Source organism: Pseudomonas sp. B19125, from assembly GCF_044218855.1.
Lineage (GTDB): Bacteria > Pseudomonadota > Gammaproteobacteria > Pseudomonadales > Pseudomonadaceae > Aquipseudomonas > Aquipseudomonas edaphica.
Genome location: NZ_CP162589.1, coordinates 4,988,931 through 5,043,874 on the forward strand (window position 1 = coordinate 4,988,931; position 54,944 = coordinate 5,043,874).

The following is a 54,944-nucleotide window of genomic DNA, read 5'->3' on the forward strand; positions in this document are numbered from 1 at the left end:
GGATTCGCCAGGTGGAGCGCCAGCTCAACTACCCGCTGGGCATCCTCATGGACCTGCAAGGGCCGAAACTGCGGGTCGGGCGCTTTGCCGAGGGCAAAGTGCAACTGGTGCGCGGCCAGGCGCTGCGCCTGGACCTCGACCCGACTCCGGGCGATCAGCGCCGGGTCAACCTGCCCCATCCCGAGATTATCGCGGCGCTGGAGCCGGGCATGGACCTGCTGCTGGACGACGGCAAATTGCGCCTGCGCGTGATCACCAAACATGCCGACGCCATCGACACCACCGTGCTCAATGGCGGCGAGCTGTCCGACCGTAAAGGCGTGAATGTGCCGCAAGCGCTGCTGGAACTCAGCCCGCTGACCGCCAAGGACCGCCGCGACCTGAGCTTCGGCCTGGAGCTGGGCGTGGATTGGGTGGCGCTGTCGTTTGTGCAACGTCCGGAAGATATCCGCGAAGCCCGCGAACTGATCGGCGACAAGGCCTTCCTGATGGCCAAGATCGAAAAACCCTCAGCCGTGCTGCGCTTGCGGGAAATTGCCGAACTGAGCGACGCGATCATGGTGGCCAGAGGCGACCTGGGCGTGGAGGTGCCCGCCGAGAGCGTGCCGCAGATCCAGAAAGATATCATCAGCACTTGCCGCCAATTGGGTAAACCGGTGGTGGTGGCCACGCAGATGCTCGAATCCATGCGCTTCTCACCGGCACCGACCCGCGCCGAAGTGACCGACGTGGCCAACGCCGTGGCCGAAGGCGCGGACGCGGTGATGCTCTCGGCTGAAACCGCCTCGGGCGAATACCCGCTCGAAGCCGTACAGATGATGAGCAAGATCATCCGCCAAGTGGAAAACGGCCCGGATTACCAGACGCAACTGGATGTGAGCCGGCCCAAGGCGGATGCCACGGTGTCGGACGCCATCAGCTGCGCGATCCGGCGCATCAGCAGCATCCTGCCGGTGGCGGTGCTGGTGAACTACAGCGAGTCCGGCAGTTCCAGCTTGCGCGCGGCGCGGGAACGGCCGGTGGCGCCGATCCTCAACCTCACGCCGAACCTGTCCACGGCGCGGCGGCTGAGTGTGGCCTGGGGCGTGCATTCGGTGGTCAATGACCGGCTGCGCCAGGTCGATGAAGTGTGCTCGACGGCGCTGGAAATTGCCCAGGCGCAGGGCATGGCGCAGCGCGGGGACACCTTGGTGATTACGGCGGGAGTGCCGTTCGGGCAGCCGGGGTCGACCAATTCGTTGCGTATCGAGACGTTGATTTAGCGTCTGTAAGGGCCTCATCGCGGGCAAGCCCGGCTCCCACAGTTGATTGGGTTCACACCTCTTTATGTGTGAAAACAGCCAACTGTGGGAGCTGGCTTGCCTGCGATAAGGGCAACTCGGTCTCACTGACTAACCACCATGCACAACCCAACCTGCCCCGACTGGGCCGAAGCCCTGCTCAACGGCTTCAGCCAGATATTCCTGCAGCGCCAGCCGTTGTGCGGCCTGCTGTGCCTGTTGGCCATCCTGATCGGCGCCCCGGCCTTGCTCGGCGGGGCGTTGCTGGGCGGCCTCGCCGGTTTGCTCACGGCCCAGCGCCGGGGTTATCCCAAGGCAGAGCGCCAGGCCGGCCTGTATAGCTACAACGGCGTGCTGCTGGGTGTGTTGATCAGCCAGCACTTCGCCTGGTCTGCGTTGTTGCCGCCGTTGATCCTGGCGTGCGGCGGCCTGAGTGCGATGCTCACGCGGCTATGGTTGAAACATACCCATCACCCGGATGACTTGTCCGCGTACACCGCGCCCTTTGTCGGCCTGGGTTGGCTGTTGATCGGCAGCGCGCCTCAGCCTACGTTTGCCTTGGTCGAGCCCAACTTCTTTGCGATTGTCAGCGCGCCCTTTATTGGCCTTGCGCAAGTCATGCTGCTGGACCAACCACTGGCGGGAGTATTGATTGCCGTCGGCTTGTTGTTGGCCAACCGTCGCGCCGCCCTGTGGGCCTTGATCGGCGCTACTGCTGGCGTGCTGGTCGCTCTACTGCTCGACGAACCCGCCAGCGCCCTCCTCGGCCTGCACAGCTACAACCCGGCGCTGGCGGCACTGGCCTTGAGCCAGTCACGACGCCAGCCGTGGCTGCCACTGCTGGGCATCCTGCTGGCGATTATCCTCACACCCGGTTTTGCCACCCTGCACCTGCCCGCGTTGACTGCGCCGTTTATCCTCGCCTGCTGGCTGGTGCGCGCCACGCAGCGGATGTTCAAAGCCCGCGTGGACAGCCCGTTCGAATCCCCCTAGGCTTGCTCGATATTCGATTCAGGCGGGTTTTATGAACAGCAACAGCGACTGGCGCCAGCGCCTCTATGTCATGGTATTCCAGAGCGACACCGCAGCCGGGCGGCGCTTTGACGGCATCCTGCTACTGATCATTCTTGCCAGCATTGTGATCGTGATGCTCGACAGCATCGACGAAATCCACCAGAACTACGCCGATGTGCTGGCCTATATCGAATGGGGCTTCACGCTGATCTTCGCCATCGAGTACGGCTTGCGGCTGTACTGCTCGCCCAAACCCTTGCGCTACGCCTTCAGCTTTTATGGCTTGGTGGACTTGCTGGCCATCGTGCCCGGCATCCTCGCGCTGTATTACAGCGACGCCCAATACCTGCTGATTATCCGCATCATTCGGATGCTGCGGATTTTCCGCGTGCTCAAGCTCAGCCCGTACCTCAAGCAAGCCAACTACTTGATGGCGGCGCTGCGCGGCAGCAAACAGAAGATCGTGGTGTTCCTGGTCAGCGTGTGCACCCTGGTGACGGTATTCGGCACCCTGATGTATGTGATTGAAGGCCCGGAGCACGGGTTTACCAGCATTCCCAAGGGCATTTACTGGGCAATCGTGACCCTCACCACCGTAGGCTTTGGCGATATCGTGCCGAAGACGCCGCTGGGCCAGGTGATCTCATCGCTGGTGATGATCACCGGCTACTCGATCATCGCCGTGCCCACCGGGATTTTTACCGCTGAACTGGCCAGCGCCATGCGCGGTGAACAGCTGGAACACGATTGCCCGGTGTGCAAGAAAAACAGCCACGAACCCAACGCAGCGTTTTGCTCGCGCTGCGGCAGCAACCTGTTTCATAAAGTGGAATAAGCACAGTACGTTTTAATCTTTAAACGCCTATGCAGGCCCGGCTATAGTCGCTGGCAAATTGCCCCCACTCTTCTCTCGAACAACAAGGAATGAGCAGTGAAAAAAATCCTCAGCGCCTCTCTTCTGGCCGCGGGCCTGGCCCTGGCCGGTGCCGTGCAAGCCGCACCGGTCACACTGCTTAACGTCTCCTACGACGTGATGCGCGACTTCTACAAGGACTACAACGCCGCCTTCCAGAAGCACTGGGAAGCCGAGCATCCGAACGACAAGCTGACGTTGCAGATGTCCTTCGGCGGTTCCAGCAAACAAGCGCGCTCGGTGATCGACGGCCTGCCGGCCGATGTAATCACCATGAACATGGCCACCGACATCAATGCCCTGGCGGACAACGGCAAACTGGTGCCGGACAACTGGGTCACGCGCCTGCCGAACAACAGCGCGCCGTTCACCTCCGCCACCGTGTTTATCGTGCGCAAGGGCAACCCCAAAGCCCTGAAAGACTGGCCCGACCTGCTCAAAGATGGCGTGCAAGTAATCGTGCCCAATCCGAAGACCTCGGGTAATGGCCGCTACACCTACCTGTCGGCCTGGGGTTATGTGCTGAAAAATGGTGGTGATGAAGACAAGGCGAAGAAGTTCGTCGGTGAATTGTTCAAACATGCACCGGTGCTGGACACTGGCGGCCGTGCCGCTACCACCACCTTCATGACCAACCAGATCGGCGATGTGCTGGTGACCTTTGAGAACGAAGCCGAAATGATCGCCCGTGAATTCGGCCGTGATCAGTTCGAAGTGATCTACCCAAGCGTCTCCGCCGAAGCCGAGCCGCCGGTGTCGGTGGTCGACAAAGTGGTCGACAAGAAAGGCACCCGTGTGGCTGCCGAGGATTACCTGAAGTACCTGTGGTCGCCGGAAGGTCAGGAAATCGCCGCCAACAACTACCTGCGCCCACGTGACCCGAAAGTGCTGGCCAAGTACACCGACCGCTTCCCGAAAGTCGACTTCCTGTCGGTGGAGAAGACCTTTGGTGACTGGCGTACCGTGCAGAAAACTCACTTCAATGATGGCGGGATTTTTGACCAGATCTATTCGGGTCAATAACTGAAGGTACGCGGTAAAAAATGTGGGAGCAGGCTTGCCTGCGATAGCATCCCCTCGGTGTGTCAGTTACACCGAGGGGATGCTATCGCAGGCAAGCCAGCTCCCACACAAGCCAGCTCCCACATTTGTTTTGTGTTGGGTCCGTTACATCGGCGGTGTCACGCCATCCTTGCCAGCTGAGATCGCCTGGGCCGTAATGGTCCCATCCGCGCCCTGCGCCGCAAACAACACCACCTTCACGCCCGCCTTGAGCAAGCTGCGATCGCCCGGCTCCAGGTTCACGATCGGCACATCATCCGGCACCACAATCTTCTGCTCGCCGCCTTTGTACTTCACGGTCAGGGTGCGCCCGTTGCTGACCACCAGGTCGCCAACCGTGCCGTTGGTCATGCTGCTGCCTTCTTTCAAATCAAACGCGCGGTGCCCGTCACCCGTGCCGGCCATGGCCGGTGGGAATACGTGGACTTCCAGCGCAGTCAGGGTGCCATCGGCGTTCGGCATGGCAGCCGAGCCAATGTAGCTGCCGGGCTTGATCTCATCGATCTTGGCCAAGGTAACGGCGCGTACCTGGGTGGCCGGCGTCAGATGCACCACAACCTCTTCGCCACTGTTGACCTTGACGTGCATCGCGTCACCGTCCATCGCAGTAATGGCGCCGCGTACGCCGACCCGTGGGGCCTCGGCGGCGTTGGCCAGCCCGATGGCCATGGCCGCAGCCAGGGTGGAGGCCAGGAGCATCTTGTTCAGCGTGATTTTCATCGCAGTGGATTTCCTGTTTCGACAGTTATGCCTGAATGTATCATTGGCGCTCGCCCCAAAAGTTAACGATTCAGTCATTAATTTGCGGCATGAGTGATATCAATGCGCGCGCTCTACACCGGCGCAGACGTTGTCTTTACTCTCGCCCGCTACCTTCCTTCGCTTGAATGAGAACACCATGACCGCTACCTCACACGCTTCAAGCACCATGACCCGAGGCATGGTGATGCTGTTTGCGTTCTGTTGCGGCGCCATTGTTGCCAACATCTACTACGCCCAGCCGATCATCGAGTTGATCGCGCCGGACATCGGCCTGACCCCGGCACTGGCGAGCCTGATTGTCTCACTCACGCAAATCGGCTATGCCTTGGGCCTGTTCTTTCTGGTGCCGCTGGGCGACCTGCTGGAAAACCGCAAGCTGATGATCATCACCAACCTGGTGGCCATCGCCAGCCTACTGGGTGCGGCGTTTGCCGAGCAGCCGAATGTGTTCCTGCTTGTGTCGTTGCTGATCGGCTTCAGTTCCGTCTCGGTGCAGATTCTTATCCCGCTGGCCGCGCACCTGGCGCCCGCCGAGTCCCGAGGCCGTGTAGTCGGCAGCATCATGGGCGGCCTGTTGCTGGGCATCCTGCTGGCGCGGCCGGTGTCCAGCCTGGTGGCTGACCACTTTGGCTGGCGTGCGATGTTCATGGCGGCGGCCGCGGTGATGGTGTTTATCAGTGCCGTGCTGATGCTGACTATCCCCAAGCGCCAACCCGACCACAGCGCCAGTTACGGCCAACTGCTGGGCTCGCTGGGCACCTTGCTGCGCAAGCAACCGCTACTGCGTCAGCGCGCCTTCTACCAAGGCTGCATGTTCGCCACTTTCAGCCTGTTCTGGACCGCTGCACCGTTGGAGCTGGCGCGTAACCACGGCCTGAGCCAAAGCGAAATCGCCCTGTTTGCCCTGGTCGGCGCCCTGGGCGCCATCGCCGCGCCTATCGCCGGGCGCCTGGCCGATGCCGGGCACACGCACCGCGCTTCACTGCTGGCCATGCTGTTTGCCGCGTTGAGTTTTCTGCCAGCCTTTGTGCACCCGTTGTACAGCGTGATCGGCCTGGCGGTGACCGGCGTGGTCCTGGACTTCTGCGTGCAGATGAACATGGTCCTCGGCCAACGCACCATCTACGCCCTCGACGCCAACAGCCGCAGCCGCCTGAACGCGCTGTACATGACCAGCATCTTCATCGGCGGCGCCTTCGGCTCGGCGATTGCCAGCAGCGTGTATGAACACGGCGGCTGGCTGGGCGTGATGCTGGTGGGCAGTGCGTTCCCGCTGGTGGCGTTGTTGCGGTTCCTGGGTGCTTCGCGCCAGGCCGAGGTGGCTACCGCTTAAGAACGCACCAACTTCTCCAACGCCGCATCCGCCAGAAACGACGAGCGGCTTTTGACCTTGTGCTCGCGCACATAGCGGTCGATGCGCTGAATGACATAACCGGGCAAGGTCACATTGACCTTTTCGGTCTTGCCCAGATAGGGCGAGATATCCAACTCCAGCATCCCCCAGCCCATGCCTGCGTAATCTTCGTGGGCATGGTGGTTGGCCACTGACGTCGGCATCGGAATCACCCCGCCTTCGGCCGCGATCTCTTGCAGCAGGATGTGGGCGATCTCTACCGCTGCGTTATACGCCTCTTCAAAACTGTCCCCGGCAGTGACCGCGCCTGGAATATCGGGGATCTGGATACCGGTGGCGGTGAAGTCATCGCCCCATTCGATACACATTGGGTATTGCATGCATGCTCTCCTTAAAACTGAAACAGCCCGGCGCGCTTTCTGATGCTGCGGACCGTGCCCATAGGCAGGTCCTTTTTGGGATGAGGCACCGGGATCGTGTACGGGTTATAGCGGTGGGTAAAAACATGATGACTGCCCGTGACCCGATCCAGCACCCAACCCGCCTCTTGCAGCTCCTTGATCAATAACCTGCTTTGCACCCCAGCCTCCTTGGCTTGGCCCGAATAAAAGTAACCCTAGAGTTATCTTTACTCAAGCACAGTTTTTGTTAGTCGGACTGCCGGGTGTTTTGCTGAATATTGAAATGCAGAAGGGTTACTGGCTTAGCGCCGCAGCGCTGAACCTGGGGATACGGCCGTTAAGCGAGGGCCAGTAGCTGAACCGGCCAGCGTCCGCCAGCAAGGCAGGCTGATGACGCAACAAACCCAACAGCGCTTGCGCGGCGATCGTCAACGCCATCTGTTGGCCTGGGCACTGATGGCGCCCGATACCAAAGCTGAACAGACGCCGTTGCGTGCGCGCCAGCACAAAACTGTCGGGATCGAGGTTGGCCTCAGCGTCCCGATTGGCCGATGCCAGCAGGACTAAAACACTCTCTCCCGCCGCCAACACCCGGTTGCCGATGGTGCAGCGCGCCGCCACGAATCGCCGTGTGTTTTGCACCGGTGAATCGTAACGCGCCACCTCCTCCACCAGCGCCGTGGCGAGGGCTGGCGTGCGCATAATCTGCGCAACCCGCTCAGGGTGCCGCGCGAGCATCACCAGTGAGTTGCCGATCAACCCGGCGCTGGCTTCGCAGGTCTGCGACAACAGGCCGATCAAATTGGCCGTCAATACCTGCGCACTTTCCCAGTTGCCACTGCGGATATGAGCCAGCAGCGCTGTTTCTTCCAACACCGCACAAAACATCTGCTGCAACTGCGACGCGCCGGCCTGCGCATTGCACAACTGCGCTTCACTGCTCAGCGGTGAAAGGCCGGCGACAAACGCCCGCGTTAGCCCGGCGACACATGCCAGCTGTGGCGCCGGGCATCCCAGCAGCGACGCGACCACCGAGACGGGCAAGGTAAACATCAGTGCATCCAGGGTCTGCACGCTGCCGATCAACCGAGCGACCCGTTCAGCAATGGCCGACGCCTCCACCGCCGCCAACGCGGGTTCAATCGCCGCCCGCGGGCATCGATGCGCCGGGCCTTCGTTCATGCGCATCAACCGCGCAAAAACCTGTCCTGCCGCGCCCTGTGCAAGCGCCTTGGGCACCGGCTCATGCAACGGGCGTACGCGACAATCCGGGTGTGCCAGCACCGCCTCTACCGTCTTGGCGCGGCTGGCGACCCACAGCCCCAACTCGGCATCGAACAGCAGTTCTTCATGGCGACGCAGGCTTGCGTAATACGGATAGGGATCAACATGGGTAGCGGCTTGCAGCGGTGTCATCCGGGACGTCCTGTGCTTAAAGAAGCGTTACTATCGGCCCTCCCACGCGGCAATGATTCGTTCAGGAACGAAATATGAACGCCTTTGATGATGACGCGGCACTCTCACAAATCGCCGGTGCGATAGCAGAGCCTGCGCGCACAAAAATGCTCTGCGCGCTGATGGATGGCCATGCGCGCACCAGTACCGAGATGGCCGTGATTGCCGGCGTCAGCACTTCGACGGCCAGCGCCCACTTGGCCAGGCTCAAGGACGATGGCCTGCTCACGCTGCACACCCAGGGCCGACACCGTTACTACAGCCTCGCCGGCGCACACGTGGCCCAGGCCATCGAAGGGTTGATGGTGATCAGCCGCAACACCGCCCAGGCATTTGTCCCCAGCACGCCCAACCGCCTGCAGCTCGCACGCACCTGCTACGACCACATGGCCGGCACGCTGGCGGTGCACCTGCACGACCATTTCATCGCCTCTGGTTGGCTGGTTGGCGACGGCACCTATGCACTGACGGCCCCCGGCGAAACCGCAATGATCGCGTTGGGGCTGGATATGCCTGCGTTGCGCGCGCAACGTCGGCGTTTCGCCTGTGCCTGCCTGGACTGGAGCATGCGCCGCCCGCATTTGGCCGGGGCATTGGGCGCAGCGGTCTTGCAGTGCGTGATTCGTCGTGGGTGGGTGACTCAGGATCTGGACAGCCGCGCGCTGGAGGTCACCGCCAAGGGGCGCAAGGCGTTTGCAGCGCGCTTTGGAGTAGAGTGGTTGAAGCAAGAGCCAGATCAAGTGCAAAGCAAAAGCCTATCTACCTGATGCAACACAGTCTAAATGTGGGAGCTGGCTTGCCTGCGATGCAGACACCTCTGCACATCAGGCACACCGAGTTGATGCCATCGCAGGCAAGCCAGCTCCCACAGGGTTATGCGGTGTTCAAATAATCCGGCCATCCCAGGCCACCGTCACATGCCGTGGCAACTCGCGTCGGTGCTCCAGTAGCCACGTATCCAAGGTGTGCCCCACATGGGTCAAAACGCCCAATTTCGCACCCGTCTCCTCAATGCTCTGCAACGCCAACGTCAGGTCATTGTGGTTACGCGGCGCTTGCGGCTGCGGCGGCATGGAGCAGTCGAGTACCAACACGTCCAACGGCTCCCGTTGCAACCAGGCCAACGTGGCCGGCGGCAAACCCACCGTGTCGGTGAGGTAGGCGATGCGCCGCCCCTCGCCTTCCAGCAGATAACCCAAGGTCGGTTTTGAATGTTGCAACGGCAATGCAGTGACGCTCAGCTCACCAAACTGCCGTGTTTCAAACTCGGCAAACGGCTGGCTGAAATCGAGAATGCCCGGATGTTTGTAAAGGTCGGACAAACCCTCCGAGTCGGCGGGGCCGTGTACCGGAATGATCAAGCCCTGGCCCCAGCGCAGGTGCAACAAACCCTGCGCATGATCGGCGTGATAGTGCGTCTGCAAAATCCCGTTGAAGCTGCGTGGCGGGAAGCGTTCGCAGAGGTCGGGCAAGCCGCTGTCGATCAACCAGCGCTGCTCGCCGCACTCGATCAACGCGCTGCACGGGCGGCGGCGCAGGCTGGCGTCACTGCGCGCCAGACCGCACGCCGCGCACTCGCAGCCATACACCGGAACCTGCCGCGCATCACCGGTGCCCAGTAAGGTCAGGCGCATGCCGTGTGCCCGTGATCGAGGCAGCACAGCAAGCGCTCGACGGTGTTTTCCAGCGGGCCGGAATTGTCGAGCACAAACAACCCGGCGCCATTACCCGCGATCAAATCGGCGGTGAACCGCGCATTGCGCGCCAGGCGTTCCTCGATATCGGCCTGGGACTCGCGCCCGCGCGCCGTCAGGCGCTGGCGCAATACGGCCTGATCCACCGTCAACAGCAATACCATCAAGCTCGGATAGCGCTCGCGGGTTTGCGCCAGGTGCGCACGCGAACCATTGACCAGCACATCGTCCCCCGCCGCCAGCCATTCGTCGATGGCCTTGGGAATGCCATACCACAACCCATTAGCCTGCCAACTGAGGGCAAACGCGCCCTCGGCCTGCATCGCGGCGAACTGTTCCGGGCTCACCCCTTGTGCGGCCTCGCCCACCGCTTCCGGCGAGCGGGTGATCACCCGGCGCACAATGCGGCAGCCGCGCTCGGCCAAGCGTGGGCGTGCGGCATCCAGCAGGCTGTCCTTGCCCGAACCGGATGGCCCGATGAGATAGATCAACCTGCCTGCCATCAAAACACCCTCTTCGCTTGTCGCCAGACTTGTTGCACCACAGGAAGCCCCTCGCAGCGGCGGGCTTGCACCAAATCCGCCCGCAGGCCAATGGCAATTTCACCGCGATCATTGAGGCCCGCCGCTTGTGCAGGCGCCAGGCTGATCATCTTGACGGCCCGCGACAGGTCGCCGCCGTCCTGTTGATCGGCCAGCACAAAGGCCGCCTGCAACAGGCTGGCCGGGTAGTAGTCACTGGAAAGTATATCCAGCAATCCCTCGGCAGCCAGGCCGGCGGCGGCCACATTACCCGAGTGCGACCCGCCGCGCACCACGTTCGGCGCGCCCATCAGCACTTTCATGTTCAGCGCCTGGCAGCCCTTGGCCGCCTCAAGCGTGGTGGGGAATTCAGCAATGGTCATGCCATAGCCCGCCGACTCCTCCACATGCGCCAGCGTCGCGTCGTCATGGCTGGCCACCGACAGGCCGCGTTCCAGGCAATGCGCAACAATGGCGGCGCGATAGCGGTCGCTGTATTGCTTGGAATTGGCCATTTGCAGCACGATAAACGCGTCCATGGTTTCGTCGTTGAGGTGGTACTTGCCCATGTAGTACTCACGGTACTTGGATTCGAGCACGAACTGTCGCTGGCCCGGCGAATGGTCCATCACCGACACCAGGCGCACCAGCGGGTTTTCCACCAGGTCGCGGAACACGCTGAGGGTGTCCGGGTGGCACAGCTCGCAGCGCAGGTGCAGGTGGTGTTCGGCGCGGGTCAAGCCGGCGTCTTCAGCCTGGGCGATCGCGTCGAGCATCGCCGGCAGCTTTTTCATGCGGTTGCCCTTGGGGTTCACATCGCCGATGGACACCGCGTCGAACACTGTAGTGATCCCCGCCGCGATGATTTGCGCATCATGGCTGAGCACCGCCGAGATCGACGGCCAATCCACGCCTGGGCGCGGGGTCATGTGTTTTTCCAGGTTGTCGGTATGCAGCTCTACCAGGCCCGGCAGCAGGCAATCGCCGCCCAGGTCCTGAGCCTGGGGCAACTGGCTGCGGCCTTCGGCGATGTCGACAATCTTGCCGTCGCGCAGCACCACCGTGCCCAGGAACATGCGCTCCGCCGTGACGACCTGGGCATGGGTGAGGATCTGTTCAGCGGGCATGGGCGTATTCCTCTTCGGCAACGGCTGCAGGGGTCATGTCGAAATGGCGGTCGGCGACCGCTTCACGGGCGGCGCGGTCGTGGAAGATGCCGATCAGCGCCGCGCCGGCGGCCTTGGCTTCGTTCATCAGTTCCAGCACCACCTGGCGGTTGTTGTCGTCCAGGGACGCGGTAGGTTCGTCCAGCAACATTACCGGCCAGGCGACCATGAAGCCACGGGCGATGTTGACGCGCTGTTGCTCACCACCGGAGAAAGTGCCGGGCGCCAGTTGCCACAAGCGCTGCGGGATGTTCAGACGCGTAAGCAACTGTTCGGCGCGGGCTTGCGCATCGGCCTTGGCCCAGCCACGCGCCAGGGCCGGCTCCATCACCACGTCCAGGCAGGCCACGCGGGGGATGACGCGCAGAAACTGGCTGACGTAACCGAGGGTCTGCTGACGCACCTGAAGAATGTCACGCGGCTCGGCGCCGACCAGCTCCAGCCACTCACCGGCATGCTGCACACGGATGCTGCCGCCCGCCGGCAGGTAGTTGCCGTACAGGGTGCGCAGCAAGGTGCTTTTACCCGCGCCGGACTGGCCATGCAGCACCAGGCACTCACCGCCCTGCACACTGAACGCCACACCGCGCAACACGTTAAGCACCACGCCGTGTTGCTGATGCAGGGTGAAGGTTTTCGAGAGGTCACGGACCTCGATCAAGGCATTTGTCATGGCTGCAATACCGAAGACACCAGCAGTTGAGAGTAAGGGTGCTGTGGATCGTCGAGGATCTGGTCAGTGAGCCCGGTTTCCACCACATGGGAGCGGCGCATCACCATCAGGCGGTCGGCGAGCAAACGCGCAACGGCCAGGTCGTGGGTGACGATCACCACCGCCAGATCCAGCTCACGTACCAGGCCGCGCAACAGGTCGAGCAGGCGCGCTTGCACCGACACATCCAGGCCGCCGGTGGGTTCGTCCATGAATACCAGGCGCGGGCTGGAGACGAGGTTGCGGGCGATTTGCAGGCGCTGCTGCATGCCGCCCGAGAAGGTGCGCGGCAAGTCGTCGATGCGCTGCGGGTCGATTTCCACCTGGCCGAGCCAATCCAGACCGGCGCCGCGCAGTTGCGCGTAGTTGCGCACGCCTTGGGCCATCAGGCGTTCGCCGATGTTGGCACCGGCCGAAACGCCCATGCGCAGGCCGTCCCGTGGGTTCTGCTCGACAAAGCCCCATTCGGTGCGCAGCAAGGTGCGGCGCTCGGCTTCGCTGGCGCTGTACAAATCCAGCCATTCGCCGTCCTTGCTGCGGTAGCCGATGCTGCCGGCTTGCGGCGGCAAACGCCCGCTCAGCAGCGAGAGCAAGGTGGATTTACCTGAGCCGGATTCGCCGACAATCCCCAGCACTTCACCCGGGTAAAGATCAAAGCTGACGCCCTGGCAGCCCTTCTCCGGGCCGTAAAGCAACGACAGGTCACGTACTTCAAGCAAAGGCTGGCTCACTGGTTGTTCTCCTTGACCCGTTGGGCGCAATACCAGGTGTCGGAACACACAAAACTCTGGGTTCCCGCGTCGTCGAGAATCAGCTCGTCGAGGAAGGAGTCGTGGCTGCCGCAGATGGCGCAGTTGTGTTCCCACTGCTGCACTTCGAACGGATGGTCTTCGAAGTCCAGGCTGGTGACCTGGGTGTACGGCGGCACCGCGTACAGGCGCTTTTCGCGACCGGCGCCGAACAGCATCAGCGCCGGGCTCATGTCGAGTTTGGGGTTGTCGAATTTGGGGATCGGCGACGGGTCCATCACGTAGCGCTCATCGACCATCACCGGGTAGGCGTAGCTGGTGGCGATATGGCCGAAGGTGGCGATGTCTTCGTAGAGTTTGACGTGCATCACCCCGTAGTCATTGAGGGCGTGCATGGTGCGGGTCTCGGTTTCCGAGGGTTCGATAAAGCGCAGCGGCTCGGGGATCGGCACCTGGTAAACCATGATCTGACCGGCCTGCAGCGCCGTTTCCGGGATGCGGTGGCGGGTCTGGATCACGCTGGCGTCGGGCGTCGCTTCGGTGGTGGCAACCCCCGCCGTGCGGGCGAAAAAGCGCCGGATCGACACGGCATTGGTGGTGTCGTCGGCGCCCTGGTCGATCACCTTGAGCACGTCATCATCACCGAGGATCGCGGCGGTCAATTGCATGCCGCCGGTGCCCCAGCCGTAAGGCAACGGCATTTCGCGGCCGCCAAACGGCACTTGGTAACCGGGAATCGCCACGGCCTTGAGCAAGGCGCGGCGGATCATGCGTTTGGTCTGTTCGTCGAGGTAGGCGAAGTTGTACGCCGGGTCGCGCACAGCCGGTAGGGTCAAGTCATTCATGGCGGTTGCCCTCGGCCGGTTGGCGCAGTTTGCGGATCAGTTCCAGCTCGGACTGGAAGTCCACGTAGTGAGGCAATTTGAGGTGCGAAACAAACCCCGCCGCCTCGACGTTGTCGCAATGGGCCAGCACAAACTCTTCGCGTTGGGCCGGTGAGACGACTTCTTCGTTGTATTCCCCGGCGCGCAGCGAGCGGTCGACCAGCGCCATGCCCATGGCCTTGCGCTCGGCATGCCCGAACGCCAGGCCGTAACCACGGGTGAACTGCGCCAGCTCAGTGGCCGAGCCGACGAATTGGTTGACCATCTCGCACTCGGTGACTTCGATGCTGCCCAGGCAGATGGGAAAGCCCAACTCTTCGGGGTCGATCCACACTTCGACGTCGCCGATGCGAATCTCACCGGCAAACGGGTGGTTGCGGCCGTAACCGCGTTGGGTCGAGTAGCCCAGCGCCAGCAGAAAACCTTCGTCGCCACGGGCCAGGGCTTGCAGGCGCTCGGCACGGCTGGCCGGGTATTCCAACGGGTCGCGGGTGATGTCGGCAACGCTGGCGTTGTCGTCGGCTTCGTTTTTGATCAAGCCTTCTTTGGCGAGCAAACCGAGCACCCGTGGGCAGGCGTCAATCTGCGCGTCCGCCGTGGTCTGTGGGCCTGGGTATTGACCTTCGGCCAGCAGCGAAAAATCCAGCAGACGGTGGGTGTAGTCGAAGGTCGGGCCGAGCAGTTGACCACCGGGCACGTCCTTGAAGGTGGCCGACAAACGTCGGCTCAAGCACATCTGCGACGTATCAATCGGCAGGCTCGGGCTGAAGCGCGGCAGCGTGGTGCGGTAGGCGCGCAGCAGGAAGATCGCCTCGACCAAATCCCCTGCTGACTGCTTGATCGCCAGCGCAGCCAGCTCTTCGTCGAACAACGAGCCTTCGGTCATCACCCGCGCCACCGCCAGCGGCAATTGCTCGCGGATTTGCCTCACGCTGAGTTCAGGAATGGCGGTATCGCCCCGACGTTTTTTTGCCAGCAGGCGGTGGGCATTGTCGATGGCCTGTTCGCCACCTTTGACGGCTACGTACATCAGGCGTGCTCCTGTGCAATACGGCTGCTGCGCGGCAGGCCGATCAGGTGGTGGCCGGCGGTGAACACCAGGTCCAGACCACGCGGGAAGGCTTCGCGGCGTTGGCGCTCTTGCCAGAAGGCTTGCGGCACCGGCAGGTTGACCAGGCGCTGGGTTTTGATCCCTGGGCCGCGCCAGTGCAGGCCGCGACCGGACTCCAGGTCGGTAAGTTGAACCAGCAAGGTGCAGGACTGATCCGGGTAACGGTCGTTGCCGTGGTCGAAGCCGCCGAGGTCGAGCAGGTCTTGCTCGCCGAGCAGCGCGAACACCGCGTCTTCGCGTTTATCGGTGAGCGGGCAACCGCAGTGGAAGGCCAGGTTGGCGCGGATCAGCGGCGTGTCGAAGCTCGGCGCCAGCCACAGCGGCGTGTCCATATCCAGCAGGGCCAGGCACAGCGCGTAGGTGGCGGGCGCCAGGCCGTCGAGGCGTGGCGCGGACGGCAGATGCTGGATCAAACCGGGTTCGGCCAACGCCTTGAGGGCCGCACGAAAGCCGCGTTGGGCATCCAGCACCGGCTCGACAAACGCCGGTTGCAACAGTTGAGCGTTCATCAGTTTTCTCCTCGCACCAAGGTGAAGAACTCGACCTTGGTGGCAGCGGTGTCGGCTTCTTTTTCGGCGCGGCGTTTGGCTTGGGCAGTGGCCAGGGAGGTGATCAAGTCGCTGAGCCACAGGCTCGGTTGCGTGCCTTGCAGATGGGCATCGGCCAACGCGGCCAACTCGGCATGCAGCTTGTCGCGCCCGGCCAGGTAGCTGTAGCCGGTACGGCCGTCGGCCAGGCGCACCACGCAGCGGGTCACGCTCATTTCACCGACGTTGAAGGCTGCGCCGTCACCGCCCATGCGCCCGCGTACCAGGGTCATGCCGATTTCCGGGGCGCGGATCAGTTGGTACTCGGCGTCTTTCAACGCGGCCTCAAAGGGTTGCAGTTCATTGAGCTGGGCGCGGGCTAATACGCCGATCCAATGTTGTCGCGGGGACACACTCATCATTCAAGTCACCACTTGGTACTGGAAGCGATCCGAACGGCTGGTGGACTGCGCCAGCTCCACCGGGCGGCCATCGCGATCGCAGGAAAGGGTAAACACCGTGAGGGCCGGCAAGTGCCGAGGCATCATCAGCAGCGCGGCTTCATCACGGTTGGGCAAACGCGCACCGATCAGGCTTTGGGTGCGGGTCAGCGGCAGCGCTCGTTCACGCAGGTACTGGCGCAGGGAGCCGCCGGTGTAATCCGCCAGCAACGGCGCACGGCTGGCGCAGTAGCGATGGCGGATCAGGCTGACGGGCTGGTGGTCGAGCTTGCGCAGGGTTTGCAGCTCTATCATCGGGGCCATCTCGGCGATGCCCAAATGCAGGGCTTCGTCGCGGCTGGCGTAGCAATAGCGGCGCTTGAGCAACACCGCCTGCACGCCGACGCCCTGGGCCGACAGCGATTGGCTGTAGGAGGTCTCGGCGCCCATCGAGTAAATCAGCGGGCGGTCGAGCACTTGAGTGCCCTTGCCCTGACGGCGCAGCAGGCTGCCTTCGAACACCAACTCGTCGATGGCGCGGCGCAAGGTGTGGCGGTTGACGCCAAAGCGCTCGGCCATGTGCACCTCGCCGGGCAGGAAGTCACCGGCCTGGTAGCTGCTCAATTCACGGCGCAGGATATCCGCGAGTTCGCGGTACACCGGCTCATCTTGTCTAGACAACTGCATGCTTAAAAAAAGCGCCGCGCGGGCACCCCTCCGGCGTCAGATGAACTGCTTGCGCAGGCGTTGGGACAGCACGTCGATACAGCTCACCACCACGATGATCACCAGCAGCACCGCGCAGGTCTGTACGAACTGGAAAGCGCGGATGTTTTCCCAGAGGATCACGCCGATCCCGCCGGCGCCGACCATGCCCACTACGGTGGCCGAGCGCACATTGGCTTCGAAGCGGTACAGCGCGTAGCTCACCCACAGCGGCATCACTTGCGGGATCACGCCGTAGATCACCTCCTGCAAAGCACTCGCGCCGGTGGCTCGCACGCCTTCTACCGGGCCGGGGTCGATGGCCTCGACGGCTTCGGCAAACAGCTTGGCGAGCACGCCGGTGGTGCTGATCCACAAGGCCAATACACCGGCAAACGGACCGAGGCCGACGGCGACCACGAACAACATCGCGAACACCATTTCATTGATGGAGCGGAAGGCATCCATCACGCGGCGCAGCGGTTGGTGGACCCACCACGGGGTGATGTTGTCGGCGCACAAGATGCCCAGCGGCACCGAGCAGACGATGGCCAGCACCGTGCCCCACAGGGCGATTTGTACGGTGACGATCATCTCCTTGAGGTAGGAGCGCCATTCGTGGAAGTCGGGCGGGAAGAAGTCGGCGGCGAAGGTCGCCATGTTTCCGGAATCGCGGTACAGCGCCAGCGGGTTCATCTCGGCGCCGTGCCAGGCCCAGGCCAACAGGACCAGGAACAGGCCCCAGCCGAGGTATTGCGGCCAGGTGCGCTTGCCGACGGCTTCAGCGTGTAAGGTAGTCATGGGTTCACTCTCAGTTGTTGTGAGGTGTGCTTTCTGTGGCGAGGGAGCTTGCTCCCGTTCGACTGCGAAACAGTCGCCAGCTATTGGGGTGCTTCGCACCCCAGCGGGAGCAAGCTCCCTCGCCACAAAAGCCGGTTCCTACTGGGGTTAGCCGTTTGCCGCAGTTTTCTTGTCCAGCTCGGAGATGCGCTGTTGCAGCTTGGCCAGGTCAGCATCGATGTCGGCGAGCTTCTTGGCCTTGTCGGCTGCCTCAAGCTTGTTGTCGGCACTGATGGTGGTGCGCTGCTTGAACAGCTCCAGTTGGCGGATCGGCAAGAGCTGGTCGTCGTTGGAGGCGAGGAACTTGCCCAGTTGCATGTTCTTCAACACCGCCTTCTCTTCATCGGTGTCGCCGTAGTGGGCGAAGAAATCACGGATCTTGGTTTTCTCGCTGTCCGTCAGCGCCTTGCTCCACACCATCGGGTCGGCCGGAATCAGCGGCGATTTCCAGATCACCTTGAGCATTGCGGCTTTGTCCGGCTGGGTGACTTCCAGGCGGTCCCAGCTTTCGGTGTTGAAGGTGGCCACGTCCAACTGCCCCTTGGCCACGCTGAGTGCGTTGACTTCATGGCTGGAGTTGAGCGTGCGTTTGAACGCGGTGGCGGCATCCACATGGTTCTTGGCGAACACGTAGTAGCCCGGCACCAGGTAGCCCGAGGTGGAGTTCGGGTCACCGTTGCCGAAGGTCAGGTTCTTGGCGTTCTTGAGCATGTCGTCGACGTTGTTGATCGGGCTGTCCTTGCGCACGATCAGCACGCTCCAGTAACCGGCGGCGCCGTTGGCGGCGGCGGTCTGGGCGAAGATCTCGCCGTTGGAACGGTCCACCGCTTCCATCGCCGCCTTGTTGCCCAGCCAGGCCACGTCGACCTTGTTAAAGCGCATGCCCTGGATCAAACCGGCGTAGTCGGAGGCGAAGGTGGCGTTGATGGTCAGGCCTGTTTTCTTGTGCATGTCATCCAAAAACGGCTGCCAGATGCTCTTGAGGTTCTGCGAAGACTCGGTGGACATGATGCCGAAGTTGATGGCTTTGTCGGCGGCCTGGGCAGTGCCCATGGCGGCGCCGGCCAGCAACACCGCAGACAGAAACACTTGGCCGATACGGTTCAACATGGACGGGATTCCTGTGGGTCGTGAGTAGGGTTTCAAGCGCGCGCCATGGCCAGCCGAGGCGTGGCGACGGCTGTGCGGGTGTGGTCGGAAAACATCAGGCTGATGTCGATGTCGGCACCGTACAAATCGTTGAGGAACTGGCTGCTCATGGCGCTGCCCTGCCCGTCGAAATGAATGCGGCCGCCTTTAAGGGCCACGGCACGCGGGCAATAACGCATGGCGTAATCGACTTGATGCAGGGTCACCACCACGGTCTTGCCGTCGCGGCGGTTGATGTCGGCGAGGATCTCCATGACCTTGCGCGCCGACTCCGGGTCCAGCGAGGCAATAGGCTCATCGGCGAGGATCACTTCGGCGCGCTGGGTCAATGCACGGGCAATCGCCACGCGCTGCTGCTGGCCGCCGGACAAGGTCGAAGCACGCTGCCCGGCCAGGTCGGCCAAGCCCACGCGGGCGAGGGATTCGAGGGCAAAGGCTTTTTCCTCGGCATTGAACAAACCGAGGTTGCCGCGCCAGCGTGGCATGCGGCCCAGGCAGCCGAGCAATACGTTGTCGAGCACGCTCAGGCGGTTGACCAGGTTGAACTGCTGGAAGATGTAGCCGATGTCTGCGCGCAACCGCCGCACCTTGCCATTCAAGCGCCCACTGGCCTGCACCTCCCGGCCCAACACCTTGACGCTGCCACCGTTGCTCTTGTCGCAACAGGCCAGGCCCGCCAAATGGCGCAACAACGTGGACTTGCCGGAACCGGAAGCGCCAATCAGCGCGACCATCTCACCTGCGGCAATGGTGAGTTCGAGGTCGACCAATGCGGACTTCTTCGCAAAGGTCTTGTTCAAGTGATCGACATGGATAGCGTGAGTCATGGGCTTCTCTGTCTGGTTTGAACAGCCACACAAGGGCTGCGGTTGAGTTCAAACGACAGTAGGCGCGGGAGGTGTCAGTGCTATTACTTGCACATGACTGGCGGGGGGCGGTTTGATGAAGGTTTTGTGAAAGGTTGCAAAGCCACTGCAATCCCCTGTGGCGAGGGAGCTTGCTCCCGCTGGGCTGCGAAGCGGCCCCAAAAAACGACGGACGCGGTGTGTCAGGTGGATCGAAGGTGGCTGGGTTGGGACTGCTGCGCAGTCCAGCGGGAGCAAGCTCCCTCGCCACAGGGTGGGTGGTCAGTTGTGGGACCTGCCCTACACATCTTTCAGGTTGCGTCCGAGCAACCTCGCCGCTAACCTTCGCGGGTCGCTGCAAAATCAGCGAACGGGTGTGGTAGCCCGGTTCTTTCATAGATCCCCAAAACGCTTACGGGCGTTTTTTTGTGCGGGCTGCTTTGTGGCGGCTGTGCACGGGAGGCTTCGGCCTGCCGGGTTTCTATGACCGGTCTACCACCCCGTGTACAGTCGCCTCCTTACATCGTGTGGTAGCGAGATGGAGGTGCTCATTCATAGGAGCTTCACCATGAAAAAAGTCACGCCTAACCCTCCGCCATCCGCCTCGGATGACACCCCACAAACCCCACCCAACCTCATCTTCACCGTCCGCCCCGGCCTCAGTACCGAAGTTGCCTTGAGCAATGCCAGCGAGATGCTGGAATCGGCGACGGTGTGTGCCTACGACTGTGCCGAGCACTTGGATGGATCAAGCCGCAAGCAGGTGCTGGCAGTGGTGCAGATGGTTGAGATTGCGCAATTGTTGGTGGATCAAGCGCTGAATCGGGAGTGTCCCGTGGCCTGATGGCTGAGGCGATCTAGTGTGGGAGCTGGCTTGCCTGTGATAGCGGTGTGTCAGCTACCCATCTGCCAACTGACCCAACGGTATCGCAGGCAAGCCAGCTCCCACATTGGTTGTGCGTACATCAGGGGATATTTGCGTCACGCACGCGCAGTCGCGGGGTGACGAAATCCAGGAAGGCGCGCACCTTCAGCGGCAATGGCGCCTGCCCTTTGTGCACCAAGCTGATCGGCAACGTCGCTGATTCGTAGGGCTGCAGCACCACCTGTAAATCACCCTTTTGCACTGCGTCCGCCACTTGATACGACAGCACCCGAATCACGCCAACATCCAGCGTTGCCGCCGTAATCGCCGCTTCCGCGGTGTTCACCGACAGCCGCGAATGCACGGGCACGCTCTGTTGCGCTTTACCCGCCCCAAACACCCACGCGCCCACCGAGGACAGCACTTCAAAGGTGATGCAACTGTGGTCCGTCAGCGTCTGCGGCGTGGTCGGTTCGCCATGGGTTTGCAGATAATGAGGACTGGCACACACCACCCGCCGCACCGTGCCGACTTGCAGCGCCTTGAGCGAACTGTCCGGCAGGTCACCAATGCGCACGGCCACATCGCACTGTTCTTCCATCAGGTGTACTACGCGGTCGGTGAGCACCAGGTTGACGCTGATCTCGGGGTACTGCGCCAGAAACTCCGCCACCACCGGCACGATATGCAGGCGCCCGAACACGATGGGCGCGGTCACCGTGAGCTCGCCTTTGGGCACGGCATATTCGCCGGTGGCGGCCCGTTCGGCTTCGCCGATCTCTTCGAGAATCCGCCGGCACGCCGCCAGATAGGAAGCGCCCACGTCCGTCAGCGACAACTGCCGCGTGGTGCGGTGCAGCAGCCGGGATTTCAGGTGAGCTTCCAGTTCCGCGACTTTACGGCTGACGGTGGCCAGCGGCATGCCCAACTGGCGCGCAGCCGCCGACAGGCTGCCCGCCTCCACCACCGCAACAAACACCGACATCGATTCAAGACGGTTCATAACGCCCTATCAATTTTTGGAAGGATGATTCCCGATCCTAGGGGATTATCGACATAAACGCGACTGCGTAAGGTTGGCGACTCATCCCCCAGCGACATGAGGCAAACGCCATGACATCCGAGAATGCACCGCCGCGAGGCAAGATCATCATGATGGCGGTGATCGCCGGCGCGGTGGTCACCAACATTTACTGCACCCAGCCGGTGCTGCCGTTGATCGCCTCGGACATGGGCGTCGCAGTGTCGACGGTCAACCTGGTGGCAGGCGCGGCCTTGCTGGGGTTTGCCACCGGGTTGGCGTTTTTATTGCCCATGGGCGACCGCTTTGATCGGCGCAAGCTGGTACTCGGGCAGATTGCGCTGGCGTTCTGCTTTGCCTTGGCGGCGGCTTTTGCGCCGAGTATCTGGGCGTTGATCGGCGCCTCGTTCGGGCTGGGCGTGGTGTGTTGCGTTCCGCAGCAACTGGTGCCCTTTGCGGCAGTGATGTCGCAGCCCCACGAACGCGGGCGCAATGTGGGCACGGTGGTCAGCGGGATCATGTTGGGGATTTTGCTCGGCCGCACCATCAGTGGTGTGGTCGGTGAGGCGTATGGCTGGCGGGCGGTGTACGCCATGGAGGCGGCGTTCATGATCCCGGTGTGGTTTATCGCGGCGAGGCTACTGCCGCCGGGCGTGCCGAGTACGAACCTGTCCTACCCTAGCCTGCTGGCTTCACTGTGGCCGTTGATGCGCGATAACAGCCCGATTCGGCAATCAATGATGGTGCAGGCGTTGTTGTGGGCGTGCTTCAACGCGTTTTGGGTGAATTTGGCCGGGTTGCTCGCCAATGGGCCGTGGCAGCTGGGCAGTGCCTGGGCCGGTGGTTTCGGGATTATCGGCGCGGTGGGTGCGTTCGCGGCGTCGTATGGCGGCCGGGCGGCGGACAAACTGGGTTGTCGCAAGGTGATCGGGGCCAGCGTGGGGATTGTGACCTTGGCGTTTTTGCTGCTGGCGGGGGCGCAGACCTCGCTGATCTTGCTGGTGCTGGGCGTAGTTGTGCTGGATATCGGTGTGCAGGCCGGGTTGGTGGCCAATCAGACGCGGGCGTTTGCGGTGGACCTCAAGGCGCAGGGGCGGATTAACAGTTTGTATATGACCGCGACGTTTGTGGGTGGAGCGGTTGGGGCGACGGTGAGTGGGTGGTTGATGGCGCAGTTTGGTTGGGTGGGGATTGTGGAATTTGGGGTGGTGTTGGGGGTGGTGGCTGGGGTGATTCACTGGCTCGGAGCGCCGCGCCGCATTCAAGAACTGGCGTAAATCTCAGATCAAATGGAGATCAAAACTGTGGGAGCGGGCTTGCCCGCGATAGCGGTGGACCAGGCAATACCTAGCCAGCAGGTGTACCGCTATCGCAGGCAAGCCAGCTCCCACAGGGGATTGCGTTTCAAGTCAGGTAATGCTCGTTCCCACGCTCTGCGTGGGAATGCCGCCTGGGACGCTCTGCGTCCCCAAGTGGGCCTGACGCAGAGCGTCACCGCATGCATTCCTTTGCTGCGCGTGGGAACGATCAAATTCGAACGATCAAAGGGGATCCACTGTGGGAGCTGGCTTGCCTGCGATAGCCGTGGGTCAGTTGGCAGATGGGTAGCTGATACACCGCTATCGCAGGCAAGCCAACTCCCACAGTGGATTGCATTTCAAGTTGAGTAATAAAAAAGGCGACCTTTCAAAGGTCGCCTTTTGTTATTGCGCGTATTGCTTGCTCAACCCCGGCGGCACGCCGTGCACATCGGTGTCTTCCCACGGCCCGTTCGGGCTGATGGAGCGGCTCCAGCCGTTGCTCCAGCGGTAGTAGGTGCGCTGGCGGTAGAAGGTGTCGGGCTGTTCGTCCAATACATACACCTGCATCTTGCCGTCCCAGTGGCTGGCGGCGCCCGGTGGAGGGGCGAAGGTCGGCGACTTGCTTGGCACAGGTTTCGGCGGCGGTGTTACCGGGCCGGAAGGCTTGGTGCCCGGTTGGGTCGACGGGCCAGACGGTGGGATGGTCGGGCCGGTGGGTGCGGGAGGCCGATGGACCGCACAAGCGCTCAGCCCCAATACCAGGCTGAGCAAGGTGATACGTGCAAATGCGGTCATAGGCGTTTCCTCGATTTACTTGTCCGGAGTGTCAATGGTCAGTTGCTGCAGCGCAGTGGTAGTGCTGGCCAAAGGTTGGCTGCGGCCGATCCACTCGCCAGTGGTCGGCTGACCGGCCCGGGATATGCGCGCAACCAGTTGGACTTCGGGGAAGTTCGACAGTTTCAACTGCGGCATCATTGCGTCCGCATCGCCCAGCTCGACGGTAACCGGCAGTTCAGCCACGGTGACACGCTTGGCCGCCAACGGTGCCGGAGGGCCATTCACGGCGCGGGCGAAGATGAACACGCTGTCGGTGGGCAGGGCTTTGGCCTTCACATCAGGTGCCAGGTCCACACGGACTTTCATCACGGTTTTTGCCGCGACGGTGCCACCGCTTTCCTTGAGCTTCTCGGCCGCGCGGTCGATACCGCCTTGCAGCGCGACACGGGAGTTGTCTTGCGCTGGCAACTGGGCCAACAGGCGGTTCCAGTAATCGATGGCTTCCTGATAACGCTGGCCTTCAAAGGCGGCGATACCCAGCAGGCCAAGGCTGGTGACTTCTTTGGGGTCGAGCTTCAAGGCTTCATCGGTCAGCGCCTGCACCTTGGGCGACCATTGTTTGTTGTCGGCAAAGTACTGCGCCTGGGCCCATTGGCCGAGCAGTTCGGGCTGGCGACCGGCGAGAGCGACGGTGCGCTCGAAGATTTTCGCGGCATCGGCGGAACGGTCCTGAGCCATGTAAGCGCGACCGAGGAAGTACAAGCCTTCCGCCGAGTCCGGCTGGGCGGCGGCGGCGCGCTCCAGGCGGCGGGTCATGTCTTGCATCGACACCGGCGGCTGGGAGAATTCGCGGGTCAGCTCGACCTTGTCGCTCGCCCCGTAATGCAGGTACAGCGCAACGCCCAGGACCGGCACGAGAAACGCCGCCAACAACGGCAGTGGTTTGCCCAGGCGCGATTCACGCGGCTTTTCCACGCCTTCGGTATCAGCCAGCAACTCACGCGCAGCCTCGGCGCGGCCGGTGTCGAGCTGGGCGGCATTCAGCACGCCTTCGTCCTGCTGCACTTGCAGCTCGGCTACGCGTTCCTGGTAGAGCGCCACGTTCAGTGCGGTGCGGTCCTCTTCACGCTGGGCACGGCGGCCGCGCAGTACAGGGATCAACAGAAAACTCAGGGCAATCAGGAGCAGCAACCCTGCTGCGAGCCAAAAATCAATCATCAGTCTTGGTGTCCAGCAATTGGTCGAGGCGTTTGCGTTCATCCGGGGAGAGCGCATCGGAACCATCAGTAGGCGCAGCGCGGCGACGGCGCACGATCACGGCCATCACCACCACGCCGGCCAGCAACAGCCCAGCGGGGCCGAACCAGAGCAACGCAGTCTTGCCGGTAAGGGCCGGTTTGTAGCGCACGAAATCACCGTAGCGGTCGACCATGAAGTCGATGATCTGCTGGTTGTCCTTGCCCTCCCCCAGCATGCGGAAAATCTCTTTGCGCAGGTCGGCGGCGATCGGGGCGTTGGAGTCGGCGATGTCCTGGTTCTGGCACTTGGGGCAGCGCAGTTCCTTGGTCAATTCGCGAAAACGCTCACGGTCACCGTCCTTGGCGAACTCGTAGGTGTCGATGGCCGCATGGGCGACGCCAACCAGTCCAAGTGCAAGAACCGCAGCGGCTAACAGACGCTTCATGGCTTGGCCTCATCGACCAGTGCCTGGTACTTGGCGGCCAGTTGCTCGCGCCAGACCACTTCGTCGATCACGCCCACATACTTGTCGCGGATCACGCCTTTGGCATCGATGAAGAAGGTTTCCGGCGCGCCGTATACACCGAGGTTGAGACCGAGGTTGCCGTCCTCATCGCGGATATCCAGCTGGTAGGGGTTATGGAACTCGGCCAGCCACTTCAAGGCGGCAGCATTGTCGTCCTTGTAGTTGATGCCGTAGATCACCACGCCCTGCTCGGCCAGTTTGTTCAGTACCGGGTGTTCAACGCGGCAGGAAATGCACCAGGTGCCCCACACATTGACCAGCGCCGGTTTACCCAGCAGGTCGGCCTGGGTCAGGGTTTTTTCGCCCTGCACCGTCTTCAGGCTGAACGCAGGGAAGGGTTTGCCGATCATCGCCGAGGGCAACTCGGCCGGATCGAGGTACAAGCCGCGATACAAGAACACTGCCATCACCAGAAAGGCCGCCAGCGGCAACACCATCAACCAACGCTTCATGCCGCCGCTCCTTGCAGGCCGAGGGCTTCACGCACCCGGCTTTTGACCTTGACCCGATAACGCCGGTCCAGCGCGGCCAGCAACCCGCCGAAACCGGTGAGCAAACCGCCGAACCAGATCCAGCGCACAAACGGTTTGACGTGCACGCGCACCGCCCAGGCGCCGTCGCCCAGCGGCTCGCCCAATGCCACATAGAGGTCACGGGTGAAACCGGCGTCGATACCCGCTTCAGTCATCATCGAGCTTTGCACGGTGTACAGGCGTTTCTCCGGGTGCAGCACCGCCACTTCCTTGCCGTTGCGCACCACACGAACAGTGCCTTTGTCGGACGTGAAGTTCGGGCCTTCGAAGTGCTTGGCGCCTTCGAAGATGAAGTGGTAACCGGCCAGGTCCATGGACTCACCCGGCGCCAGGCGCAGGTCGCGCTCGGCGCTGTTCTGGCTGGACAGCACCACGCCGAGGGCGCACACGGCGATGCCGATGTGGGCGACTTGCATGCCCCAGTAGCTGCGGGTCAACGTCGGCAAGCCTTTGAACAGGCCCTTGTGGCGGGTCTTGTCGAAGATGTCGCGCACACCGGCGAGCAATACCCAGGCAGCCAGCAGGAAGGTGGCGAGCACCGCCCAATTGAAATCGCCGTAGGCGAACCCGGCGATCACTGCCAGGGCCACGCTGCCCAGCAGCACCGGCATCAGCATGCCGGCCAGCCATTTGACCGGCGTGTCTTTCCAGCGCACCAGCACACCAACGGCCATGACCACCATCAACAGGCCCATCAACGGGATAAACAACGCGTTGAAGTACGGCGGGCCGACGGACAGCTTGGCGCCGCTCAAAGCGTCCAGCACCAAGGGGTACAGGGTGCCGAGCAGGATCATCGACGCGGCCACCACCAGCACCAGGTTATTGCCCAGCAGCAGGGTTTCCCGCGACCAGAGGTTAAAGCCGACCTGGCTCTTGACCACGGGTGCGCGCAACGCAAACAGGGTCAGCGAGCCACCGACTACAAACAGCAGGAAGATCAGGATGAACACGCCGCGCTCCGGGTCGGACGCAAACGCATGCACCGAGGTCAACACGCCCGAACGCACCAGGAAAGTACCCAGCAGGCTGAGGGAAAACGCGGCGATGGCCAGCAACACGGTCCAGCTTTTGAACACGCCGCGTTTTTCGGTGACGGCCAGCGAGTGAATCAGCGCGGTGCCCACCAGCCAGGGCATGAACGAGGCGTTTTCCACCGGGTCCCAGAACCACCAGCCGCCCCAGCCGAGTTCGTAGTAGGCCCACCACGAACCGAGGGTGATACCGATACCGAGGAACGCCCAGGCCACAATGGTCCATGGCCGCGACCAGCGCGCCCAGGCCGCATCGAGGCGCCCGCCGAGCAAGGCGGCGATGGCAAACGCAAAGGCCACGGAGAAACCGACGTAGCCCATGTAGAGCATCGGCGGGTGCACGATCAGGCCGATGTCTTGCAACAACGGGTTGAGGTCATGCCCATCCATCGGGATCTGCGGCAGGATGCGCGTGAACGGGTTGGAGGTCATGATCAAAAACAGCAGGAAGCCGATGCTGATCATGCCCATCACCGCCAACACGCGGGCCAGCATGACCTGCGGCAGTTGGCGCGAGAACACCGATACGGCAAAGGTCCAGCCGCCAAGGATCAAGGCCCACAGCAGCAACGAACCTTCGTGGGCGCCCCACACGGCGCTGAACTTGTAGTACCACGGCAGCGCGCTGTTGGAGTTATTGGCGACATAGGCGACGGAAAAGTCGTCGGTCATAAAGGCGTAGGTCAGGCAGCCAAACGCGAACACCAAAAAGGCAAACTGGCCCCAGGCGGCCGGTTGCGCCAGGCTCATCCACAGTCGGTCGCCGCGCCAGGCGCCGAGCAACGGCACCACGGCCTGGACGATGGCGAAGCACAGGGCGAGGATCATCGCCAACTGGCCCAGCTCCGGAATAAACAGTGCGGACGTCATGGCTTAGCCCTCCTTGGCAGGTGCTGGGGCCGATTGGCCGCTGTCTTTCAACGCCTTGGTCACTTCCGGCGGCATGTACTTCTCATCGTGCTTGGCGAGTACTTCATCGGCCACCACCACGCCGTCGGCGTTGAGCTTGCCCAGGGCGACGATGCCCTGGCCTTCACGGAACAGGTCCGGGAGGATGCCGCGATAGGTGATGGTCACGGCTTTGTTGAAGTCGGTGACCACAAAGGTCACGTCAAGGGAATCACCGGAACGCTTCAAGGAGCCCTTCTCGACCATGCCGCCGGCGCGGATGCGCGTGTCGACAGGCGCTTCGCCATTGGCGATCTGGGTCGGGGTGTAGAACAGGTTGATGTTCTGCTGCAAGGCGCTCAAGGCCAGGGTCACGGCAATGCCGACGCCGGCCATGATGGCGAGGATGATCAACAGACGCTTTCTACGCAGCGGATTCACTTATCGGTCTCCCGGCGCAAACGACGCGCCTCTTGTTGCAGGTAACGCTTGCGGGCCAGGATCGGCGCGGCAACGTTGAGGGCCAGCACCGCCAGGCAGATGCCATAGGCCGTCCAGACATACAGGCCGTGATGGCCCATGGCGAGAAATTCACTGAACGAGTTGAAGTTCATCCGCGCGCTTCCAGGCTGTTTTGCACTTCGGTCTTGACCCAACTGGTGCGGGCTTCACGCTTGAGCACTTCGAGGCGCATGCGCATCAGCAGCACGGCGCCGAAGAAGCAGTAGAACCCCAGCACCATCAGCAGCAGCGGCGCCCACATTTCCACGGGCATCGCCGGTTTTTCGGTGAGGGTGAAGGTGGCGCCCTGGTGCAGAGTGTTCCACCACTCCACCGAGTATTTGATGATCGGGATGTTGATTACGCCGACAATCGCCAGCACCGCGCAGGCCTTGGCCGCGCTGTCGCGGTTGCTGATGGCATTGCCCAGGGCGATGAGGCCGAAGTACAGGAACAGCAGGATCAGCATGGAGGTCAGCCGCGCATCCCACACCCACCAGGAACCCCAGGTGGGTTTGCCCCAGATCGCGCCGGTGACCAGCGCCACGGCGGTCATCCACGCGCCGATGGGCGCGGCGCATTGCAGGGCCACGTCGGCCAGTTTCATCTTCCACACCAGCCCGACGATGCCGCACACCGCCAGCATCACATAGCAGGACTGCGCCAGCATGGCGGCGGGCACGTGGATATAGATGATGCGAAAGCTGTTGCCTTGCTGGTAGTCCGGCGGCGCGAAGGCCAGGCCCCAGACCAGGCCGATGCCGATCAGCAAAATGGCGGCGATGCTCAACCACGGCAGCAATTTGCCGCTGATGCCGTAAAACCATTTGGGCGAGCCGAGCTTGTGAAACCAGGTCCAGTTCATTGCTGTTTCCATCACGGTGGCTGTGCGTCATTGCGCAAAGCTCAGGGTCTTTACTGGCCAAGGCATAACACTTGGCCAGACCTCATTATTCGCCGACGCTGATCTTCAGGCCAGCCGCTATAGCAAAGGGTGTCAGGGTTACCGCCAGGGCGGTCAGGCTGCCAAGCCACAGGAGGTAACCGGTCGCCGGCATGCCCATGAGCGCGGCCTGCAAGGCGCCGCTGCCCAGGATCAACACCGGGATGTACAAAGGCAGAATCAGCAGGGCCAGCAACAGGCCACCCCGCTTCAAACCGACGGTCAACGCTGCGCCCACCGCCCCCAACAGGCTGAGCACCGGCGTACCGAGTAACAAGGACAGGAGCAACACCGGCAGGCACTCAACGGGCAAGCCGAGCATCATCGCCAGCAGCGGCGAGAGCAATACTAGCGCCAAGCCGGAAAAAACCCAGTGTGCCAGCACCTTGGCCAGTACCAGAAGTGGCAAGGGGTGCGACGAAAGGACCCACTGTTCGAGGGAACCGTCTTCAAAATCACTGCGAAACAGCCCGTCCAGCGAGAGCAGCACCGATAAAAGCGCGGCCACCCACACCAGTCCCGGGGACAAGGTTTGCAACAGTTTAGTCTCGGGGCCGACTGCCAGCGGGAACAGCGCGATGACGATGGCGAAAAATACCAAGGGATTGGCCAATTCAGCCGGGCGACGGCACAACAGGCAGGCTTCACGGGCGACTAACAGCGCGAACACACTCATGCCGACCACCGCCCTAAATCCAGGTCGCGGTAACCGGCGGGCCTGCGCGCCAGCGTGTGGTGGGTGGTGAGCAGCACCAGGCCACCCTGTTCACAGTGCTGTGCCAGGTGTTCTTCGAGTTGGGCGACGCCCTGCTTGTCGAGGGCGGTGAAGGGTTCGTCGAGAATCCACAGCGGCGGGCCAGGCAGATACAAACGTGCCAGCGCCACGCGGCGCTGCTGGCCGGCGGACAAAGTGTGGCAAGGGACATCTTCGAAGCCTTTAAGGCCAACAGCGGCCAAGGCTTGCCAGATGGCATCGCGGGGCGCCGGATGATGCAGGGCGCTGAGCCAGCTGAGGTTTTCTTCCGGCGTGAGCACGTCCTTGATGCCGGCGGCGTGGCCGATCCAGATCAGGTTGCGCGCAAGCTCGGTGCGTTGTTCGTTGAGGGGCTTGCCGTTGAGTCGAACCTCACCGGCCGTCGGCTGCATCAACCCGGCCAGCAGGCGCAGCAAACTGGTCTTGCCGCTGCCATTGGGGCCGCTGATCTGCACCATGTCGCCGCCCGCCAGCCGCAGTTCGAGGTGCTCGAACAGCAGGCGCAGGTCGCGTTCACAGGCAAGCGCTACGGCTTCTAGAAGAGGGCTGGTCAAAAGATCGCGGGCCTTTACGGTTCAAGTCGGCGGTGCAGCGGCCGTTATAGAGAAGTGCACAATAACGGCTTTGGCGACCGATTTTAGAGAGCTGGATCAAATAGTTGTGAGGTTTTTACCGCTCTCTTTGCAGACGGGCGGCATTATACATGTGATGCCCTACTCTAAAGAGGGCAATTTCCCCAGAGACGACGCGCACGATGACCGGTGAGATCAACCTTCCTACGCTGCCGCCAGCACCGACGCCCGGGCCTGCCCCGCTGCCGCCGACCGGCGAGTTGTTGAAACTGCTGGAGCCGCAGACCGGCCTGATCGACCCTGGCAAAACCGCGAACGCCGAGGTGATAGCGCTTAAACAAGGCGGCGATGCATTTCAGCTGTTGCTCAAGTTGACCCTCGAAAGCGGCCGCCAGACATTGGTACAGGCCAGCAGCGCCCAGCCGTTGCCGCTGGGCAGCAACGTGGCGGTGAGCCAGACGCCGACCGGCAACCTGACCATCACCTTGCAGCAAGCCCTGAGTGCCAATGTGGCCGCCCTGACCCGGATCGACACCACGCAACTGCCGGTGGGCACGCTGTTGCAGGCCAAGGTGCTGACCACCCAGATGCTGCCGCAAGGCACCGCGCAACCGGCGATCTATCGCTCATTGGTCAGCGTACTCAATAACGCCCTGGCCGGCACCACGTTGAGTCTGGAAAGCCCGCAGCCGCTGCGGGTCGGCAGCTTGCTCAGCGCCGTGGTGCAAAATGCGCAGACCCTGAATTTCGTGCCGTTGAGCGGTCTCAAGGATCAACTGGCCGTGGCGCAACAGTTGTCGACCCAGCAAAGTCGCCAAGGCTCGCTGGATGTGCTGTTCAACGCGCTGCAAAGCCTGCCTGCCGACGACACCACCTCCAGCGACCTGCGCGCCGCCGCCGCGCGCTTGCTCAACGCCCTGCCCGACCTGGCGCAAGTCAGCAACCCCAAGGTGCTGGCGCAGTTGGTACAAAGTAGCGGCGTGTTTCTTGAAGCCAAACTGCTGGCCGGGCAAGACCCGCAAGTGCCACCGCTGGACATGAAAGGCAGCCTGCTGCGGCTGGTCGCCGAACTGCTGCCGGCGCTGCCCGCCGCCACTAATCTGAACGCCATCCTCGCCGCCAATACCCTGGCCCAGGTACTGCCCAACTTCGTGCGCAACCCGCTCAGCACCCTCGGCCAGATCGGCGCACGACAAGCCCCGGCGGGCTTTCCGCTGCCGGACCGGCTGATGGCCAAACTTGCAGGCGAAGGCGACCTGGAAAACCTGCTGCGCCTGGCCGCCGGGGCCATTTCCCGGCTGCAAAGCCACCAGTTATCGAGCCTGGAGCAAACCGGCACTACCGCCGATGGCCGCCTGCAAACCACTTGGCAGTTGGAAATCCCCATGCGCACCTTGCAGGACATTGTGCCGTTGCAGGTCAAGTTCCAGCGTGAAGAACCGCCGCCGGACAAGGACCAACCGGAGCGCAAGGACAAGAAAGACCCCAAGCAAATGCTCTGGCGCGTCGAGCTGGCCTTCGACATGGAGCCGCTGGGGCCGTTGCAGGTGCAGGCGCAACTGACCCAGGGCAAATTGTCCAGCCAGCTGTGGGCCTCGCGCCCGTTTACCGCCAGCCTGATCGAAAGCCACTTGGGCAGCTTGCGCGAGCGCCTGGTGACCTCGGGCATCAATGTCGGCGACCTGGACTGCCACCTCGGTACGCCGCCACGTGGGCCACGAACCGGATTGGAGCAACGCTGGGTGGATGAAACCGCATGAAAAACTCCCTTCCGCCACGCCAGGCGATTGCCCTCAAGTACGACGGCCAGCAAGCGCCAACCCTGACGGCCAAGGGCGACGATGCCCTGGCCGAAGCCATTTTGAAGTTGGCGCGGGAAAATGAAGTGCCGATCTATGAGAATGCCGAGTTGGTGAAACTGCTGGCGCGCATGGAATTGGGCGACAGCATTCCGGAGGAGTTGTACCGCACGGTGGCCGAAATTATTGCGTTTGCGTGGACGCTCAAGGGCAAATTCCCGGTGGGCTATGACCCGAATGCCGAGCCGGTGGAGCGGGATGTGACTGCGCGTGGGGATGATTACTAGCTGCACGCAAATCCAAATGTGGGAGCTGGCTTGCCTGCGATGGCATCAACCGGGTGTACCTGACACTCCGAGGTGTCTGCATCGCAGGCAAGCCAGCTCCCACAGTCGGTCTCTATTGTCAGTTCAGGACTTCACTCAAGGGAATGAAATTGACGCGGTCGCCAATATCGAGTGTCGTCCCCTCCAACACCTCCACAAACCCTTCGGCCCACGCCGCGCTGCGTAGCACGCCGGAGCTCTGGTTGCGGTAGATAATCGCCCGGCCCTGCTCGATACGCCCGCGCAGGTACTCGCGGCGGTTGCCCGGCTGAGGCCACACGAACCCCACCGGCACTTCGAAGCGCAGCGGCGCCACGTCCTGCACGCCTTGGCGGCGCAGCAGATAGGGCCGGGCCAGCAGCGCAAAGGTCACCAAAGTCGACGCCGGGTTGCCGGGCAGGCCGATCACCGGCACACCGCGAAAGTGCCCGAAGGTCAGCGGTTTGCCCGGCTTGATCGCAAGTTTCCACAGGGCCAGTTCGCCCTCTTCGCGCAGGGCGATGCCGAGAAAGTCCGCCTCGCCGACAGAGACACCGCCGGTGGACAGGATCAGGTCGACACTGCCCAGGCTTGCCAGGCGTGTGCGGGTCTTTTCCAGGTCATCCGGAAGAATCCCGGCATCGATCACTTCACAGCCCATGCGCACAAGCCAGCTGCACAACACACGCCGGTTGCTGTTGTAGATCTGCCCCGGCCCCAGCGGCAGGCCGGGTTCGATCAGTTCATCGCCGGTGGACAGCACGGCCACGCGTACCCGGCGCACCACACTTAAACAGTCATGCCCGAGGGAAGCAGCCAGGCCCAGCTCTATCGGGCCAAGCCGGGTGCCTGCGTTAAGCACCAACTCGCCGACCGTGGTTTCCTGGCCTTGGGGGCGGATGTTCTGGCCGGCCCGCAAGCGCTCGGTGAAGCTCACGCGGTCGTCGGCGTGGACCACGGCGTTTTCCTGCATCTCTACACAATCGGCGCCTTCGGGCACCGGCGCGCCGGTAAAGATGCGCGCGCAAGTGCCGGCCGCCAGTGGCTGCGGTGCCTGGCCGGCGAAGATGCGCTGGCTCACGGGCAGCGGCTCGCCGGTCCAGTCCGACAGGCGCAGGGCGTAACCGTCCATGGCGCTGTTGGGCCAGGGCGGCAGGTCGAGGGTGGAGACCAAATCTTGCGCCAATACGCGGCCATCACACTCGGCCAAGGGCTGCACGTCGTGCTCGCGAATCGGCGTTGCTTCAGCCATGTCCAGTAGTTGCTGCAGCGCTTGTTCCACCGGCATCAGTGCACCGGACTTGCCAGGCTTATCCACGGGATTCGCAGGGTTCGGCCTGCTTCAGGTGCGGCACAAAGTTGCACGGGCGGTGGCGGTTATCCAGTTGCTCGGCAAGGATGCCATCCCAACCGGTGCGCACCGCGTTGGTCGAACCCGGCAGGCAGCAGACCAGCGTGCCATTGGCCAGGCCGGCCAGGGCGCGTGATTGGACGGTGGAGGTGCCGATATCAGCCACGGAGATCTGGCGGAACAGTTCGCCAAAACCATCGACCTGCTTGTCCAGCAGGCAGCTGACGGCTTCGGGCGTGCTGTCGCGGCCGGTGAAGCCGGTGCCGCCGGTGATCAGCACCACTTGCACCACGTCTTCGGCGATCCAGTGGGCGACCTGGGCGCGGATTTTGTACAGGTCGTCTTTGAGCAGCACGCGCTCGGCCAGGTTGTGGCCGGCGGCGGCCAGGCGATCGACGAAGACCTGGCCGGAGGTGTCGGTGTCCAGGGTGCGGGTGTCGCTGACAGTCAGCACAGCGATATTGAGGGGTACGAAGGGCGCATCAGCCTTGGCTTTCATGGCTTGGTCCGGTTGTCGAATGAACAGCCCGATGTTATATCACAGGCCCCTATTTGCCTGCCGCTGCGGAACCACCATGTCGCTTGATTCTTCGCCCCTGCCTTGTTCGATCCTGCTGCTGGCCGGCGGCCGTGGCCAACGCATGGGCGGCCAGGACAAAGGCCTGCTGCCCTGGCACGGCCAGCCATTGGTTGCACATTTGCAGCGCCTGACCCGACCGCTGACCGATGACCTGATCATCTCGTGCAACCGCAACCATGAGCAGTACGCACCCTATGCCGACCAGTTGGTGAGCGACGACAGCCCGGACTTCCCCGGCCCGCTGGCGGGCATCCGCGCGGGCCTGGCCGCCGCGCGCCATGCGCATGTGCTGATACTGCCGTGTGACGTACCCAACATCGACGTGAGACTGTTGGCCGATTTGTGTGAGACGGCACACCGCAACCCGCAGGTGCCGGTAATGGTACGCCATGGCGAGTTCTGGGAACCCTTGATCTGCATCATCCCCACCCACCTCAAAACCCAGGTACAACAGGCATGGGACGCCGGTGAGCGCAGCCCGCGCAAGATATTCCTGCAGTTGGGCGGTGTGGGCCTGGAATGCCAAGCTGACGACCCACGCCTGGCCAATCTGAATACACCCGAGCTGTTGCACCCTGGGTCTGGCGTGTCAGAATGAACCTCGCACAAGGAACTTTGTCGACGCCATGCGCGTCACAAGGTCAGCTATTTAAAAGAATTCTCTTGGAGACAAACTCATGACTCAACGGACCATCGCCGCTCTCATGCTTGCACTGGGCCTCGCCACTCTCGCCGGTTGCGCTTCGCCTACAGTGATCACCCTGAATGACGGTCGCGAAATCCAGGCCGTCGACACCCCTAAATACGACAAGGCTTCGGGCTTCTACGAGTTCGAACAACTTGACGGCAAGCAGACCCGTATCAACAAGGATCAGGTTCGCACCGTTAAAGACCTGTAAGTCTTAAGCGTTTGCCCACAAGGCCCGCCATGTGCGGGCCTTGTCGTTTCTGGCGGTTACCAGTCGAGGGTGATGCGGCTGCGAAAATGGCGTTGTTCACCGGTCACCGGGTCAATAAAGCGCACGCCCTGGGCCAGCAGTTTGAGTGGGTTGGCGTAGTCGTCCTCGGCATCCTTGAGCACATCGGGGTAGAACGGGTCGTTGCAGATACTCGCCCCCAGCGCCGTCATGTGCACCCGCAGCTGGTGCTTCTTGCCGGTCACGGGGAACAGGCCGTAGCGCCACAGATCGCCATTTTTCTCGCGCACTTGCACCGCCGTTTCGGTGTTGCTGGCGCCCGGCCCTTCCTGCATGCGAAAGAACGGCTGGCCATCGACCAGGCGACTTTTATGCACCAGCGGGAAGGTCAGGTCGGGTAAGGCCGGGGCAATGGCTTCGTAGAATTTATCGATGCGCCGTGTGGGAAACAGCTGTTGATACGCCGACCGGGTTTGCGGGTTGGCCGAGAACAGCACCAGCCCCGCCGTGTGCCGATCAATGCGATGCAGGGGCACCAGCGCGGGGTTATCCAGGCGACGAATCAGGCGGCGCAACAGGGTTTGTTCGACGTATTCGCCGGCCGGGGTCACCGGCAGAAAGTGTGGTTTGTCGGCCACCACCAAGTGCTCATCGGCATACAGGATGCTTTCCTGAACCGGGATCACCTTCTCATTCGGCACTTCGCGAAAATAATAAATGCACAGGCCTTCCTTGTAGGCGAGGTCCAGGCTGATTGGCAGGCCATTGATGTCCAAGACGCGGCCACGGGCGACGCGGTCCAGCCAGTGTTCACGGCTGATCGCCGGAAAGTGCTCGCACAGGCAATCGAGCACTGTCGCCCACGGGCCGGGTGGCAGATACAAGGTGCTGGCTTGATGCTGGGACGCAGAGAAAGCGGATGTGGACATGCAATGCTCGAAACCTGGATAAACCGGCAGGCATTATCCCGCATGGAACGCGATTGGGCCTAGGGCGGATCTCAGGCCTTGGCCAATTGCGCTCGCAACACCGGCGAGGCGCTGGCCGCCTCGGTAAATTCCTTGAGCCAGCGCAACACGTCCACCGCTTCCCAGCGGCCGGGATCGTAGAGCGCGTACAACAAGCCCTGGTAACCCACCACGTCCAACTGCTTGTGGTAACCGGCGCGCTGGAACAACGCCTCGATCTCGGCAAAGCAGGTATTGAAATGCACTTTGTTAAACGGCGTCTTGCCTTCCGTGACCAGGCCGTCGAGGCGCAGCTCATTCACCGCATCGCGCACGACGTCGGCGGACATGCGATTGACGCTGCTTTTCAGTTGTTCAACATTCACCACGGGCGTTCCCTCTATTCAATCGCTGTACAAACATACAGTAACTTAATATTCGGAAACTCGCCATCGCGAAAACGCGCCTGTGCAATCAAGACCACCCGTGCGCGACCAGTGGGCCTGCTCAGAGGTTCTGCAACTGAGCACTTATGCGCTGACAATGGCTGCGCAGCACATCCACAAAGTGAATGACGCTGGACGATTCAGGGCGGTGCAACGGCCGCACGACACTCACACAGTAAGAAATCGAATGGGAAAAACGCCGGATCTGCAAACCTCTGCCTACATAGTCCAGAGCGGTGAGCGGATTGACGATTGCTACGCCCACACCCAGGTTTACGGTCGCACACACAGCGCTGGCGTTATGCGTTTCGACCACCAGCCGTCTCTCAATGCCCGCCTGCTGAAAGATCGCGTCGGTTTTGATCCTGTAGGGGTCATCCGCCGCAAGGTAAACAAAGTTTTGCCCATTGAAGTCCTCTGGCGTGAGGACTGCTTTTGCATTAAGCACATGATGAGAAGGCAATACACACACCACATCAAGGTTTAACAAGGTTTCGCTGTGGGTTCCAGGTGGTGTCTCAAGGGTTTCAGTCAGCCCCAAATGATAACGCTGAGCCGTCAGTGACTCTTCCAGGGCGGGAGATTCCTGCGGCGTGACATTGATGCTGACACCCGGGAATTTAATACAAAAATCCTGGCAGACCTGTGGCAGCAAGGCATTCGAAAACGCAGGCTGGCAGGTCAGCGAAATTTGCCCATGGCGAAAGTGCCGGATGGCCTCAGCGGCGTTCTTGACGCGAGCCAGGCCCACATAGCTGCGCTGAACTTCATCGAAGAGCATCAGGCCATGCTCGGTGGGAATCAGTTTCGCGCCCGCGCGTTTGAACAAGGTCAACTGAGTCAAAGTTTCAAAACGACTCAGCTCGCGGCTGATAGTGGGCTGCGAGGTATGCAGCAATGCCGCGGCAGCGGTCGCACTGCCGGTGGTCATGACCGCCCAGAACACTTCCACATGGCGAAAACTGAAATTCATGAGCACACCCACGCGTTGAATTGAAGGGGGCGAACCATATCAGAAATGAATAGATGGCCATCATTTTGATATTTTTTCTTTATTTTTTCGCCATGCACACTTGCATCGTCTGCGCCGAGAAAGTTGTCAGTGCGTTTAGTCGGAGTCATCCAATCGAGGTAGGAAGATGGACCATTTTAATTTTATCAACGGCCATTTACATGTAGAGCAAGTGGATGTAAGTGCCATTGTCGAACAGCACGGCAGCCCTGTTTATCTCTATTCAGCACAGACGCTGAAAAATCACTATGCCGTACTACAAAACGCATTTTCTGCACTGGCGCCTTTGATTTGCTTCTCGGTTAAAAGCTGCAGCAATCTCAGCGTCCTCAAGCTCTTGGTCGACCAAGGATCCGGCCTCGATGTGGTCAGTGGCGGTGAACTGTACCGGGCACTGATGGCAGGCGTGACCGCAGACAAGATAGTGTTCGCGGGTGTCGGCAAGTCCCACGAAGAAATCAGCTATGCCGTTGACGTGGGCGTATTCCTTTTCAATGTGGAGTCCGAGGCAGAGTTGCTGCGCCTGGATGCGGTAGCGTCGGCGGCCGGCAAGCGTGTAAAGGTGGCCATTCGGGTCAATCCGGATGTGGTGGATGCCGGTACCCATGAGAAAACGGCCACTGGCGGCCGCCAGACGAAATTTGGCATACCGATTGAACGCGCCTATGAACTGTTTACCCCAAAGCGTTACGCGAGCGTCGATGTGGTTGGCATCCATATACATCTCGGGTCCCCGATCCCATCGGCCCACACCTACTTGTCTGCCATCGACAAGATTGAAGAAATGGTCAACCGGCTTCAGGCCGCTGACTGCCCGATTGAGTTCATCAATATCGGCGGTGGGTTTCCAGCGCAATACGGCAACGAAAGCAATCCCGTCTGTTCACTGACTGAAACGGGAGCGCATATTTGTGAGCGTCTGCAAGAACTGAAACGTCGTGGTCTGCGCTTCATCATTGAGCCGGGCCGTTCGATCAGCGCGAACGCGGGCGTTTTACTCACCACGGTCGAGTACATCAAACAAGGCTGGGATCGCAAGATTGCGATTGTTGATGCGGGTATGAACGTCCTGCTGCGCCCCACTTTATACGGCGCGAATCACGTCATCTGGCCAACCCGATTTGGCGACTTTTCCGGCCATTGGACGGCGTTGAGCGAGAGCGTCCGTGAGGCGGGAGCCGCGCCTCTGGAAGAGGTCGACATTGTTGGCCCCATTTGTGAAACCGGCGATCACTTCGCATTAGGCCGGCCCTTGCCCGTACTGGAGGACGCAAGCTTGTTGGCGATTTTCTCATGTGGTGCTTATGGAATGAGCATGGCCAGCCAATACAACTCCCGAGGCCGCCCACCAGAAGTGCTGGTGGAGGGAGCACACGCCAAATTGATACGGCGGCGCGAAACCCACGATGACTTGATCGCGCATGAGCGCTGCGGTCTGGAGAACACTTAAAACGCTTGAACAGCCAAAGCCTGGTGGTCGGCAAGCCACCGGGCTCGCGCTATTTAAGGAAGTTGACCACCTGTTCGGCCTCGAATGGCCAATCCAGCTCCGCGCCTGTATCGGCGCGCCGAAGCACCGGGATGCGCAGCCCGTAAACTTCAGTGAGGTCATCGGGGTCAGTGATATCCACCAACTCCACCAGCAACCCGCCCTCGACGAGCGGCATGATTTCGGCTTCAGCAAGCTCACAGAGATGGCAACCCAGGGTGCCGAACAACTGGCATTCAGGAAGCATGGCGAATGGACCCGATCAAAAACAGGCAACCATTCTAAGCCCACCCACCTGACTGTGGCGAGCGGGCCAGCCTGTTGCCAGACAGTCGATCAATCCTGGCTGACCGCACCAATTTTGTGAATCGACAGATCCGCGCCGTAATACTCCTGCTCCTGACTCAGACGCAGCCCGTGCACGCGCTTGATCACGCCGTATACCAGCAAGCCGCCGCCCAATGCCACGGCCACGCCCAGCGCGGTGCCGATCAACTGGCTGATCAGGCTGACGCCGCCCAGGCCACCGAATGCGGTCTGGCCAAAGATCCCGCAGGCAATGCCGCCCCACACACCACACAGGCCATGCAGCGGCCATACGCCCAGCACGTCGTCGATCTTCCAGCGATCCTGGGCGGCAATAAAGCACCACACGAACAGCCCACCCGCGACCACGCCCGTGACCAGCGCGCCCACCGGGTGCATCAGGTCGGAGCCGGCGCAAATCGCCACCAGCCCTGCCAGCGGGCCGTTGTGCAGGAAGCCAGGGTCATTGCGGCCGATCACCAAGGCCGCGACCGTACCGCCGACCATCGCCATCAGTGAGTTGACGGCGACAAGGCCGCTGACACCGTTGAGGGTTTGCGCGCTCATCACGTTAAAGCCGAACCAGCCGACGATCAGAATCCACGAACCCAACGCCAGGAACGGAATGCTCGAAGGCGCAAACGCGACCAGCCGCCCTTCCCTGTAGCGCCCGTTGCGCGGGCCCAACAGCAGCACCGCCGCCAGCGCCAGCCAGCCGCCCATGGCGTGCACCACCACGGAGCCGGCAAAGTCATGGAAGCTGGCGCCAAAGCGCGCGAGCAACCAGGCTTGCAGGCCAAAATTGCCGTTCCACACCATGCCTTCGAAAAACGGGTAGATAAACGCCACGATCAGCGCGGTGGCACACAGCTGCGGGGCGAACTTGGCGCGTTCGGCAATGCCGCCGGAAATGATCGCCGGGATCGCTGCCGCGAAGGTCAACAGAAAGAAGAATTTCACCAGGCCATAACCGTGGTCGGCGCTGATCACCGCGGCCGGCTGCATAAAGCTCACACCGTAGGAGATCCAATAGCCTATAAAGAAATAAGCCAGGGTCGAGATCGCGAAGTCACTGAGGATTTTCGACAGGGCGTTGACCTGGTTTTTCTGGCGCACGGTGCCGACTTCAAGGAACGCGAAGCCGGCATGCATGGCCAGGACCATGACCGCACCGATCAGGATAAACAGGGTATTGGAGCTGTGGACGAGGGTGTCCACTGCGCTTTGCAAATTTTCCATGGAGGTTGGCAGGCCTGCATTCAAGGCAAAAAGCACCAAAGCGGTTCAAGCCAGGGTTGCGCGCACTAAATTGGCACCACCGGCACCGCCCCTCTTGAGAGGGCGTGAACCGTTTTAGCGCAGCGATCAACACAATGGGCCGTTGCCGACAGGGTTTTTCCGCGAGTTTGTGTGATTTAGGGTAAGGTTTTTCCAGGCATTGGCCTCGATCCGCCCCGACTCGGCGCAAGCCCCAGGGCCTGCGCACCAAGGCAAAGCAAAAGCTGTACCAGACAATTGAAGTGAACCTTCACCGAAACCGGTGACTCGAAACCACACGTACCAAACCAGATCAGCCAATCACGGAGATACCCATGGCCAGAAGAACTGCAAAGACTGCTCAAGAAATACTGATGGCGGATTTCCAAACCCTGGTCAGTGACACCGAAAAGTTGCTCGACGACACCGCCGTGCTGGCCGGTGACCAGGCCGATGAGCTGCGCAGCAAGATTCACGAGAGCCTGCTCAAAGCCCGTGAAACCCTGCAACTGACCGAAGATTCCCTGCGTGAACGCGGCCAGGCGGCGGTCACGGCCACCGAAGATTACGTGCAGGCCAACCCTTGGCAGTCTGTAGGCATTGCCGCCGGCGTGGGCTTTTTGATCGGTCTGCTGGCTACAAGGCGCTAACTATCATGTCTATCGGCGAAACCGGCTCGTCCACGGGCACCAGTTCCACTTCACGACGCCTGGGCGCAGCCGTTCTGGGCTTGCTGCACAGCCACGTCGAATTATTTGGCATCGAGTTGCAGGAACAGAAGGCCCGCACCGTGAGCCTGCTGCTGTTTGCAGGCTTGGCGCTGGTGTTTGCGCTGTTATTGCTGGTGGGGTTGTCGACGTTGGTGATGATTCTGGTGTGGGACACCGGCTATCGTCTCACCGGGATTATCTGCCTTTGCGTGTTCTACAGCCTGGCCGCGGCCTTCTGCGGGGTGCGCTTGAAAGCGGCGGTGTTCGATGAATCCACGCCCTTCCACGCCACCCTTGAAGAGTTGGCCAATGATCGGGAGCGCCTGCTGCCATGAGCATGACTGAAATCCCGCAAAACACCTCGCGCCGGGAAATGCGCAAGGCGTTGATTCGCCTGCGCATGGAAATGCATCGCCAGGAGATCCGTCACGAGTCCCAGCAACTGATGGCGCCGTTGAACAAAATGCGCGACATGCGCCACAACTGGCAAGACAGCCTGGGCATCAAGCACGCGCCGCTGTGGGGCGTGGCGGCGGTGACCCTGATGGGCTTTTTCACCGGCAAGGGCGCCAAGGGCGGCGGCATCAGCAGCCTGACGCGCCTGGTGCGGCTGGGTGCCGGTTTGATCCCGCTGATCAAATTGGCCATGCAGCGTAAAGGCTGAAGCTGGCTGGCTGCATTCTTGCAAACAGAATCGGCCCGGCCCTCGTCACTGAGGGCCGGGCCTTTTTTTCGCCAGCTCTCTTAAGGAGGCCCCGTGATCGACGGGCAACCGCTCGCCTGTTTCCAGCCATTCATCGACACCGCCACCGGGCGCATTGCCGGCGTCGAGGCCCTGGGCCGCTTGCGTCAGGCCGATGGTCACTTGCAGTCGGTAGGCCCGCTGTTTGCCGACCCACGCACACCGGGTGTGGCCCTGCGCCGTCTGGACCGGCAGATCCGCGAAAACGCCTTGAGCCGCCTGCATGAAGCACCCGCCGACTGGTTTCTGAGCCTGAACATCTCACCGCGCTGGATCAACCGCCTGCGCCCTGGCCAAGCCTTGCCCAGCCTGAAACAAGTGCAGGCCCACAATGTCGATCCGCGGCGCATTGTGTTTGAAATCACCGAACTGGGCGGCGACATCCAGCGCCTGGCCGAGGTGGTCGCACGCTATCGCGACGCTGGCGCACGCATCGCCATCGATGACTTCGGTGCCGGCTATTCGCAACTCGACCGCGTACTGGCGCTGCAGCCGGATATTCTCAAGCTCGACATGCGCCTGTTCCAGGAAGCCGCCAAAGGCGGGCCGAGCAGTGACGTGGTGCGGGCACTGGCGCAAATGGCCGAAAAAACCGGCTGCTGGATCATCGCCGAGGGCGTGGAAACCGAGGCGCAACTGAATTTTGCCCTGGAGTGCGGCGCACGTTATGTGCAGGGCTATCTGTTTGCCCAGGCCCAACTGGACTGGTTTGCGGCCGATGCGTTCGTCGCGCGCTTTGCCCAACTGCGCGGGGTTTACGTGCAACACAAACTCGCCGAGCGTGGCCGTGTGATGCAGTTGCGCGTGCAATTGGCCGAGCTGATGAACATCCTGCAAAGCTGGGCACAGGCCCGCGCGCCGCTCGATCAACTGCCCCAATTGCCGGACTTTCCATGGCTGCTGCGCTTTTACCAGTGCGACCGCCATGGCACCCAACTGACGCCCAACTTCGAGTGGCGCCAGGATGCCTGGCAAGCCGACAGCCGCTACCTGGGCCACAACTGGTCATGGCGGCCGTATTTCTATTACTTGCTCGCTGAAGGCTGGGAGGAGCGGCGCCTGACGCTGTCGTCGACCTACCGCGATGCCACCACCAACCAGTACTGCCTCACCGCCGGACAATTCTTCGATAACGGTCAGCGCTTGCTGTTAATCGATATCGATGCGGCGGGCCTGTAGATTTTTGCTTGCCGATGCCGCGCTGAACCGGGAAGCTGGGAGGGTCATTCACCGCACGGAGAGTAACCGCCTTGGATTGGCCCACCCTGCTTACCCGCGAACGTCTTGGAAAACCCCTGCACAGCCCGGAAGAACTCGGCCGTAGCCCGTTCCACAAAGACCACGATCGGATTATTTTCTCCGGCGCGTTCCGCCGCCTGGGCCGCAAGACTCAAGTGCACCCGGTGTCCAGTAACGACCATATCCATACACGTCTGACCCACTCCCTGGAAGTCAGCTGCGTCGGCCGCTCCCTTGGCATGCGTGTCGGCGAAACCTTGCGCAGCGCCCTGCCCGACTGGTGCGAGCCAAGCGACCTGGGCATGGTGGTGCAATCGGCTTGCCTGGCCCATGACATCGGCAACCCGCCGTTCGGTCACTCGGGTGAAGATGCCATTCGCCACTGGTTCCAACAGGCGGCCGGACGCGGCTGGCTGGATGACATGAGCAGTGCCGAACGCAACGACTTCCTCAATTTCGAAGGCAATGCCCAAGGTTTCAGGGTGCTTACCCAGCTGGAGTACCACCAGTTCGACGGCGGTACACGACTGACCTACGCCACCCTCGGCACTTACCTGAAGTACCCCTGGACCGCCCGCCACGCGGATTCGTTGGGCTACAAGAAGCATAAGTTCGGTTGTTATCAGAGCGAGTTGCCGATCCTTGAACAGATCGCCCACAAGCTCGGCCTGCCCCAGCTGGAAGAGCAACGCTGGGCCCGTCACCCGCTGGTCTACCTGATGGAGGCGGCCGACGATATCTGCTACGCCTTGATCGACCTCGAAGACGGCCTGGAGATGGAGCTGCTCGAATATGCCGAAGTCGAGTCGCTGCTGCTCGATCTGGTGGGTGATGATTTGCCCCAGACCTACCGGCAACTGGGCCCGCAGGATTCACGCCGGCGCAAGCTGGCGATCCTGCGCGGCAAGGCCATCGAGCACCTGACCAATGCGGCGGCACGCGCCTTCGTCGAGCAGCAGGACGCATTGCTCGCCGGCACACTGCCGGGCGACCTGGTGGAACACATGCACGGCCCGGCCAAGCGCTGTGTACTGGACGCCAAGGACATGGCGCGCAAAAAAATCTTCCAGGACAAACGCAAGACCCTGCACGAGATCGGCGCCTACACCACCCTGGAAATCCTGTTGAACGCGTTTTGCGGTGCCGCCCTGGAGCAGCATGGCGGGCGTACGCCGTCGTTCAAGAACCGACGCATCCTTGACTTGCTGGGCAACAGCGCGCCGAACCCAGCCTGGTCGCTGCACGCTTCGTTTCTGCGCATGATCGACTTTATCGCCGGCATGACCGACAGCTACGCCACCGAAATGGCACGGGAGATGACCGGGCGTTCCAGCCCACAGTAAAACCTTAGGTTATGCCGCCTGCGTCCCGTACAGACTTTACCTACGACGGGAACAGAGCGGCCTGATCGAATTCGCACATCCGCTCGAGGAATAATCGCGCACGCTTCTTGCGAACCTGACACGCAATTCCTACGTCACGCCCCTCTGACTGAGCCATGTGCCTTCTATGCCCATACCCCGTCTTCGAATCCTATTGGTGGAGGATCATCCCTTTCAACTCCTGGCCACGCAGTGCCTGCTCAAAAGCTTCGGTTTCGAACAACTGACCCTTGCGGAAAATGCCGAGCAGGCGATCCGCTCGATGTCTTGCGCCACCCGCCCCTTTGACTTGATGCTGTGCGATCAATGCCTGCCTGACCTGCCTGGGCTGGAACTGGTAGACATTGCCAGCCGCCAACACTTCATCACCGGCGCAATCCTGTTGAGCGGGCTGCCCGCAACAGAGTTGTCCAACCTGACACTCCAGGCCCGGCGGCGCGGGCTGCCCCTGCTTGGTTATTTATTGAAGCCCCTGAATAAAGATGCACTGACAGAGTTGATTGAGCCACTGCTCTCGTTATAACTGTAGGACTATAAACACCGTTCACCGGTAAACAATCGCCGCAAAACCATCGCCGAATCCCTGGCACTGCTCCAAGGCTTACTGATCCAACTATTACTTACATCCGACGACGCAAAGCCTTATCGAACCGTAGGTCGTTACCTTTTATTATGTAGGAATTCTCCTGTTTTATATCTACTCCCCCCAACGCTCGTCCTCCTCCCTCTTCTTCTGAGCTAATGTGCCCGCTTTATTTGCACTTGCATGGAATATGATTATGAACACGGTTTTTATCATTGATGATCACCCGGTTATCAGGCTGGCGATTCGCATGTTGCTGGAACACGAAGGTTATAAAATCGTTGGCGAAACGGACAACGGTTGTGACGCGATACAAATGGTTCGCGAATGCCTGCCCGACCTGATCATCCTGGACATCAGTATTCCAAAACTCGACGGCCTCGAAGTGCTCTGCCGATTCAACGCGATGAACACCTCGATGAAAACCCTGATCCTGACGGCCCAGAGCCCGACGTTGTTTGCCACCCGCTGCATGCGCTCGGGCGCAGACGGCTATGTGTGCAAGGAAGGCGACCTGAGCGAACTGCTGAGTGCCATTCGTGCGGTACTGTCTGGCTACAACTACTTCCCCAGCCAGGCACTCAATTCCAATGGCGCCGACAGCAAGGACGCACTGGAACTTGAATTATTCAAGGCCGTGAACGACCGGGAACTGATGGTGCTGCAACTTTTTGCACAAGGTCGTACAAACAAAGAAATCGCCAAAGGTATGTTTCTAAGTAATAAGACAGTAAGTACCTACAAAAAAAGGCTGATGCAAAAACTTAAAGCCAAGTCCTTGGTAGAACTTATCGAGATGGCAAAACGAAACGCGCTAGTGTGAGAAAGCGGATGCCAAGGCGTATAAAGGACTATCTGATTATATTATTGGCCGGCCTGTGCTTGAGCACTACCGTGCCCGCGGCCCCTCAAATCGGACCGGAACACTTCACCTTATTGAGCCGCGCGGGTACCGTTCAACTCGATATTCAGCTGGATAAGACCCAGCGCCAGTGGCTAATGTACAAACGTGAGCTGGTACTGGGCACCTCGGCACCCGACTATCCGCCCTTCGACCTCACCTCCAGCGGTCGCGACTATGAAGGCCTGACCGCCGATTACGCAGGGCTGCTGGCCAAAGCCATGGCCCTGCCCGTCAAGGTATTGCGTTATCCGACACGAGACGCCGCGATCCATGCGCTGGAAACCGGGGAAATCGACCTGCTGGGCTCATCCAATGGCTTTGAGGCCGCCAACCCGAAACTCATCCTGTCGCAGCCGTATGCGGTGGACCAGCCCGTACTGGTGACCCGCGAAGGTGAAACGCGCAGTTTAAGCGATGGTCTGGCCGGCCTGCGCTTGAGCCTTGTTTATCACTACCTGCCGCTGAACGAAGTGGAAAAGTTATACCCGCAGGCGGATATCCGCGCCTTTCCTTCCTATCAAAACGCGCTCAATGCCGTGGCGTTCGATCAGGCGGATGTGTTTCTGGGGGACACTATTTCCACCCATTACATGATCAACAAGGGCTACCTCAAAAATATCCACATGGCCAACTTCGGCAAGCATGAAGCCTATGGGTTCAGCTTCGCCTTGCGTCACGATCAGGACGTTCTACTGAGTATCGTCGACGCGGTGCTGACGGCCGTTCCCGTTAATGAACGAGACAGCATCGCCAAGCGTTGGAGCGCCGGCAGCGACATCTTGCTGACCGACAAGAAACTGCAACTGACCCAGCGTGAAGAGCGCTGGCTCAAAGACCACCCGGTGGTAAAAGTCGTGGTCAATGAGACGTTCGCGCCGCTGACGTTCTTCGATGCCGACGGCAACTTTCGCGGTATTACCGCCGACCTGCTGGAACTGATCCGCCTGCGCACCGGCCTGCGTTTTGAAATACAGCGCAGTCGCGAAGTCAGCACGATGATCGAGCAGCTCACCACGGGTAAAGCCGATATCATCGGGGCCATCGTCCCCAGCACCGAACGCGAGGTTCAGCTCAGCTTCAGCCGCCCGTACCTGGAAAACTCCTACGTCCTGCTGACCCGCAAGGAGCCCGACGCGGCCACAAACCTGGAGCAGATGGCAGGCAAGCGCCTGGCAATCACCCTCGGTAACCCACTGGAAAAAACCTTGCAAGAGAACTTCCCACAGATTCGCCTGGTGGAAGTCAGCGATACCTTCAAGGCCTCGGAAATGCTGGCTCAGGGAAGCGTGGACGGGGCAGTGAACTCACTGGTCATCGCCAACTATTTCCTGGCCTCCCAGGTGTTCCAGGACAAACTGCAGATCAGCGCCAGCATTGGCACGCTGCCCGCCACCTTCGCCCTGGCCACGCCGCGCGGTGCCGTCGAACTGAGCTCAATCCTGGACAAGGCGCTGCTGAGCATTGCCCCGGACGAAATGGGCGTGATCAACAGCCGCTGGCGCGGTTACACGCCAGCCTCGGACAGTTACTGGCGCAATTACCACCAACTGATTGCGCAAATCATCATTGGCACCGGGTTGCTGCTGCTGATTTCCCTGACCTGGAACGCCTACATGCGCCGCCAGATCAAGCACCGCAAAATGGCCGAGCGCGCCCTCAATGACCAGTTCGAGTTCATGCGCGCACTGGTCAATGAAACACCGCACCCAATCTATGTGCGTGATCGCAAGGGCCTGTTGCAGACCTGCAATGACAGCTACCTGCAAGTGTTCGGGGTCAAACGCGAAGAGGTCATCGGCAAGAGTGTGGTGCAAATGGACATGGCCCTGGCGCCTGAAGCCGCGCAGTACCATGCCGACTACCAACGGGTGGTGGTGGAAGGCACTCCGCTGATCCTTGATCGCACCCTGCACATTCACGGCAAAAAACTCACGATCTACCACTGGATCCTGCCCTATCGCGACTCGGACGGCGAAGTCCAGGGCATCATCGGTGGCTGGATCGATATCAGTGACCGGCGCCAACTGTTCGACGAGTTGCGCACTGCCAAGGAACGCGCCGACGAGGCGAACCGCGCCAAAAGCACCTTCCTCGCCACCATGAGCCATGAAATCCGCACGCCGATGAATGCCGTGATCGGGATGCTGGAACTGACGCTCAAGCGCGCCGATCAGGGCCATCTCGACCGTCCGGCTATCGAAGTGGCCTACAACTCGGCCAAGGACCTGCTGGAGCTGATCGGCGATATCCTCGACATTGCACGTATCGAATCCGGCCGCCTGAGCCTGGCTCCCGAGCGCGTGAACCTGCGCGAAGTGATCGAATCGGTGGTGCGCGTCTTCGATGGTCTGGCCCGCCAGAAAACCCTCAGCCTGTTACTCGAATTCGACCCCAACCTCGACAACACCGCCGTGCTGATAGACCCGCTGCGCTTCAAGCAGGTGCTGTCCAACCTGGTCAGCAACGCGATCAAGTTCACCGAGCGCGGGCAGGTGAAGATCAAGGTGCAGGTGCAAGCCACCGAGCAGCCCCAAGAGGTGCAGATGAAGCTGGTGGTCGAGGACACAGGCATCGGCATCAGCCGGGACGACCAATTGCGCCTGTTCGAACCCTTTGCCCAGGCGGACAACTCCGGGCACCTGGCCAGGAGCGGAGCGGGCCTGGGGCTGGTGATCTGTCGCAGCCTGTGCGAGATGATGGGTGGGCAACTGAGCCTGAGCAGCGTGCCAATGGTGGGCACTCAAGTGCAGGTCAGCCTGAAGATGACCTGCCTCAAGCCCATTGAAGCGCTGGACGAGCTCAAGTCTCAGGCGCCGACAGCCGCGGCGGTGCTCAATGTGCTGGTAGTGGACGACCACCCGGCGAACCGTTTGCTGATGTGCCAGCAATTAGGTTACCTCGGGCACCAGTTCACGGCAGCCCAACATGGCGCCGCAGGGTTTCAGGCCTGGCGCCAGGAGCACTTCGACCTGGTGATTGCCGATTGCAACATGCCCATCATGAATGGCTATGAGCTGAGCCGTTCGATCCGTGAATACGAGCAGCGAGAACAGCAGGTGCCCTGCGTGATCCTCGGTTTCACCGCCAATGCCCAACCCGAGGAGAAACTTCGCTGTGCGCAGGCGGGCATGAATGACTGCCTGTTCAAGCCCATCAGCCTCACTGCACTGGAGCAGCAACTGGCGCAGATCAAACCCCGATCCAGCGGCCAGCGGCTGGAACTCGATTGCCTGGACGCACTGACCGGAGGCGACCCGCAGTTGAGCCAGCGTTTGCTTGCGCAACTGTTAAGCAGCAGCCGTCAGGACCGCGAGGACCTGGTGGCCTTGATGGCCCGCCAGGCAGCGCCCCAGGCGATCATTGAGCAAGCCCACAAGATCAAGGGCGCCGCGCGCATCGTCCAGGCAAGTGCATTGGCCGCGCAATGCGAAGCACTGGAGCTGGCCTGCGCCCGCAACGAGGAGCGCCCCACGATAGACATGGGGGTCAAGGCCCTGGAAAAACTCATGCTGGAGCTGGAGAGGACGTTGCAAGTGCAGCTGCATAAGCTGGACAGCCAATAACGGCGGCCGACCCTCTCCTGCGGGATCAGCAGTCGGTCAACCGCAGGAAAATCGCCGCCAACTGCTCGATGCCCGCCTGGTCCTGCGCGGTAAAACGGGCCAGCGACGGGCTGTCCAGATCCAGGACACCCACCAGTAGGCCATCCTTGACCAATGGCACCACCAGTTCGCTGTTGGAGGCACTGTCACAGGCAATATGGCCTGGGAACGCATGCACATCTTCTACCCGCTGGGTTTGCCGGGATGCCGCCGCCGCACCGCAGACGCCACGACCGAAGGGAATACGCACGCAAGCGATCTGGCCCTGGAACGGGCCAAGCACCAGTTCTTCATTGCGATTGAGGTAGAAGCCCGCCCAGTTCAAGTCGTCCAACTGGTTGAACAGGAACGCCGAGAACTGCGCACTGTTGGCGATAAAGTCACGCTCATCGGCGAGCAGCGATTCCAGCTGCGCGCAGAGCATGGCGTAGCCATCCAGGCCGGTGCCGGCCTGTTGTAAATCGATCATGGTTGACGCTCCAACAACTTGAGACCCACCCAGTAACGGGCGAATTGATACGCGCAACGGCCGTTGCGGTTGCCACGCCCGGTGGCCCAGCGCACGGCCAGGATGTCGAGGGCTTCATCACGCTGCCACTGCAAGCCGGCCTTGCTGGCCAGTTCGCCGATCCAGTGTTCGACCACATCCAGGAAGTGTTCCTGGCTGAACGGATAGAACGACAGCCACAGGCCAAAACGGTCGGACAAGGCGATCTTGTCTTCCACCGCCTCGCTGGGGTGCAACTCACCGTCCACGCGCTTCCAATTGTCGTTGTCGCTCTGGTTTTCCGGCACCAGGTGACGACGGTTGGAGGTGGCATACAGCAACACATTTTCCGGCGCTTGCTCAAGGGAGCCGTCCAGTACGCTCTTGAGTACGCGATAATCGCCCTCACCCGCTTCGAAAGACAGGTCGTCACAGAACAGGATGAACCGTTGCGGCAGCTTGAGCAGTTGCTCGACCACGCGCGGCAGGTCAGCCAGGTGATCGCGCTCGATTTCAATCAGGCGCAAACCGGCCTTGGCATGCTGGGCCAGCAAAGCACGCACCATGGAGGATTTGCCGGTGCCACGCGAGCCCCACAGCAACGCATGGTTGGCGGGCAGGCCATCGAGAAATTGCTGAGTGTTGCGAGCCAGTTGCTCACGTTGCTTGTCCACGCCGATAAGGTCGGACAGGCGCATGTCCAGGCTCACTTCCAGCGGGAGCAAAAAGCCAGTACGGCCTTCGCGCTGCCAACGGGCGGCGAGGCAGTTATTCCAATCGATGGCTTGGCGCGGTGCAGGTAACAGCGGTTCCAGGCGCGCAAGGACCGCATCGGCCCGCTCAAGAAAGGCATTCAATCGAGAATCCACGATTATTCCTCTGGCAAGTTCTTGCAAAAGATGGCGTATTGGCAACCCTGTGGCAGACCCCACGAGGCTGCGTATAAAACGATTCATGCCGGCCAAGCCAAAGCCTGTGGATGTTCAGCTATGCTTGCCGGGCGAAGGGAAACGTGAAGTGGTTCAACACCCGATGGATATCAAGTTCGCCCACCGCTTGTCTTATAAACAAGCTCGATTGACTGTGCTGGTCGGTTTCGTCTTGGGAACCTTGCTCAGCCTGATCCAAATCGGCATTGATTATGCCAGCGAAGACGCCTCGATCAACCGTGAAATACGCTCACTGATCGAAATCAGCCATAACCCTGCCTCACGTATCGCCTACAACATTGATGCCGAACTTGCCCAGGAACTGACCCTGGGCCTGTTGCACTCGCCGGCCATCACCCACGCGCAACTGGTCGATAACAATGGCGTGGTACTGGCCGACGTGAACCGGCCGCGCAAAGAGAGCGCCTACCGGCCCATCAGTGACTTCCTGTTTGGCGCCAACCGCTTGTTTGAAGATCGACTGTTCCTGAGCCACATGCCCGAGGATTCCCTCGGCGTGCTGCGCCTGGACGTCGACACCTACGCCTTTGGCAGCCGTTTCCTGCACCGCGCCGAGATAACCTTGCTCAACGGGTTCGCCCGCAGCCTGCTGCTGACAGGCATTCTGCTGGGCCTGTTCTACGTGATGCTGACCCAGCCACTGGTGCGCATCATCCGTGCCCTGAGCACCAGCAAGCAGGCCCGCCTGGATTGCCCGCCAGGTCACGAAAACGATGAAATCGGCGTGCTGGTGAACGTCGCCAACCAGCAATTCGAAAACATGCAGACCGAAATCCAGCAACGGCGCCATGCCGAGGACCGCCTCACCGAGTACCTGGGCCAACTGGAAGATATCGTCTCGGCACGCACTCTGGAGCTTAAGGCCAGCAACCAGCGCTTGAGCCAATCCAACGATGAACTCGAAGCCGCCAAATTGACCGCCCTGGCCATGGCCCAGGCGCGCGCCGCGTTCCTGGCCAATATGAGCCATGAGATCCGCACGCCGCTCAATGGCTTGCTGGGCATGATCGCGCTGTCGCTCGACAGCCCGCTGAACGCCGAACAACGCCAGCAACTGTCCATCGCCCACGATTCGGGCAAGGTGCTGGTGGAACTGCTCAACGATATCCTCGACCTGTCGAAATTCGACGCCGGCCAGTTGGAGCTCGAACGCATCCCGTTCGACCTCGGCTCATTGGTGGAAGACACCGCCAACCTGCTGTCGCAGAACGCGGCGCCGAGTGTCGAGTTGACCTGCCTGATCGACCCGCTGTTTCCTGCGCAAGTCATTGGCGACCCGACACGGGTGCGGCAAATCGTCAGCAACCTGCTTTCCAATGCCTTGAAGTTCACCCGCTTCGGGCGTGTGGATGTGCGCCTCAGTGCCGAGGATGGCCGGGTAAAAATCGAAGTCTGTGACACCGGCATCGGCATTGCCCAGGAAGCGCAGGTGAAAATATTCCAGCCGTTTACCCAGGCCGGTGCGGGTATCACACGCCAGTTCGGCGGCACCGGGCTGGGGCTGGCGTTGACGCATAACCTGTGTGAAGCGATGAAGGGCCGCTTGAGCATCAGCTCGGAAGTCGGTTTTGGCAGCCAGTTCTGTGCCGACCTGCCGCTGCCCACACACTTGCCGGCCGCACGACAAGCGCCGCTGTTGGGCGAAGTCATCGCCATCACCAACACCGGGAGTGGCCTGGCGGAATTGCTCGGCACCTTGCTGCCGGCTTGGGGGCTGGCGCTGCGCTGTTACTCCCAGGATGACGACCTGACCGGGCTGGCCCCCGACCTGCTGATCACCGATTGCCCGGAGTGCCTGTTCCGCCTGCGCCCTGGCATCAGCGCGCCGATCCTGCTGGTGACGGCCTATGGCAACTTCATGCCCAGCGAAGAAGTCGCGGCTCTGATGCCGCTGCAGCAACAGGCACGCCCGTTGAGCCGCAACGCGCTGTATCAGATTCTGCAGCGCAACCTGCGCAGCGAGGCGCAACTGATCCTCGACCCTGTCCAGATGGAAACCGTGCCCCTGGCACATCGCGCGCGCATCCTGCTGGTGGAGGACAACCCGGTCAATCAATTGGTAGCCAAGGGCATGCTCAGCAAGCTCGGCTGCGAAGTGATCGTGGCTGCCCATGGCGGCGAGGCGCTCAAGTTGCTGGAGGAGCAGCGCTTCGACATGGTGTTGATGGACTGCAATATGCCGGTGATGGACGGCTACGAGGCCAGCCGGCAGATTCGCCGCAGCGGGCGCTGGCCGGAGCTGCCTATCGTCGCCCTGACCGCCAACGCCCTGGCGGAAGAACGCGAGCGCTGCCGGGCGGCGGGAATGGATGACTACCTGGCCAAACCGTTTCGTCGCGAAGAGCTCAAAGCCCTGCTGGACCTGTGGGTGCCGAACTCGACAAGTTTTTGATCTGCGCCAGCAGCTCGTCCAGACCATTGCGCAACACGTCGGCCTGGTTCAGGTCGACACCGCTGTCGCACAGCAGCCGGGTTTTCAGGGCATGGGCCTGGTCGCGCAACTGTACGCCCGCGGGGCTCAGGCTCAGATGCACCTCGCGCTCATCCAGCGCGCTGCGCCGGCGCTGCACCAGCGCCAGCTGTTCCAGGCGCTTAAGCAGCGGCGTCAGCGTGCCAGAGTCCAGCATCAGGCGCTCGCCCAGGGCCTTGACCGTGGGTTGCGTTGGGGTCGCGCAGTGCCATTCCCACAACACCAGCATCGCCAGGTATTGCGGGTAGGTCAGGCCCAACTGATCGAGCATGGGCTTGTAAGCCCGCGTCACCGCTCGGGACGCGGCATAGAGCTTGAAACACAGCTGGTCGTCCAGCGCCAGGGACACGCGGGGCAAGTCGGTCATTTGAGCAGGGCTTCAATCTCTTGGGTCAGGGCTTCGGGCTTGGTGGTCGGGGCAAAACGCTTGACCACCTTGCCATCACGGCCGATCAGAAATTTGGTGAAGTTCCACTTGATACCTTTGGAGCCCAGCAGCCCCGGCGCTTGTTTTTTAAGTTGCACGAACAGTGGGTGGGCGTCGCTGCCATTCACGTCGATCTTCTTGAACAGCGGGAAGCTGACGCCGAAGTTCAGCTCGCAGAACTCGGAAATCGCCCCTTCGTTGCCTGGCTCCTGTTTGCCGAACTGATTGCAGGGAAAGCCCAGCACCACCAGACCCTGGTCCTTGTACTGCTGCCACACTTGCTCCAGGCCTTTGTACTGTGGGGTGAAACCACATTTGCTGGCGGTGTTGACCACCAAAATGGCCTTGCCGGCAAAATCGGCCAAGGTCTTTTGCTCACCCTTGATGGTGGTGCACGGGATGCTCAGCAGGTTGTCGCTCATGGCAGCGCCTCGGATACGGAGAAAGAGCTATAAAGGTAGTAGGCAATTCAATTGCGTGCAATTTAATTGACCGCAGTGA

The 54,944-nt window shown here is 61.4% G+C and carries 61 protein-coding genes (1 of these 61 only partly in view); 22 read left to right on the plus strand and 39 right to left on the minus strand.

What is annotated here, in order from left to right:
• The 4 genes from pyk to AB4P96_RS22545 all read left to right on the plus strand — a co-directional run.
• Positions 1-1,262, plus strand: partial view of a pyruvate kinase gene (gene pyk / locus AB4P96_RS22530; RefSeq protein ID WP_170039950.1) — the 3' portion only. Its footprint begins 154 nt before the window's first position; 1,262 of the gene's 1,416 nt are visible here — the last part of the coding sequence; its start codon lies beyond the left edge, outside the window; the stop codon is at positions 1,260-1,262.
• A gap of 138 nt (positions 1,263-1,400) precedes the next feature.
• A complete protein-coding gene (locus AB4P96_RS22535) occupies positions 1,401-2,273 on the plus strand; it encodes an urea transporter (protein ID WP_169985739.1) in 873 nt (290 codons plus the stop codon).
• Between the two features lie 31 nt (positions 2,274-2,304).
• Complete coding sequence (locus AB4P96_RS22540) at positions 2,305-3,129, plus strand: ion transporter (protein ID WP_017136235.1); 825 nt, start codon at positions 2,305-2,307, stop codon at positions 3,127-3,129.
• A gap of 96 nt (positions 3,130-3,225) precedes the next feature.
• On the plus strand, positions 3,226-4,230 hold the full coding sequence (locus AB4P96_RS22545; RefSeq protein WP_099549035.1) for a sulfate ABC transporter substrate-binding protein: 1,005 nt from the start codon (positions 3,226-3,228) through the stop codon (positions 4,228-4,230).
• Positions 4,231-4,374: 144 nt separating this feature from the next.
• Here the strand turns inward: AB4P96_RS22545 and AB4P96_RS22550 are convergent, their stop codons facing one another.
• Positions 4,375-4,989 carry a DUF5666 domain-containing protein gene (locus AB4P96_RS22550; RefSeq protein ID WP_017136233.1) on the minus strand — a complete coding sequence of 205 codons (615 nt, stop codon included), beginning with the start codon at positions 4,987-4,989 and terminating at the stop codon, positions 4,375-4,377.
• 178 nt (positions 4,990-5,167) lie between these two features.
• Between AB4P96_RS22550 and AB4P96_RS22555 the strand changes: the two genes are divergently transcribed.
• On the plus strand, positions 5,168-6,364 hold the full coding sequence (locus AB4P96_RS22555; protein WP_138453472.1) for an MFS transporter: 1,197 nt from the start codon (positions 5,168-5,170) through the stop codon (positions 6,362-6,364).
• Here the strand turns inward: AB4P96_RS22555 and AB4P96_RS22560 are convergent.
• The 3 genes from AB4P96_RS22560 to AB4P96_RS22570 all read right to left on the minus strand — a co-directional run bounded on the left by AB4P96_RS22560 (position 6,361) and on the right by AB4P96_RS22570 (position 8,202).
• Positions 6,361-6,765: a type II toxin-antitoxin system HicB family antitoxin gene (locus AB4P96_RS22560; protein ID WP_099489991.1), complete on the minus strand. Its 405-nt coding sequence runs from the start codon at positions 6,763-6,765 to the stop codon at positions 6,361-6,363. The two genes, AB4P96_RS22555 and AB4P96_RS22560, sit on opposite strands and share 4 nt — an antisense overlap.
• A gap of 11 nt (positions 6,766-6,776) precedes the next feature.
• A complete protein-coding gene (locus AB4P96_RS22565; RefSeq protein WP_305458716.1) occupies positions 6,777-6,965 on the minus strand; it encodes a type II toxin-antitoxin system HicA family toxin in 189 nt (62 codons plus the stop codon).
• Positions 6,966-7,080: 115 nt separating this feature from the next.
• Positions 7,081-8,202, minus strand: coding sequence for a cytochrome P450 (locus tag AB4P96_RS22570; protein ID WP_170039013.1), 1,122 nt, complete (start codon positions 8,200-8,202; stop codon positions 7,081-7,083).
• 74 nt (positions 8,203-8,276) lie between these two features.
• Here AB4P96_RS22570 and AB4P96_RS22575 point away from each other — a divergent pair, with 74 nt between their 5' ends.
• Positions 8,277-9,008, plus strand: a complete 732-nt coding sequence (locus AB4P96_RS22575; protein ID WP_017136219.1) for a helix-turn-helix transcriptional regulator — start codon at positions 8,277-8,279, stop codon at positions 9,006-9,008.
• A gap of 117 nt (positions 9,009-9,125) precedes the next feature.
• On the opposite strand, the gene phnP is transcribed toward AB4P96_RS22575, so the two are convergent.
• From phnP to phnC, 13 genes are all read right to left on the minus strand, one after another.
• A complete protein-coding gene (phnP, locus tag AB4P96_RS22580) occupies positions 9,126-9,875 on the minus strand; it encodes a phosphonate metabolism protein PhnP (RefSeq protein ID WP_395600101.1) in 750 nt (249 codons plus the stop codon).
• A complete protein-coding gene (phnN, locus tag AB4P96_RS22585; RefSeq protein ID WP_395600102.1) occupies positions 9,866-10,438 on the minus strand; it encodes a phosphonate metabolism protein/1,5-bisphosphokinase (PRPP-forming) PhnN in 573 nt (190 codons plus the stop codon). The genes phnP and phnN overlap by 10 nt, the downstream gene beginning before the upstream one ends.
• On the minus strand, positions 10,438-11,583 hold the full coding sequence (locus AB4P96_RS22590; RefSeq protein WP_169985725.1) for an alpha-D-ribose 1-methylphosphonate 5-triphosphate diphosphatase: 1,146 nt from the start codon (positions 11,581-11,583) through the stop codon (positions 10,438-10,440). The genes phnN and AB4P96_RS22590 overlap by 1 nt, the downstream gene beginning before the upstream one ends.
• Positions 11,573-12,295, minus strand: coding sequence for a phosphonate C-P lyase system protein PhnL (phnL, locus tag AB4P96_RS22595; RefSeq protein WP_395600103.1), 723 nt, complete (start codon positions 12,293-12,295; stop codon positions 11,573-11,575). The genes AB4P96_RS22590 and phnL overlap by 11 nt, the downstream gene beginning before the upstream one ends.
• On the minus strand, positions 12,292-13,101 hold the full coding sequence (gene phnK / locus AB4P96_RS22600) for a phosphonate C-P lyase system protein PhnK (protein WP_395600997.1): 810 nt from the start codon (positions 13,099-13,101) through the stop codon (positions 12,292-12,294). Before phnK ends, phnL begins: the two co-directional genes overlap by 4 nt.
• On the minus strand, positions 13,062-13,928 hold the full coding sequence (locus AB4P96_RS22605; protein WP_099549044.1) for an alpha-D-ribose 1-methylphosphonate 5-phosphate C-P-lyase PhnJ: 867 nt from the start codon (positions 13,926-13,928) through the stop codon (positions 13,062-13,064). Before AB4P96_RS22605 ends, phnK begins: the two co-directional genes overlap by 40 nt.
• A complete protein-coding gene (locus AB4P96_RS22610) occupies positions 13,921-14,997 on the minus strand; it encodes a carbon-phosphorus lyase complex subunit PhnI (RefSeq protein ID WP_099549045.1) in 1,077 nt (358 codons plus the stop codon). Before AB4P96_RS22610 ends, AB4P96_RS22605 begins: the two co-directional genes overlap by 8 nt.
• Positions 14,997-15,587 carry a phosphonate C-P lyase system protein PhnH gene (phnH, locus tag AB4P96_RS22615; RefSeq protein ID WP_017136211.1) on the minus strand — a complete coding sequence of 197 codons (591 nt, stop codon included), beginning with the start codon at positions 15,585-15,587 and terminating at the stop codon, positions 14,997-14,999. The genes AB4P96_RS22610 and phnH overlap by 1 nt, the downstream gene beginning before the upstream one ends.
• Positions 15,587-16,024: a phosphonate C-P lyase system protein PhnG gene (phnG, locus tag AB4P96_RS22620; RefSeq protein WP_099490085.1), complete on the minus strand. Its 438-nt coding sequence runs from the start codon at positions 16,022-16,024 to the stop codon at positions 15,587-15,589. Before phnG ends, phnH begins: the two co-directional genes overlap by 1 nt.
• Positions 16,025-16,027: 3 nt before the next feature.
• A complete protein-coding gene (gene phnF, locus AB4P96_RS22625; protein WP_177411817.1) occupies positions 16,028-16,732 on the minus strand; it encodes a phosphonate metabolism transcriptional regulator PhnF in 705 nt (234 codons plus the stop codon).
• 36 nt (positions 16,733-16,768) lie between these two features.
• On the minus strand, positions 16,769-17,551 hold the full coding sequence (gene phnE, locus AB4P96_RS22630; protein WP_017136208.1) for a phosphonate ABC transporter, permease protein PhnE: 783 nt from the start codon (positions 17,549-17,551) through the stop codon (positions 16,769-16,771).
• A 147-nt stretch (positions 17,552-17,698) separates the two neighbouring features.
• Positions 17,699-18,700 (minus strand): phosphonate ABC transporter substrate-binding protein, encoded by a 1,002-nt coding sequence (phnD, locus tag AB4P96_RS22635; protein ID WP_099549047.1) that lies wholly within the window; start codon positions 18,698-18,700, stop codon positions 17,699-17,701.
• A 32-nt stretch (positions 18,701-18,732) separates the two neighbouring features.
• Entirely contained in the window at positions 18,733-19,566 is an 834-nt protein-coding gene (gene phnC / locus AB4P96_RS22640) for a phosphonate ABC transporter ATP-binding protein (RefSeq protein WP_395600104.1), read from the minus strand.
• Between the two features lie 586 nt (positions 19,567-20,152).
• On the opposite strand from phnC, the gene AB4P96_RS22645 reads away from it, so the two are divergent.
• Positions 20,153-20,428, plus strand: a complete 276-nt coding sequence (locus AB4P96_RS22645) for a DUF6124 family protein (RefSeq protein WP_099490001.1) — start codon at positions 20,153-20,155, stop codon at positions 20,426-20,428.
• Between the two features lie 121 nt (positions 20,429-20,549).
• Here the strand turns inward: AB4P96_RS22645 and AB4P96_RS22650 are convergent, their stop codons facing one another.
• Positions 20,550-21,452 (minus strand): LysR family transcriptional regulator, encoded by a 903-nt coding sequence (locus AB4P96_RS22650; protein ID WP_395600105.1) that lies wholly within the window; start codon positions 21,450-21,452, stop codon positions 20,550-20,552.
• Between the two features lie 110 nt (positions 21,453-21,562).
• Between AB4P96_RS22650 and AB4P96_RS22655 the strand changes: the two genes are divergently transcribed.
• Positions 21,563-22,747, plus strand: coding sequence for an MFS transporter (locus AB4P96_RS22655; protein WP_395600106.1), 1,185 nt, complete (start codon positions 21,563-21,565; stop codon positions 22,745-22,747).
• A gap of 426 nt (positions 22,748-23,173) precedes the next feature.
• Here AB4P96_RS22655 and AB4P96_RS22660 read toward each other — a convergent pair whose 3' ends face one another.
• The 10 genes from AB4P96_RS22660 to ccmA all read right to left on the minus strand — a co-directional run bounded on the left by AB4P96_RS22660 (position 23,174) and on the right by ccmA (position 30,520).
• On the minus strand, positions 23,174-23,566 hold the full coding sequence (locus AB4P96_RS22660; protein ID WP_099549051.1) for a hypothetical protein: 393 nt from the start codon (positions 23,564-23,566) through the stop codon (positions 23,174-23,176).
• A gap of 15 nt (positions 23,567-23,581) precedes the next feature.
• A complete protein-coding gene (gene ccmI / locus AB4P96_RS22665; RefSeq protein ID WP_017136201.1) occupies positions 23,582-24,766 on the minus strand; it encodes a c-type cytochrome biogenesis protein CcmI in 1,185 nt (394 codons plus the stop codon).
• Positions 24,759-25,232, minus strand: a complete 474-nt coding sequence (locus tag AB4P96_RS22670) for a cytochrome c-type biogenesis protein (protein ID WP_017136200.1) — start codon at positions 25,230-25,232, stop codon at positions 24,759-24,761. Before AB4P96_RS22670 ends, ccmI begins: the two co-directional genes overlap by 8 nt.
• Positions 25,229-25,765 carry a DsbE family thiol:disulfide interchange protein gene (locus tag AB4P96_RS22675; protein ID WP_395600107.1) on the minus strand — a complete coding sequence of 179 codons (537 nt, stop codon included), beginning with the start codon at positions 25,763-25,765 and terminating at the stop codon, positions 25,229-25,231. Before AB4P96_RS22675 ends, AB4P96_RS22670 begins: the two co-directional genes overlap by 4 nt.
• Positions 25,762-27,750, minus strand: coding sequence for a heme lyase CcmF/NrfE family subunit (locus AB4P96_RS22680; RefSeq protein ID WP_395600108.1), 1,989 nt, complete (start codon positions 27,748-27,750; stop codon positions 25,762-25,764). Before AB4P96_RS22680 ends, AB4P96_RS22675 begins: the two co-directional genes overlap by 4 nt.
• A 3-nt stretch (positions 27,751-27,753) precedes the next feature.
• Entirely contained in the window at positions 27,754-28,209 is a 456-nt protein-coding gene (ccmE, locus tag AB4P96_RS22685) for a cytochrome c maturation protein CcmE (RefSeq protein WP_017136197.1), read from the minus strand.
• On the minus strand, positions 28,206-28,382 hold the full coding sequence (gene ccmD / locus AB4P96_RS22690) for a heme exporter protein CcmD (protein WP_017136196.1): 177 nt from the start codon (positions 28,380-28,382) through the stop codon (positions 28,206-28,208). Before ccmD ends, ccmE begins: the two co-directional genes overlap by 4 nt.
• Entirely contained in the window at positions 28,379-29,134 is a 756-nt protein-coding gene (locus AB4P96_RS22695; RefSeq protein WP_138451783.1) for a heme ABC transporter permease, read from the minus strand. Before AB4P96_RS22695 ends, ccmD begins: the two co-directional genes overlap by 4 nt.
• Positions 29,135-29,219: 85 nt before the next feature.
• A complete protein-coding gene (gene ccmB / locus AB4P96_RS22700) occupies positions 29,220-29,888 on the minus strand; it encodes a heme exporter protein CcmB (RefSeq protein WP_395600109.1) in 669 nt (222 codons plus the stop codon).
• Positions 29,885-30,520, minus strand: coding sequence for a cytochrome c biogenesis heme-transporting ATPase CcmA (gene ccmA / locus AB4P96_RS22705; RefSeq protein ID WP_138451781.1), 636 nt, complete (start codon positions 30,518-30,520; stop codon positions 29,885-29,887). Before ccmA ends, ccmB begins: the two co-directional genes overlap by 4 nt.
• A gap of 200 nt (positions 30,521-30,720) precedes the next feature.
• Between ccmA and AB4P96_RS22710 the strand changes: the two genes are divergently transcribed.
• The gene (locus AB4P96_RS22710) at positions 30,721-32,298 is read left to right on the plus strand and encodes a flagellar hook-length control protein FliK (protein WP_169985708.1); all 1,578 of its coding nucleotides are present in this window, start codon (positions 30,721-30,723) and stop codon (positions 32,296-32,298) included.
• Complete coding sequence (locus tag AB4P96_RS22715; RefSeq protein WP_099549057.1) at positions 32,295-32,624, plus strand: EscU/YscU/HrcU family type III secretion system export apparatus switch protein; 330 nt, start codon at positions 32,295-32,297, stop codon at positions 32,622-32,624. The genes AB4P96_RS22710 and AB4P96_RS22715 overlap by 4 nt, the downstream gene beginning before the upstream one ends.
• Positions 32,625-32,742: 118 nt before the next feature.
• On the opposite strand, the gene glp is transcribed toward AB4P96_RS22715, so the two are convergent.
• Positions 32,743-33,930, minus strand: coding sequence for a gephyrin-like molybdotransferase Glp (gene glp, locus AB4P96_RS22720; RefSeq protein WP_050547735.1), 1,188 nt, complete (start codon positions 33,928-33,930; stop codon positions 32,743-32,745).
• A gap of 22 nt (positions 33,931-33,952) precedes the next feature.
• Complete coding sequence (gene moaB, locus AB4P96_RS22725) at positions 33,953-34,492, minus strand: molybdenum cofactor biosynthesis protein B (protein WP_017136189.1); 540 nt, start codon at positions 34,490-34,492, stop codon at positions 33,953-33,955.
• Positions 34,493-34,568: 76 nt separating this feature from the next.
• On the opposite strand from moaB, the gene mobA reads away from it, so the two are divergent.
• The gene (mobA, locus tag AB4P96_RS22730) at positions 34,569-35,171 is read left to right on the plus strand and encodes a molybdenum cofactor guanylyltransferase MobA (protein WP_099549058.1); all 603 of its coding nucleotides are present in this window, start codon (positions 34,569-34,571) and stop codon (positions 35,169-35,171) included.
• 79 nt (positions 35,172-35,250) lie between these two features.
• Positions 35,251-35,472, plus strand: coding sequence for a YgdI/YgdR family lipoprotein (locus AB4P96_RS22735; RefSeq protein WP_017136187.1), 222 nt, complete (start codon positions 35,251-35,253; stop codon positions 35,470-35,472).
• 56 nt (positions 35,473-35,528) lie between these two features.
• Here AB4P96_RS22735 and AB4P96_RS22740 read toward each other — a convergent pair whose 3' ends face one another.
• The 3 genes from AB4P96_RS22740 to AB4P96_RS22750 all read right to left on the minus strand — a co-directional run bounded on the left by AB4P96_RS22740 (position 35,529) and on the right by AB4P96_RS22750 (position 37,856).
• Positions 35,529-36,419, minus strand: a complete 891-nt coding sequence (locus AB4P96_RS22740; RefSeq protein ID WP_099549059.1) for a pseudouridine synthase — start codon at positions 36,417-36,419, stop codon at positions 35,529-35,531.
• Between the two features lie 71 nt (positions 36,420-36,490).
• Positions 36,491-36,826 (minus strand): hypothetical protein, encoded by a 336-nt coding sequence (locus tag AB4P96_RS22745; RefSeq protein ID WP_003189932.1) that lies wholly within the window; start codon positions 36,824-36,826, stop codon positions 36,491-36,493.
• A 118-nt stretch (positions 36,827-36,944) separates the two neighbouring features.
• Positions 36,945-37,856: a LysR family transcriptional regulator gene (locus tag AB4P96_RS22750; protein WP_099549060.1), complete on the minus strand. Its 912-nt coding sequence runs from the start codon at positions 37,854-37,856 to the stop codon at positions 36,945-36,947.
• Positions 37,857-38,022: 166 nt separating this feature from the next.
• Between AB4P96_RS22750 and lysA the strand changes: the two genes are divergently transcribed.
• Positions 38,023-39,345: a diaminopimelate decarboxylase gene (gene lysA / locus AB4P96_RS22755; RefSeq protein WP_395600110.1), complete on the plus strand. Its 1,323-nt coding sequence runs from the start codon at positions 38,023-38,025 to the stop codon at positions 39,343-39,345.
• A gap of 49 nt (positions 39,346-39,394) precedes the next feature.
• On the opposite strand, the gene AB4P96_RS22760 is transcribed toward lysA, so the two are convergent.
• Both AB4P96_RS22760 and AB4P96_RS22765 read right to left on the minus strand, forming a co-directional pair.
• Entirely contained in the window at positions 39,395-39,631 is a 237-nt protein-coding gene (locus AB4P96_RS22760; protein ID WP_017136184.1) for a glutaredoxin family protein, read from the minus strand.
• Positions 39,632-39,720: 89 nt separating this feature from the next.
• Positions 39,721-40,929: an ammonium transporter gene (locus AB4P96_RS22765; protein WP_138450029.1), complete on the minus strand. Its 1,209-nt coding sequence runs from the start codon at positions 40,927-40,929 to the stop codon at positions 39,721-39,723.
• Positions 40,930-41,282: 353 nt separating this feature from the next.
• On the opposite strand from AB4P96_RS22765, the gene AB4P96_RS22770 reads away from it, so the two are divergent.
• From AB4P96_RS22770 to AB4P96_RS22805, 8 genes are all read left to right on the plus strand, one after another.
• A complete protein-coding gene (locus AB4P96_RS22770) occupies positions 41,283-41,597 on the plus strand; it encodes a YqjD family protein (RefSeq protein WP_017136182.1) in 315 nt (104 codons plus the stop codon).
• Between the two features lie 5 nt (positions 41,598-41,602).
• The gene (locus tag AB4P96_RS22775) at positions 41,603-41,992 is read left to right on the plus strand and encodes a phage holin family protein (RefSeq protein ID WP_017136181.1); all 390 of its coding nucleotides are present in this window, start codon (positions 41,603-41,605) and stop codon (positions 41,990-41,992) included.
• Positions 41,989-42,321: a hypothetical protein gene (locus AB4P96_RS22780; protein ID WP_017136180.1), complete on the plus strand. Its 333-nt coding sequence runs from the start codon at positions 41,989-41,991 to the stop codon at positions 42,319-42,321. The genes AB4P96_RS22775 and AB4P96_RS22780 overlap by 4 nt, the downstream gene beginning before the upstream one ends.
• Before the next feature lie 93 nt (positions 42,322-42,414).
• The gene (locus AB4P96_RS22785) at positions 42,415-43,578 is read left to right on the plus strand and encodes an EAL domain-containing protein (RefSeq protein WP_395600111.1); all 1,164 of its coding nucleotides are present in this window, start codon (positions 42,415-42,417) and stop codon (positions 43,576-43,578) included.
• Positions 43,579-43,649: 71 nt separating this feature from the next.
• Positions 43,650-44,981: a deoxyguanosinetriphosphate triphosphohydrolase gene (locus AB4P96_RS22790; protein WP_017136178.1), complete on the plus strand. Its 1,332-nt coding sequence runs from the start codon at positions 43,650-43,652 to the stop codon at positions 44,979-44,981.
• Positions 44,982-45,147: 166 nt separating this feature from the next.
• Positions 45,148-45,543: a response regulator gene (locus AB4P96_RS22795; RefSeq protein ID WP_138450038.1), complete on the plus strand. Its 396-nt coding sequence runs from the start codon at positions 45,148-45,150 to the stop codon at positions 45,541-45,543.
• 256 nt (positions 45,544-45,799) lie between these two features.
• Positions 45,800-46,426, plus strand: a complete 627-nt coding sequence (locus AB4P96_RS22800; RefSeq protein WP_017136176.1) for a response regulator transcription factor — start codon at positions 45,800-45,802, stop codon at positions 46,424-46,426.
• An 8-nt stretch (positions 46,427-46,434) separates the two neighbouring features.
• On the plus strand, positions 46,435-50,070 hold the full coding sequence (locus AB4P96_RS22805; RefSeq protein ID WP_395600112.1) for a transporter substrate-binding domain-containing protein: 3,636 nt from the start codon (positions 46,435-46,437) through the stop codon (positions 50,068-50,070).
• Positions 50,071-50,095: 25 nt separating this feature from the next.
• On the opposite strand, the gene AB4P96_RS22810 is transcribed toward AB4P96_RS22805, so the two are convergent.
• On the minus strand, positions 50,096-50,578 hold the full coding sequence (locus tag AB4P96_RS22810; RefSeq protein WP_017136174.1) for a GAF domain-containing protein: 483 nt from the start codon (positions 50,576-50,578) through the stop codon (positions 50,096-50,098).
• Positions 50,575-51,465: an ATP-binding protein gene (locus AB4P96_RS22815; protein ID WP_017136173.1), complete on the minus strand. Its 891-nt coding sequence runs from the start codon at positions 51,463-51,465 to the stop codon at positions 50,575-50,577. The genes AB4P96_RS22810 and AB4P96_RS22815 overlap by 4 nt, the downstream gene beginning before the upstream one ends.
• A gap of 163 nt (positions 51,466-51,628) precedes the next feature.
• Here AB4P96_RS22815 and AB4P96_RS22820 point away from each other — a divergent pair, with 163 nt between their 5' ends.
• The gene (locus tag AB4P96_RS22820; protein WP_395600113.1) at positions 51,629-53,938 is read left to right on the plus strand and encodes a response regulator; all 2,310 of its coding nucleotides are present in this window, start codon (positions 51,629-51,631) and stop codon (positions 53,936-53,938) included.
• Here AB4P96_RS22820 and AB4P96_RS22825 read toward each other — a convergent pair.
• The gene (locus AB4P96_RS22825; protein WP_017136171.1) at positions 53,892-54,383 is read right to left on the minus strand and encodes a MarR family winged helix-turn-helix transcriptional regulator; all 492 of its coding nucleotides are present in this window, start codon (positions 54,381-54,383) and stop codon (positions 53,892-53,894) included. The genes AB4P96_RS22820 and AB4P96_RS22825 overlap by 47 nt on opposite strands.
• The gene (locus tag AB4P96_RS22830; RefSeq protein WP_099549066.1) at positions 54,380-54,865 is read right to left on the minus strand and encodes a glutathione peroxidase; all 486 of its coding nucleotides are present in this window, start codon (positions 54,863-54,865) and stop codon (positions 54,380-54,382) included. Before AB4P96_RS22830 ends, AB4P96_RS22825 begins: the two co-directional genes overlap by 4 nt.
• Positions 54,866-54,944 lie beyond the last annotated feature (79 nt).

Bases quoted from the DNA above. Each gene is read 5' to 3' on its own strand.
- AB4P96_RS22735 (WP_017136187.1), top strand. From the start codon at position 35,251: ATGACTCAACGGACCATCGCCGCTCTCATGCTTGCACTGGGCCTCGCC.
- AB4P96_RS22540 (WP_017136235.1), top strand. From the start codon at position 2,305: ATGAACAGCAACAGCGACTGGCGCCAGCGCCTCTATGTCATGGTATTC.
- AB4P96_RS22590 (WP_169985725.1), bottom strand. From the start codon at position 11,583: ATGCCCGCTGAACAGATCCTCACCCATGCCCAGGTCGTCACGGCGGAG.
- AB4P96_RS22765 (WP_138450029.1), bottom strand. From the start codon at position 40,929: ATGGAAAATTTGCAAAGCGCAGTGGACACCCTCGTCCACAGCTCCAAT.
- phnH (WP_017136211.1), bottom strand. From the start codon at position 15,587: ATGAACGCTCAACTGTTGCAACCGGCGTTTGTCGAGCCGGTGCTGGAT.
- AB4P96_RS22795 (WP_138450038.1), top strand. From the start codon at position 45,148: ATGCCCATACCCCGTCTTCGAATCCTATTGGTGGAGGATCATCCCTTT.
- ccmD (WP_017136196.1), bottom strand. From the start codon at position 28,382: ATGAACTTCAACTCGTTCAGTGAATTTCTCGCCATGGGCCATCACGGC.
- glp (WP_050547735.1), bottom strand. From the start codon at position 33,930: ATGCCGGTGGAACAAGCGCTGCAGCAACTACTGGACATGGCTGAAGCA.
- AB4P96_RS22660 (WP_099549051.1), bottom strand. From the start codon at position 23,566: ATGACCGCATTTGCACGTATCACCTTGCTCAGCCTGGTATTGGGGCTG.
- phnF (WP_177411817.1), bottom strand. From the start codon at position 16,732: ATGCAGTTGTCTAGACAAGATGAGCCGGTGTACCGCGAACTCGCGGAT.
- AB4P96_RS22605 (WP_099549044.1), bottom strand. From the start codon at position 13,928: ATGAATGACTTGACCCTACCGGCTGTGCGCGACCCGGCGTACAACTTC.
- moaB (WP_017136189.1), bottom strand. From the start codon at position 34,492: ATGAAAGCCAAGGCTGATGCGCCCTTCGTACCCCTCAATATCGCTGTG.
- AB4P96_RS22610 (WP_099549045.1), bottom strand. From the start codon at position 14,997: ATGTACGTAGCCGTCAAAGGTGGCGAACAGGCCATCGACAATGCCCAC.
- ccmI (WP_017136201.1), bottom strand. From the start codon at position 24,766: ATGATTGATTTTTGGCTCGCAGCAGGGTTGCTGCTCCTGATTGCCCTG.
- lysA (WP_395600110.1), top strand. From the start codon at position 38,023: ATGGACCATTTTAATTTTATCAACGGCCATTTACATGTAGAGCAAGTG.
- AB4P96_RS22775 (WP_017136181.1), top strand. From the start codon at position 41,603: ATGTCTATCGGCGAAACCGGCTCGTCCACGGGCACCAGTTCCACTTCA.
- AB4P96_RS22825 (WP_017136171.1), bottom strand. From the start codon at position 54,383: ATGACCGACTTGCCCCGCGTGTCCCTGGCGCTGGACGACCAGCTGTGT.
- mobA (WP_099549058.1), top strand. From the start codon at position 34,569: ATGTCGCTTGATTCTTCGCCCCTGCCTTGTTCGATCCTGCTGCTGGCC.
- phnN (WP_395600102.1), bottom strand. From the start codon at position 10,438: ATGGCAGGCAGGTTGATCTATCTCATCGGGCCATCCGGTTCGGGCAAG.
- AB4P96_RS22695 (WP_138451783.1), bottom strand. From the start codon at position 29,134: ATGAACTGGACCTGGTTTCACAAGCTCGGCTCGCCCAAATGGTTTTAC.
- AB4P96_RS22760 (WP_017136184.1), bottom strand. From the start codon at position 39,631: ATGCTTCCTGAATGCCAGTTGTTCGGCACCCTGGGTTGCCATCTCTGT.
- AB4P96_RS22830 (WP_099549066.1), bottom strand. From the start codon at position 54,865: ATGAGCGACAACCTGCTGAGCATCCCGTGCACCACCATCAAGGGTGAG.
- AB4P96_RS22535 (WP_169985739.1), top strand. From the start codon at position 1,401: ATGCACAACCCAACCTGCCCCGACTGGGCCGAAGCCCTGCTCAACGGC.
- AB4P96_RS22560 (WP_099489991.1), bottom strand. From the start codon at position 6,765: ATGCAATACCCAATGTGTATCGAATGGGGCGATGACTTCACCGCCACC.
- AB4P96_RS22670 (WP_017136200.1), bottom strand. From the start codon at position 25,232: ATGAAGCGTCTGTTAGCCGCTGCGGTTCTTGCACTTGGACTGGTTGGC.
- AB4P96_RS22650 (WP_395600105.1), bottom strand. From the start codon at position 21,452: ATGAACCGTCTTGAATCGATGTCGGTGTTTGTTGCGGTGGTGGAGGCG.
- AB4P96_RS22655 (WP_395600106.1), top strand. From the start codon at position 21,563: ATGACATCCGAGAATGCACCGCCGCGAGGCAAGATCATCATGATGGCG.
- AB4P96_RS22680 (WP_395600108.1), bottom strand. From the start codon at position 27,750: ATGACGTCCGCACTGTTTATTCCGGAGCTGGGCCAGTTGGCGATGATC.
- AB4P96_RS22570 (WP_170039013.1), bottom strand. From the start codon at position 8,202: ATGACACCGCTGCAAGCCGCTACCCATGTTGATCCCTATCCGTATTAC.
- phnP (WP_395600101.1), bottom strand. From the start codon at position 9,875: ATGCGCCTGACCTTACTGGGCACCGGTGATGCGCGGCAGGTTCCGGTG.
- AB4P96_RS22715 (WP_099549057.1), top strand. From the start codon at position 32,295: ATGAAAAACTCCCTTCCGCCACGCCAGGCGATTGCCCTCAAGTACGAC.
- AB4P96_RS22820 (WP_395600113.1), top strand. From the start codon at position 51,629: ATGGATATCAAGTTCGCCCACCGCTTGTCTTATAAACAAGCTCGATTG.
- AB4P96_RS22805 (WP_395600112.1), top strand. From the start codon at position 46,435: ATGCCAAGGCGTATAAAGGACTATCTGATTATATTATTGGCCGGCCTG.
- AB4P96_RS22710 (WP_169985708.1), top strand. From the start codon at position 30,721: ATGACCGGTGAGATCAACCTTCCTACGCTGCCGCCAGCACCGACGCCC.
- ccmB (WP_395600109.1), bottom strand. From the start codon at position 29,888: ATGAGTGTGTTCGCGCTGTTAGTCGCCCGTGAAGCCTGCCTGTTGTGC.
- phnC (WP_395600104.1), bottom strand. From the start codon at position 19,566: ATGACTCACGCTATCCATGTCGATCACTTGAACAAGACCTTTGCGAAG.
- AB4P96_RS22555 (WP_138453472.1), top strand. From the start codon at position 5,168: ATGACCGCTACCTCACACGCTTCAAGCACCATGACCCGAGGCATGGTG.
- phnD (WP_099549047.1), bottom strand. From the start codon at position 18,700: ATGTTGAACCGTATCGGCCAAGTGTTTCTGTCTGCGGTGTTGCTGGCC.
- AB4P96_RS22645 (WP_099490001.1), top strand. From the start codon at position 20,153: ATGAAAAAAGTCACGCCTAACCCTCCGCCATCCGCCTCGGATGACACC.
- phnE (WP_017136208.1), bottom strand. From the start codon at position 17,551: ATGACTACCTTACACGCTGAAGCCGTCGGCAAGCGCACCTGGCCGCAA.
- AB4P96_RS22780 (WP_017136180.1), top strand. From the start codon at position 41,989: ATGAGCATGACTGAAATCCCGCAAAACACCTCGCGCCGGGAAATGCGC.
- AB4P96_RS22675 (WP_395600107.1), bottom strand. From the start codon at position 25,765: ATGAAGCGTTGGTTGATGGTGTTGCCGCTGGCGGCCTTTCTGGTGATG.
- phnL (WP_395600103.1), bottom strand. From the start codon at position 12,295: ATGACAAATGCCTTGATCGAGGTCCGTGACCTCTCGAAAACCTTCACC.
- AB4P96_RS22550 (WP_017136233.1), bottom strand. From the start codon at position 4,989: ATGAAAATCACGCTGAACAAGATGCTCCTGGCCTCCACCCTGGCTGCG.
- AB4P96_RS22800 (WP_017136176.1), top strand. From the start codon at position 45,800: ATGAACACGGTTTTTATCATTGATGATCACCCGGTTATCAGGCTGGCG.
- phnG (WP_099490085.1), bottom strand. From the start codon at position 16,024: ATGAGTGTGTCCCCGCGACAACATTGGATCGGCGTATTAGCCCGCGCC.
- AB4P96_RS22575 (WP_017136219.1), top strand. From the start codon at position 8,277: ATGAACGCCTTTGATGATGACGCGGCACTCTCACAAATCGCCGGTGCG.
- AB4P96_RS22750 (WP_099549060.1), bottom strand. From the start codon at position 37,856: ATGAATTTCAGTTTTCGCCATGTGGAAGTGTTCTGGGCGGTCATGACC.
- AB4P96_RS22770 (WP_017136182.1), top strand. From the start codon at position 41,283: ATGGCCAGAAGAACTGCAAAGACTGCTCAAGAAATACTGATGGCGGAT.
- AB4P96_RS22810 (WP_017136174.1), bottom strand. From the start codon at position 50,578: ATGATCGATTTACAACAGGCCGGCACCGGCCTGGATGGCTACGCCATG.
- AB4P96_RS22740 (WP_099549059.1), bottom strand. From the start codon at position 36,419: ATGTCCACATCCGCTTTCTCTGCGTCCCAGCATCAAGCCAGCACCTTG.